The organism is Mesorhizobium sp. L2C066B000, from assembly GCF_000502335.1.
GTDB lineage: Bacteria > Pseudomonadota > Alphaproteobacteria > Rhizobiales > Rhizobiaceae > Mesorhizobium.
The window spans coordinates 54,856-95,866 of record NZ_AYWZ01000019.1 but is presented as its reverse complement, the minus strand read 5'-3'; the positions used below and the strand labels follow the sequence as shown (position 1 = coordinate 95,866).

39 protein-coding genes and 1 pseudogene (1 of these 40 cut by a window edge) are annotated in these 41,011 nt (G+C 63.0%); 16 read left to right on the top strand and 24 right to left on the bottom strand.

All coding sequences use genetic code 11. The features are described 5' to 3' along the window. Together secG and tpiA are read right to left on the bottom strand one after the other, a co-directional pair. Positions 1 to 368, bottom strand: a 368-nt coding sequence (secG, locus tag X733_RS139415; RefSeq protein WP_023819953.1) for a preprotein translocase subunit SecG, incomplete at its 3' end; no start/stop codon positions are given. 195 nt (positions 369 to 563) lie between these two features. Then, positions 564 to 1,334, bottom strand: coding sequence for a triose-phosphate isomerase (gene tpiA / locus X733_RS139420; RefSeq protein ID WP_023819952.1), 771 nt, complete (start codon positions 1,332 to 1,334; stop codon positions 564 to 566). A 147-nt stretch (positions 1,335 to 1,481) separates the two neighbouring features. Here tpiA and X733_RS139425 point away from each other — a divergent pair, with 147 nt between their 5' ends. From X733_RS139425 to glp, 5 genes are all read left to right on the top strand, one after another. After that, a complete protein-coding gene (locus X733_RS139425) occupies positions 1,482 to 3,377 on the top strand; it encodes a peptidyl-prolyl cis-trans isomerase (RefSeq protein WP_023738725.1) in 1,896 nt (631 codons plus the stop codon). A gap of 31 nt (positions 3,378 to 3,408) precedes the next feature. Beyond that, positions 3,409 to 4,419, top strand: coding sequence for an anthranilate phosphoribosyltransferase (gene trpD / locus X733_RS139430; RefSeq protein WP_023819951.1), 1,011 nt, complete (start codon positions 3,409 to 3,411; stop codon positions 4,417 to 4,419). A 3-nt stretch (positions 4,420 to 4,422) separates the two neighbouring features. Next, positions 4,423 to 5,235 carry an indole-3-glycerol phosphate synthase TrpC gene (gene trpC / locus X733_RS139435; RefSeq protein WP_023688562.1) on the top strand — a complete coding sequence of 271 codons (813 nt, stop codon included), beginning with the start codon at positions 4,423 to 4,425 and terminating at the stop codon, positions 5,233 to 5,235. A 2-nt stretch (positions 5,236 to 5,237) separates the two neighbouring features. Further along, positions 5,238 to 5,720 (top strand): cyclic pyranopterin monophosphate synthase MoaC, encoded by a 483-nt coding sequence (moaC, locus tag X733_RS139440; RefSeq protein WP_023819950.1) that lies wholly within the window; start codon positions 5,238 to 5,240, stop codon positions 5,718 to 5,720. 85 nt (positions 5,721 to 5,805) lie between these two features. Beyond that, positions 5,806 to 6,999, top strand: coding sequence for a gephyrin-like molybdotransferase Glp (glp, locus tag X733_RS139445; RefSeq protein ID WP_023819949.1), 1,194 nt, complete (start codon positions 5,806 to 5,808; stop codon positions 6,997 to 6,999). A 45-nt stretch (positions 7,000 to 7,044) separates the two neighbouring features. On the opposite strand, the gene X733_RS139450 is transcribed toward glp, so the two are convergent. Further along, positions 7,045 to 7,875 (bottom strand): alpha/beta hydrolase, encoded by an 831-nt coding sequence (locus X733_RS139450; protein ID WP_023706240.1) that lies wholly within the window; start codon positions 7,873 to 7,875, stop codon positions 7,045 to 7,047. Positions 7,876 to 8,041: 166 nt separating this feature from the next. Here X733_RS139450 and X733_RS139455 point away from each other — a divergent pair, with 166 nt between their 5' ends. Both X733_RS139455 and kynA read left to right on the top strand, forming a co-directional pair. Beyond that, entirely contained in the window at positions 8,042 to 9,667 is a 1,626-nt protein-coding gene (locus X733_RS139455) for an AMP-binding protein (RefSeq protein WP_023819948.1), read from the top strand. Further along, positions 9,664 to 10,500 carry a tryptophan 2,3-dioxygenase gene (gene kynA, locus X733_RS139460; protein ID WP_031194025.1) on the top strand — a complete coding sequence of 279 codons (837 nt, stop codon included), beginning with the start codon at positions 9,664 to 9,666 and terminating at the stop codon, positions 10,498 to 10,500. Before X733_RS139455 ends, kynA begins: the two co-directional genes overlap by 4 nt. Before the next feature lie 106 nt (positions 10,501 to 10,606). Here the strand turns inward: kynA and kynU are convergent, their stop codons facing one another. Next, positions 10,607 to 11,848, bottom strand: a complete 1,242-nt coding sequence (gene kynU / locus X733_RS139465; protein ID WP_196813778.1) for a kynureninase — start codon at positions 11,846 to 11,848, stop codon at positions 10,607 to 10,609. A gap of 169 nt (positions 11,849 to 12,017) precedes the next feature. On the opposite strand from kynU, the gene X733_RS139470 reads away from it, so the two are divergent. Both X733_RS139470 and lexA read left to right on the top strand, forming a co-directional pair. Then, a complete protein-coding gene (locus X733_RS139470) occupies positions 12,018 to 12,782 on the top strand; it encodes a GntR family transcriptional regulator (RefSeq protein WP_023819946.1) in 765 nt (254 codons plus the stop codon). A 205-nt stretch (positions 12,783 to 12,987) separates the two neighbouring features. Further along, positions 12,988 to 13,770 (top strand): transcriptional repressor LexA, encoded by a 783-nt coding sequence (lexA, locus tag X733_RS139475; protein ID WP_023715817.1) that lies wholly within the window; start codon positions 12,988 to 12,990, stop codon positions 13,768 to 13,770. Here lexA and X733_RS139480 read toward each other — a convergent pair. Both X733_RS139480 and arr read right to left on the bottom strand, forming a co-directional pair. Beyond that, positions 13,764 to 16,220 carry a ComEC/Rec2 family competence protein gene (locus X733_RS139480; protein ID WP_023734359.1) on the bottom strand — a complete coding sequence of 819 codons (2,457 nt, stop codon included), beginning with the start codon at positions 16,218 to 16,220 and terminating at the stop codon, positions 13,764 to 13,766. The genes lexA and X733_RS139480 overlap by 7 nt on opposite strands. A gap of 112 nt (positions 16,221 to 16,332) precedes the next feature. Next, positions 16,333 to 16,749, bottom strand: coding sequence for an NAD(+)--rifampin ADP-ribosyltransferase (gene arr / locus X733_RS139485; protein ID WP_023696562.1), 417 nt, complete (start codon positions 16,747 to 16,749; stop codon positions 16,333 to 16,335). Positions 16,750 to 17,211: 462 nt separating this feature from the next. On the opposite strand from arr, the gene gltX reads away from it, so the two are divergent. Beyond that, positions 17,212 to 18,636: a glutamate--tRNA ligase gene (gltX, locus tag X733_RS139490; RefSeq protein WP_023734358.1), complete on the top strand. Its 1,425-nt coding sequence runs from the start codon at positions 17,212 to 17,214 to the stop codon at positions 18,634 to 18,636. A gap of 181 nt (positions 18,637 to 18,817) precedes the next feature. Next, complete coding sequence (gltA, locus tag X733_RS139495) at positions 18,818 to 20,149, top strand: citrate synthase (RefSeq protein WP_023671037.1); 1,332 nt, start codon at positions 18,818 to 18,820, stop codon at positions 20,147 to 20,149. A gap of 164 nt (positions 20,150 to 20,313) precedes the next feature. Here gltA and lpxB read toward each other — a convergent pair whose 3' ends face one another. The 13 genes and pseudogenes from lpxB to X733_RS139550 form a co-directional block, all read right to left on the bottom strand. Further along, entirely contained in the window at positions 20,314 to 21,492 is a 1,179-nt protein-coding gene (lpxB, locus tag X733_RS139500) for a lipid-A-disaccharide synthase (RefSeq protein WP_023700725.1), read from the bottom strand. Beyond that, the gene (gene lpxI, locus X733_RS139505) at positions 21,482 to 22,384 is read right to left on the bottom strand and encodes a UDP-2,3-diacylglucosamine diphosphatase LpxI (RefSeq protein WP_023700726.1); all 903 of its coding nucleotides are present in this window, start codon (positions 22,382 to 22,384) and stop codon (positions 21,482 to 21,484) included. The genes lpxB and lpxI overlap by 11 nt, the downstream gene beginning before the upstream one ends. Next, entirely contained in the window at positions 22,371 to 23,204 is an 834-nt protein-coding gene (gene lpxA, locus X733_RS139510; RefSeq protein WP_023819945.1) for an acyl-ACP--UDP-N-acetylglucosamine O-acyltransferase, read from the bottom strand. The genes lpxI and lpxA overlap by 14 nt, the downstream gene beginning before the upstream one ends. 15 nt (positions 23,205 to 23,219) lie before the next feature. Then, positions 23,220 to 23,672, bottom strand: coding sequence for a 3-hydroxyacyl-ACP dehydratase FabZ (gene fabZ / locus X733_RS139515; RefSeq protein WP_023671033.1), 453 nt, complete (start codon positions 23,670 to 23,672; stop codon positions 23,220 to 23,222). 1 nt (position 23,673) lies between these two features. Next, positions 23,674 to 24,732, bottom strand: coding sequence for a UDP-3-O-(3-hydroxymyristoyl)glucosamine N-acyltransferase (lpxD, locus tag X733_RS139520; protein ID WP_023671032.1), 1,059 nt, complete (start codon positions 24,730 to 24,732; stop codon positions 23,674 to 23,676). 77 nt (positions 24,733 to 24,809) lie between these two features. After that, complete coding sequence (bamA, locus tag X733_RS139525; RefSeq protein WP_023726649.1) at positions 24,810 to 27,176, bottom strand: outer membrane protein assembly factor BamA; 2,367 nt, start codon at positions 27,174 to 27,176, stop codon at positions 24,810 to 24,812. A 217-nt stretch (positions 27,177 to 27,393) separates the two neighbouring features. After that, positions 27,394 to 28,536, bottom strand: a complete 1,143-nt coding sequence (gene rseP, locus X733_RS139530; RefSeq protein WP_023688578.1) for an RIP metalloprotease RseP — start codon at positions 28,534 to 28,536, stop codon at positions 27,394 to 27,396. Between the two features lie 104 nt (positions 28,537 to 28,640). After that, the gene (locus X733_RS139535; RefSeq protein ID WP_023819943.1) at positions 28,641 to 29,456 is read right to left on the bottom strand and encodes a phosphatidate cytidylyltransferase; all 816 of its coding nucleotides are present in this window, start codon (positions 29,454 to 29,456) and stop codon (positions 28,641 to 28,643) included. 11 nt (positions 29,457 to 29,467) lie between these two features. Continuing rightward, positions 29,468 to 30,241 carry an isoprenyl transferase gene (locus X733_RS0135730; protein WP_280790565.1) on the bottom strand — a complete coding sequence of 258 codons (774 nt, stop codon included), beginning with the start codon at positions 30,239 to 30,241 and terminating at the stop codon, positions 29,468 to 29,470. Next, a complete protein-coding gene (gene frr / locus X733_RS139540) occupies positions 30,222 to 30,776 on the bottom strand; it encodes a ribosome recycling factor (RefSeq protein ID WP_023671027.1) in 555 nt (184 codons plus the stop codon). Before frr ends, X733_RS0135730 begins: the two co-directional genes overlap by 20 nt. A 99-nt stretch (positions 30,777 to 30,875) precedes the next feature. Then, positions 30,876 to 31,598, bottom strand: a complete 723-nt coding sequence (gene pyrH / locus X733_RS139545; RefSeq protein WP_023671026.1) for a UMP kinase — start codon at positions 31,596 to 31,598, stop codon at positions 30,876 to 30,878. Positions 31,599 to 31,748: 150 nt separating this feature from the next. Continuing rightward, a pseudogene (locus tag X733_RS01000000166655) lies at positions 31,749 to 32,857 on the bottom strand (aldo/keto reductase). Positions 32,858 to 32,891: 34 nt separating this feature from the next. Continuing rightward, positions 32,892 to 33,419, bottom strand: coding sequence for a nuclear transport factor 2 family protein (locus X733_RS139550; protein ID WP_023671025.1), 528 nt, complete (start codon positions 33,417 to 33,419; stop codon positions 32,892 to 32,894). Between the two features lie 99 nt (positions 33,420 to 33,518). Here X733_RS139550 and X733_RS139555 point away from each other — a divergent pair, with 99 nt between their 5' ends. Continuing rightward, a complete protein-coding gene (locus X733_RS139555; protein ID WP_023819942.1) occupies positions 33,519 to 34,445 on the top strand; it encodes a LysR family transcriptional regulator in 927 nt (308 codons plus the stop codon). A 33-nt stretch (positions 34,446 to 34,478) separates the two neighbouring features. On the opposite strand, the gene tsf is transcribed toward X733_RS139555, so the two are convergent. The 5 genes from tsf to X733_RS139580 all read right to left on the bottom strand — a co-directional run bounded on the left by tsf (position 34,479) and on the right by X733_RS139580 (position 38,235). Continuing rightward, entirely contained in the window at positions 34,479 to 35,399 is a 921-nt protein-coding gene (gene tsf / locus X733_RS139560; protein WP_023684688.1) for a translation elongation factor Ts, read from the bottom strand. A 108-nt stretch (positions 35,400 to 35,507) separates the two neighbouring features. Then, on the bottom strand, positions 35,508 to 36,296 hold the full coding sequence (gene rpsB / locus X733_RS139565) for a 30S ribosomal protein S2 (protein WP_023671022.1): 789 nt from the start codon (positions 36,294 to 36,296) through the stop codon (positions 35,508 to 35,510). A gap of 177 nt (positions 36,297 to 36,473) precedes the next feature. Continuing rightward, a complete protein-coding gene (locus X733_RS139570; protein ID WP_023688582.1) occupies positions 36,474 to 37,085 on the bottom strand; it encodes a LysE family translocator in 612 nt (203 codons plus the stop codon). Beyond that, the gene (locus X733_RS139575; RefSeq protein WP_023671020.1) at positions 37,082 to 37,360 is read right to left on the bottom strand and encodes a DUF4031 domain-containing protein; all 279 of its coding nucleotides are present in this window, start codon (positions 37,358 to 37,360) and stop codon (positions 37,082 to 37,084) included. The genes X733_RS139570 and X733_RS139575 overlap by 4 nt, the downstream gene beginning before the upstream one ends. Positions 37,361 to 37,404: 44 nt before the next feature. After that, positions 37,405 to 38,235, bottom strand: coding sequence for a cell envelope integrity EipB family protein (locus tag X733_RS139580; protein WP_023684687.1), 831 nt, complete (start codon positions 38,233 to 38,235; stop codon positions 37,405 to 37,407). Between the two features lie 138 nt (positions 38,236 to 38,373). On the opposite strand from X733_RS139580, the gene X733_RS139585 reads away from it, so the two are divergent. From X733_RS139585 to X733_RS139600, 4 genes are all read left to right on the top strand, one after another. Next, positions 38,374 to 38,838 (top strand): RidA family protein, encoded by a 465-nt coding sequence (locus X733_RS139585; protein ID WP_023684686.1) that lies wholly within the window; start codon positions 38,374 to 38,376, stop codon positions 38,836 to 38,838. Between the two features lie 14 nt (positions 38,839 to 38,852). Beyond that, positions 38,853 to 39,581, top strand: a complete 729-nt coding sequence (locus tag X733_RS139590) for a glycerophosphodiester phosphodiesterase (protein WP_023819941.1) — start codon at positions 38,853 to 38,855, stop codon at positions 39,579 to 39,581. A gap of 55 nt (positions 39,582 to 39,636) precedes the next feature. Then, a complete protein-coding gene (locus X733_RS139595; protein ID WP_023693439.1) occupies positions 39,637 to 40,851 on the top strand; it encodes a GNAT family N-acetyltransferase in 1,215 nt (404 codons plus the stop codon). A gap of 122 nt (positions 40,852 to 40,973) precedes the next feature. Beyond that, positions 40,974 to 41,011, top strand: partial view of an HIT family protein gene (locus X733_RS139600; RefSeq protein WP_023684683.1) — the start only. Its footprint extends 391 nt past the window's final position; 38 of the gene's 429 nt are visible here — the first part of the coding sequence; it begins with the start codon at positions 40,974 to 40,976; its stop codon lies beyond the right edge, outside the window.

Sequence of the window (41,011 nt, the reverse complement as noted above, 5' to 3'; positions counted from 1 at the left end):
GGCGGCGTGGTGGCGGCGCCGTTGGCCGCGGGCGCGGCCGGTGCGGTGTTGCCCGAAGGCGGCGTCGGCGCCGTCGTGCCGGGCAACTGATTGAGCACGCCGTTGCCGCTGTCGGCCGGCACGCGATCGAGAATGTCGATCGGTTTTTCGCCATAGCGGGCAACGATAGAGAGTGTCAGCGACGTCACGAAGAAGGCCGCGGCCAGGATCGCCGTCGCCCGCGTCAGCGCATTGGCGGCGCCACGCGCGGTCATGAAACCGGAACCGCCGCCAATGCCGAGACCACCGCCTTCGGAGCGTTGCAGCAGCACCACGCCGACAAGGGCGAGCACGACCATGAGGTGGATGACGATCAGTACGGTTTCCATATTTTATCCTGGCAAGCCCTGCCGCTCCCTGGCGATCAGGGCCGGTGATTTGGAGGCGGCTCCATACAATGCTTTAACGGCATTTCCAAGCCCGTGGCCGGAATATGGGAAGCAATGCGCCCTTTGCAACGATTTCCGCCGAACTGCCGCGTTCATAAGTCGATGACGGAACTGTCGGCAACGAAATTCCGGGGCCTACGCGATATTCTGGTATGCCTCGGCGATGGCGAGAAAGTCGGATGCCTTCAAGCTGGCGCCGCCAACCAGCGCGCCGTCGACGTTTTTGACGCCCAGCAGTTCGACTGCGTTGGACGCCTTGACCGAGCCGCCATAGAGAATGCGCATCTTGCCGGCCACGACTGCGCCGAGCGCTTCCGCCAGTTTTTGGCGGATATGTGCGTGCGCCTCCGCCACGTCTTCGGCGGTCGGCGTCAGGCCGGTGCCGATAGCCCATACCGGCTCGTAGGCGATAACGGTGTTGGCGGGCGTTGCGCTCGGTGGCACCGAGCCGGCGACCTGGCGCGATAACACGTCGAGTGCTGTGCCCGCTTCGCGCTCGGCCTTGGTCTCGCCGATGCAGATGATGGCGACGAGCCCTGCCCGCCACGCCGCCGAGGCCTTGGCGAGGACGATGGCATCGTCCTCGCTGCGCTGTTCGCGGCACTCGGAATGGCCGACAATGACGTGGCTGGCGCCCGCATCCTTCAGCATCTCGGCTGAGACACAGCCGGTGAAGGCGCCGCTTTCCTTGATGTGGCAGTCCTCGCCACCGGCCCGCACCGGCGTGCGCGACAGGATTTCGACGGCGCGCGACAGCAAGGTCGCCGGCACGCAGACCAATGCTTCGGTCTCTGCGTCGAGCCCGCTCATGAAGCCGTTGCCGATCATCCTGAGCTCGTTCAGCGAAGCGCTGGTGCCGTTCATTTTCCAGTTGCCGGCAACGAGCGGTCGAATTCCTGGCGTCATGGGGATCTGGTTCTCCGGGCGACATTGGGGTCTCGCCCTCCCTATCAAAATCAGGCCACAAAGCAATCGACAGTGAGCCGGAAGGGCGCTATTGCGCTTGTTTCAGACTCGGGCGCACGCAAAACTGCGCAAAAATCGGAAGTAACAATGCTTGGTATATTGAGAAGCGCGGCAGGGACCTGGGTCGCGAAAGCCCTGCTGTCGCTGCTGGTGTTGAGTTTCCTTGCCTGGGGCGTCACCACGCGGATGACGGGCGGCTTCCTGGCTGGCCATCATGCGGTGATCACCGCCGGCAGCACCACCGTGTCGATCACCGAATACCGCCTCGCCTACGATCGCCAGATCGCCATGCTGCAACAGCAGATCGGCCAGCGCATCAGCCGCGACCAGGCCAAGGCCTATGGCATCGACAACCAGGTGCTGGCTCAGTTGGTGTCCGGCGCCGTCCTCGACGAACAGGCGCGCAAGCTCGGGCTTGGCTTCTCCAAGGACAGGCTGGCCGAACTGACGCGGCAGGAACCCGCCTTCCAGGGCCCGAATGGCCAGTTCGACCGCCGGCTGTTCGAATCCCGCCTGCGCGAACTGGGAATGCGGCCGGAGGATTATCTGAAGAACCGGGCTCAGGTGGCGGTGCGCCAGCAGATCGTCGAAGCGGTTTCGGACGGGCTCAAGGCTCCGGATACCTTCTTCAAGGCAGTTGCGCTCTATCGCGGCGAAGACCGCACCATCGACTATCTGATCTTGCCAAAGGCGTTGGTGGAGCCGATCGAGGCGCCATCCGACAGCGTGCTTCAGGCTTATTTCGAGGCCAACAAGAAAACCTACGCGGCGCCAGAATACCGCAAATTCTCCTATGTCCGGCTCGAGCCCGAAGACATCATGGATGTCAGCGCCGTAACGGACCAGCAGGTCAGCGACGACTACAACAAGAACAAGGGCCGCTACACCACGCCGGAAATGCGCACCATCGAACAGCTGGTGTTTCCTTCCGCGGACGCCGCCAAGGCGGCATCCGATTCGCTGAAGACGGGCGCCACTTTCGACAAGATCGTCACCGCGCAGGGCAAGACCCCGGCCGACACGCTGCTCGGCACGCTCTCCAAGGATAAGATCACCGACAAGGCGGTCGCCGATGCCGCATTCGCGCTTGCCGTCAACGAAGTCAGCCCGGTCGTCCAGGGCGCGTTCGGTCCGGTGCTTTTGCGCGTTACCGAGATCAAACCGGAAACGGTGAAGCCGCTGGCCGAAGTGTCAGACCAGATCCGCAAGGATCTGGCGCTTGGCGAAGCAAGCCGCATCCTGCTCGACGTGCACGACAATTACGAAGACACCCGCGCCGCCGGCAGCACGCTGGCCGAAGCCGCCGCCAAACTCAAGCTCAAGGACGTTACCGTCGAGGCCATAGACCGCACCGGCCTCAAGCCGGACGGCACCATCATCAAGGACCTGCCGGCATCGCCGGACCTCATCAAGGCGGTGTTCGAGGCCGAGCCCAACACCGAGAATCAAGCCCTGACCACCCCTAACAACGGCTTCGTGTTCTATGAACTGACATCGATCACGCCGGCTCGCGACCGCACGCTGGACGAAGTCCGCCAGCGCGTGGTGGCGGACTGGACGACAGAGGAAACGACCAAGCGGCTGACCGCGAAAGCAGACGAACTCGACAAGCGCCTCAAGGCTGGCACCACACTCGACGTCATCGCCGGCGAACTGAAGCTTGAAAAGCAGACCAAGCGCGGCGTGAAGCGCGAGGCCGACGATGTCGATTTCGGCAAGGAGGGTGCTGCTGCGATGTTCGGCGTCGGCGAAGGCGGCACCGGGCTGATCCCCTCGCCCACCGGCGACGGCCAGATCCTGTTCAAGGTCGCCGAAGTGTTCGAGCCGGCCGGAGCCGACGCCAGCTCGGTACCCGACGATGCGCAAAAATCCTTCACGCAAGGCATGTCCGACGATCTGCTCGACCAGTTGGTGGCGCAGTTGCAGACGCAGTACGCCGTCAGCGTCGACCAGGCCGCCGTTGCCCAAGCCCTCGCCCAATGAATGGCCCTAGCCCAATGAACGTCTTGGCCGAATGAGCGCCCTGAAGACCCATATCGCCAAGGTCGCCACGGGAACCGGGCTTACCTTCGAGGAAGCGCGCGAAGCTTTCGACATCATCATGTCTGGCGACGCGACGCCGGGCCAGATCGGCGGCTTCCTGATGGCCTTGCGTGTGCGCGGCGAGACGGTGAGCGAGATTTCCGGGGCCGTCGCCACCATGCGTGCCAAGATGCTGCGCGTCGAAGCTCCTGAGGGCGCAATCGACATCGTCGGCACCGGCGGCGACAATTCGCATTCAGTCAACATCTCGACCGCTTCGGCCTTCGTCATTGCTGGCTGCGGCGTGCCGGTCGCCAAGCACGGCAATCGGGGCCTGTCGTCGCTGACGGGCGCTGCCGATGTGCTGGTCGCGCTCGGCGTCAAGATCGATATCCCACCAGAGGTAATCGGCCGCTGCATCCAGGATGCCGGCGTCGGCTTCATGTTCGCACCTGCGCACCACCCGGCGATGAAGCATGTCGGCCCGACCCGCGTCGAGCTCGGCACGCGCACCATCTTCAACCTGCTCGGACCGCTGTCCAATCCGGCCGGCGTCAGCAGGCAGATGGTCGGCGTGTTCCTGCCGGAATGGATCGTGCCGGTGGCCGAGACATTGAAGGCGCTGGGCACCGAGCATGCCTGGGTCGTCCATGGCGACGGCTATGACGAGATCACTACCACCGGCGAGACTGTGGTTGCGGAACTGGCCGGTGGCGAGATCCGTCATTTCACGCTCACCCCGGAAGCGGTCGGCCTGCAGCGCCACAGCAAGGACGAGCTGCGCGGCGGCGATGCCGCCTACAATGCCAAGGCGTTGCGCGACATGCTGGGCGGTGCTGCCGGCGCCTATCGCGATACGGTGCTGATGAATGCCGGCGCCGGCATGGTGGTAGCCGGCAAGGCGACGACGCTTGCCGACGGCATGGCCGCGGCCACACAGGCCATCGACAGCGGCCGGGCGCTGGGCGTGCTCGACAGGCTGGTCGAGATTTCGAACGGATGAGCCGTGGCTGACATTCTGCGCAAGATCGAGGCCTACAAACGCGACGAGATCGCGGCGGCGAAGGCGCGGATACCGTTGGCCGAGATCAAGGCGCGAGCCAAGGATGCCGACGCACCGCGTGGCTTTCTGAGGGCGCTTGAGGCGAAGCGCAGATCGGGCAGCTTCGGCCTGATCGCCGAGATCAAAAAGGCAAGCCCTTCCAAAGGCTTGATCCGTGCCGATTTCGACCCGCCCGCACTGGCGCAGGCCTATGAGAAAGGCGGTGCCGCCTGTCTTTCGGTGCTGACCGATGCGCCATCCTTCCAGGGCGCGCCGGAATTTCTCACCAATGCACGCAAGGCAGTGTCCCTGCCCGCGCTGCGCAAGGATTTCCTGTTCGACCCTTACCAGGTCTACGAGGCTCGCGCATGGGGCGCCGATGCCATCCTGATCATCATGGCCAGCGTCGATGATGCCTTGGCGAGCGAATTGGAAGCGACCGCGTTCGAACTCGGCATGGACGCGCTGATCGAGGTGCATGACGAGGCCGAGACGCAGCGCGCGGTAAAACTCTCGTCGCAGCTGATCGGCATCAACAACCGCAATCTGAGAACATTCGAGACCAGCCTCGAGACCTCGGAACGGCTGGCGTCGATGGTGCCGGGCGGCCGATTGCTGGTCAGCGAGAGCGGCATTTTCACCCACGACGATTGCTTCAGGATGCAAAAGACCGGCATCAGCACCTTCCTCGTCGGCGAGAGCCTGATGCGGCAAGAGGATGTCGCTGCGGCAACGCGGCTGCTTTTGACAGGCAAGGCGAAGGCAGAGGCCATCTGAGGATGGCAGCCGCCCTCACCCATCTCGGCGCCAAGGGCGAGGCCAACATGGTCGATGTCGGCGACAAGGCGGAGACGACGCGCACGGCGGTCGCCGAGGGCTTTGTCTCGATGCGGGCCGAAACCCTGAAGATGATCCTCGACGGCGACGCCAAGAAGGGCGATGTGCTGGGTACCGCGCGCATTGCCGGCATCATGGCGGCCAAGAAGACGCATGAGCTGATTCCGCTCTGCCATCCGCTGCTTTTGACCAAGGTGTCGGTCGACATCGAACCGGACACCACGCTGCCCGGCCTCAGGGTCACCGCGCTTGCCCGCGTCACCGGCAAGACCGGGGTCGAGATGGAGGCGCTGACCGCGGCATCTGTCGCGTGCCTGACCATTTACGACATGGCCAAGGCGGTCGACCGCGCCATGGTGATTTCCGGTATAAAGCTGGTGGAAAAGACCGGCGGCAAGTCCGGCGACTACAAGGCGGGTTCGTAAATGGTGCTGGTTCCGGTCGCCGAGGCGCTTCAACGCCTCCTCGACGGCGCTGTGGCGTTGCCCGGTGAAAGCGTCGCGCTGGCGGATGCGGCCNGAGGCGCTTCAACGCCTCCTCGACGGCGCTGTGGCGTTGCCCGGTGAAAGCGTCGCGCTGGCGGATGCGGCCGGCCGGGTGCTGGTGGAGCCGGTCGTGGCGCTGCGTACCCAGCCGCCTTTCAATGCATCTGCCATGGACGGCTATGCCGCACGGGCGCAGGATGTGGCGTCCGCTCCGGCGCGGCTTTCGGTGATCGGCATGGCGCCCGCAGGGCGCCGCTTTGACGGCACAGTTGGTAAATCCGAGGCCGTGCGCGTCTTCACCGGCGCGCCGCTGCCTGAAGGCGCAGACACCATCGTCATCCAGGAAAATGTCCGCGATCTCGGCGGTAGCCGGATCGAGGTCACCGAACCGACGGCGAAGAACCGCAATATCCGCCGCCTTGGACTGGATTTTGCGCAAGGCGACGTGCTGCTGGAAAAAGGCCGCGTGCTCGATCCGGCTGCATTGTCGCTGGCGGCGTCGGCCAATCATTCCCGGCTGAACGTGGTGCAACGGCCGCTGGTCGCCATAATCGCCACCGGCGACGAATTGCTGCCACCGGGCAGCGAACCTGGCCCCGACCAGATCATCTCATCCAACGCCTATGGCGTCGCTGCTGTGGCGCAGTCGGTCGGCGCTCGCGCGCTCGATCTCGGTATAGCGGCCGATCGCAAGGAAGCGATCGCGGCGCTGGTGAAAAAGGCGGTCGATGCGAAAGCCGACGTCATCGTCACGCTCGGCGGCGCCTCGGTCGGCGACCATGATCTCGTCCATGACGTGCTGACCGGCGAAGGCATGAACCTCGACTTCTGGAAGCTCGCCATGCGCCCGGGCAAGCCGCTGATGTTCGGGCGGCTGGGCGATATCAGGTGCATCGGCCTGCCCGGCAATCCGGTGGCGAGCCTGGTCTGCTCGCAATTGTTCCTGAAGCCGCTGTTGGCGCAGCTCGGCGGCCGTCCCCACCGGCAGGACATCCGCCAGGCTGAGCTTGGCGCCGCGATGCCGGCCAATGATCTAAGGCAAGACTATGTGCGCGCCGTGGTCCGGGAAGAAGCCGGCGCATTGGTGGCGACGCCGTTCGGCATCCAGGATTCCTCGATGCTGAGAATGCTGGCCGACGCCAACGGCCTGATCGTGCGCGAGCCCTTCGCTCCGGCGGCAGAAGCAGGCGCCGCTTGCAGCGTTCTGATGTTGCGCTGAAGGTCGCGGATCCAAGCCGTTAATTCCAAGAGATAAGACTGGTTGTTACTCCGCCAGCAATGTCCGCGTCAGCGGATGTGTCGGATCGGCAAGCCCGTCGACGATGCTGAAATGATGCCGGTCCGGCTCGACCACTGTGCTGGTCGTGGCGCCGAGGCCGATCCAGATGTTGGCAAGCAGCGCATTCTGGCGCAGGAACTCCGCCCGCTCGCCGCCGCCGGCCCAGCAGGTGATGCGCGCGCCCTGCATGGGGCGCAGCAGAACCGGGCTTTCCGCCAGTGCTTCCGCTTCATCGATGGCCAGTGTCGCGTTCATCCCCGTCCGCATGATCGGCCGCAGATCATGAACCCCGGAGATCGAGACGACATTGCGTATGCGGCCGGCCACATCGGCGGCCAGAGGCGTCGTTGTCGTCACCATCCTGGAGGCGAGATGGCCGCCGGCGGAATGCCCGGTCAGGATCACCGGCCCGCCGACCATCGTCGCCGCCTTGCCGATCGCCGCCGCGATTTCCCTGACGATGCCGGAAATGCGTATGTCGGGACAAAGCGTGTAAGTCGGCATTGCCACGGCAAAGCCATTGGCAACCGCGCCGTTGGCCAGATGCGACCATGGCTTGTTGTCGAACGCCTTCCAGTAACCGCCATGGATGAAGACGACGAGCCCTTTGGGCATGACATCGGGAAGGAACAGATCGAGCCTGTTGCGCGGGCTGTCGCCATAGGCGATGTCGAGCTTGGCCCGACCGGACGCCGACATTGTGTCGCGAAAAGCCTGTGCCGGTGTGTCCCACGCGGCCGGCCAGCGATTGCTGCCGGCAATGTTGTCGCCGTTGGCGTAGGCATTGTCCCAATCGGCAACACGATGTTGGAGCATCTGCATCCCTCCCGGATGGCTTCAGTTCAGTCGACAGGAATGGCCGCCGAACAGGGCGGCGTCAATCCTGCGACCTAAAAACATTTTAGGCTTGAAACAAATTTCGACTGGTGCGATCCTGCGCCTTGTTCAGCCGTGGGCGCGAGGCAGACAGGGGCAGTCGAAAATGCTTGGGCCATCAGCGCATATCGACACATTCACGCGCGACAACCTGCCGCCGCCGGAGCAATGGCCGGAGTTTTTGCTCGACGGCTTCGACTATCCCGACCACATAAATGCCGGCGTCGAATTGACCGACAGGCTGGTCGAAAAAGGGTTCGGCGACCACACCGCGCTGATCGGCAATGGCCGCCGCCGCACCTACAAGGAACTGTCCGACTGGACCAACAGGCTCGCCCATGCCCTGGTCGAGAATTATGGCGTCAAGCCGGGCAACCGGGTGCTGATCCGCTCGGCCAACAACCCGGCCATGGTCGCCTGCTGGCTGGCCGCCACCAAGGTTGGCGCGGTGGTCGTCAACACCATGCCGATGCTGCGCGCCGGCGAACTCGCCAAGATCGTCGACAAGGCGGAAATCACGGTTGCGCTTTGCGATACAAGGCTGATGGACGAGATGACCGCCTGCGCCAAGGGCAATGCGTATCTCAAGCAGGTCATTGGCTTCGACGGCACGGCCAACCATGACGCGGAACTCGACCGAGCCGCCCTCGACAAGCCGGTCACCTTCACTGCCGTCAACACCGGCCGCGACGATGTCGCGCTGCTCGGCTTCACCTCCGGCACCACCGGCGTGCCGAAGGCGACGATGCATTTCCACCGCGACCTGCTGATCGTCGCCGACGCCTATGCCCGCGAAATCCTGGAGGTGACGCCCGACGACATCTTCGTCGGCTCCCCGCCCCTTGCCTTTACCTTCGGTCTTGGCGGGCTCGCCATCTTCCCGCTGCGCTTCGGCGCCGCGGCGACGCTGCTGGAACAGGCGACGCCGCCCAACATGATCCACATCATCGAGACTTACAAAGCGACCATTTCCTTCACCGCGCCGACAGCCTATCGCGCCATGCTCAAGGCCATGGATGAAGGCGCTGACCTTTCCTCGCTGCGCGTCGCGGTTTCGGCGGGCGAGACGCTGCCGGCGCCTGTCTTCGAGGAATGGACTGAGAAGACCGGCAAGCCGATCCTCGATGGGATCGGCGCCACCGAGATGCTGCATATCTTCATCTCCAACCGCTTCGACGACATGAAGCCGGCCTCCACCGGCAAACCCGTCGGCGGCTATCAGGCACGCATCGTCGATGACGAGATGCGGGAGTTGCCGCGCGGCTCTACTGGCCGGCTGGCGGTGCGCGGCCCGACCGGCTGCCGCTACATGGCCGATGCCAGGCAAAAGGACTATGTCCGCGATGGCTGGAACCTCACCGGCGATACGTTCACGCAGGACGAGGATGGCTTCTTCCACTTCGCCGCGCGTTCCGACGACATGATCGTCAGCGCCGGCTACAACATCGCCGGCCCCGAGGTCGAAGCGGCGCTGCTCTCGCATCCCGACGTCGCCGAATGCGCGGTGACCGGCGCCGAGGACCGCGAGCGCGGCCAGATCGTCGAGGCGCATATCGTGCTTGTGCAAGGTGTTTCGCCGGACGCATTGACCGTCAAACGCCTGCAGGACCACGTCAAGGCAACGATCGCGCCCTACAAATATCCGCGTTCGGTGAAGTTCATCGACGCCTTGCCCAAAACCCAGACCGGCAAGATCCAGCGCTTCCGGTTGCGCGCGGAGAAGAGCAATTGAGCCAGCCGCACGATCCGGCGTCCGATGGCGCGCAGATGTCTTTCAAGGAGCGGATGTCCTACAGCGACTATCTGCAGCTGGACAAGGTGCTCGATGCGCAGGCGCCGCTGTCTTCTGCCCATGACGAGATGCTGTTCATCATCCAGCATCAGACATCGGAATTGTGGATGAAGCTCGCTTTACACGAGATCGGCGCCGCGATCCGCTCTATCCGCGCCGACCGCCTCGAACCGAGCTTCAAGATGCTGTCTCGCGTCGCGCGAATCTTCGAGCAGCTCAACAATGCCTGGGACGTGCTGCGCACGATGACGCCCAGCGAATACACCGAGTTTCGCGACGCGCTCGGCCAATCCTCGGGCTTCCAGTCCTGGCAGTACCGCGCCATCGAGTTCATGGCCGGCAACCGCAACCTAGCCATGCTCGGGCCGCACAAGCACCGGCGCGATCTTACGGACAGGCTGGAAGCGATCCTGGCCACGCCGTCGCTGTACGACGAGGCGCTTCTGCTTTTGGCGCGCAATGGCTTCGACATCGGCGCCGATGCCGGGCGCACGGACTGGCGCGAGACGCGCGGTGAGAACGAAGACGTGCTGGCTGCTTGGCAAACCGTCTACCGCGACCCGCAGCGCTACTGGATGCTCTACGAACTGGCCGAGAAGCTGGTCGACTTCGAGGATTACTTCCGCCGCTGGCGCTTCAACCACGTCACAACGGTCGAACGCATCATCGGCTTGAAGCGCGGCACCGGCGGCACCTCAGGCGCCTCCTATCTGAAGAAGATGCTGGAGGTCGTGCTGTTTCCGGAGCTCTGGACGGTCCGCACCCGGCTCTAGAGCATTTCACCGTTTAACGTAAACGGCGAAATGCTCTAGCTCTTTGATTTGACGCAATTGCGGACGGAAAACCGCTTCACACTTTTCCTGAAATTGCTCTGGTTTCTCACGTAACCGCGGTCTTCACCGCGAAGCGGGCGTCCTGCCAGGCGCCGGTGCGCAGAATATCCTCCAGGACTTCGACCGCCTGCCAGACATCGCCATATCCGACATAGAGCGGCGTGAAGCCGAAACGGATGGTCGACGGCGCCCGGAAATCGCCGATCACGCCGCGCTCGATCAGCGCGCGCATCACCTGATAGCCATGCGGATGGAGGAACGACACCTGGCTGCCGCGCTGGCTGCCGTCGCGAGGACTTTCCAGTTCAAGCCCGTAGGCGCCGCATCTGGCTTCGACGAGCTGGATAAACAGGTCGGTCAGCGCGATACTTTTTCTGCGCACCGCCGCCATGTCGACGTCGTTCCAGATATCGAGCGCGCCTTTGAGCGCCCGCATCGACAGCACCGGCTGCGTTCCGCACAGGAAGCGGCGGATCCCGCTGCCAACGGCAAAGCCCTGCTCGAAGGCAAACGGCCGCGCATGGCCCCACCAGCCGCTGAGCGGCTGGCTGATATCTCCATGGTGGCGCTCGGCCGCGTAGATGAAGGCCGGCGAGCCCGGGCCGCCATTGAGGTATTTGTAGGTGCAGCCGACAGCGAAATCGGCATTGGCACGGTCGAGTTCGACCGGCAAGGCACCGGCGGTGTGGCAGAGATCCCAGATGATCAGCGCGCCGGCGTCATGTGCCTTGCGCGTCAGCGCCGCCATGTCGCGCAACTGGCCGGATTTGTAGTTGACATGGTTGACTAGGATGACGGCAACGCTGTCGTCGATCAGGTCCTCGATTGCGGCCGCGTCGACGCCCTCCAGCCGCAGCCGCGTTCCCGGCCGGGTCGAGGCGACGCCTTCGGCCATGTAGAGGTCGGTCGGGAAACTGTCGCCCTCGGCAACGATGACCGACCGATCCGGCCGCATGCCGAGCGCTGCGTGCAGCAGCTTGTAGATGTTGATAGAGGTTGTGTCGCAGACCACCGTCTGCCCATCAGCCGCGCCGATCAGTCGCCCGAGCTGATCTCCGAGTTCCACCGGCATGTTGAACCAGCCGGCGGTGTTCCAGGCGCGAATGAGGTCGTGCGCCCATTCCTGCGTGGCGGCCTGCTGCAGTTCGCTGAAGACGACCGCTGACGCGGCGCCCAGGGAATTGCCGTCGAGATAAATCACGCCTTGCGGCAAGACAAAGCGTTCGCGCATGGAGCGCAGCGGATCGGCGGCATCCATTGCTTCGATTGCAGCGAGATCGGGTGTCATCATGATCCGGCGCCCCTCCATGGACAAACGCGCGCGGCGGAGCCTGCCCGCCCAAACATGCCGTCGACTTTGAGTGGTCGCCCTTGAACTGTCAACATTATATATAATTCACCCATTGAAAGGCTTTGATATATAATGCTCAGCCGAGCGTTTTGTCTGATGGATCACGATGCTGGATGACGAGCAGACCTCGAAGACGGAAGTGGCCTATCGCCTGCTCAGGCGCGATATTCTTGCGACCCGGCTGGCGCCTGCCGCGCCGTTGAAGCTGAGCACGCTGCGCAACACCTACGGCATCGGCTGGACGCCGTTGCGCGAGGCGCTGTCGCGGCTGGAGGCGGAACGGCTTGTGACCGCCATCAGCAACCGCGGGTTTGCGGTCGCTCCCGTCTCTCGGGCGGAGCTCGAGGATTTGGCGCGTGCGCGGCTCGTGGTCGAACTGCCCCTGCTGGTGGAATCGGTCGAGAAGGGCGACCGCGAGTGGGAAGACGCGGTCGTTGCCGCCCACTATCGTCTCTCACGGTGCGGGTCTGTTCTCGACGATCCATCGGATGATGCGGTCGACGCGTGGTACGAAAAACACGATGCCTTCCATGCGGCGCTGCTCAGTGCCGCGACATCCAGCTGGCTGCTGCGCTTCAATGCAACGATTTCCGACCAATTGCATCGCCATCACCGCTTTCTGGGTCTGGCCCCCACGCTGCGCGCCGCCGCCGGCCGCACGGATGGGCACCGGAAGGCCGTGGCGGCCCTGCGCGACGCCGTGGCGATCGAACACCATACCGCCCTGATGGAAGCGGCCCTCGATCGCGACGTCGAACGTGCGAAAACTCTGATGACCGCTCACATCGGCTCCACGCTGCAGGTCTATGCCCAGAGCGAACCCGGCGCGGATGCTGCGCAGCCCCGTCCGAAAGGGAAGCGGCGATCGTAACCGACGACGCAGGGCACTTTGTCTTCGTTTCACCCCGTTGCTGGCAACTGGGCGCAGGCGGCGCTCGCAGCGCCGAACGTTACGCTGAACATAACGTCAACACATTCATTAAACTTTAAAAGGTTGCGGAACACAACTGGAACAGATAGTGTTTGTTCTGGGTTTGTTTTTTCCGATTCTGGTTTCAGAACCCTTGGGGGCCGCGATGCTGACGCGCAAACAACATGAGCTTCTGATGTTCATCCATGAACGCCTGAAGGAGAGCGGAATCCCGCCGTCCTTCGACGAGATGAAGGAAGCGCTCGACCTCGCCTCCAAGTCCGGCATCCACCGACTGATCACAGCGCTTGAGGAGCGCGGTTTCATTCGCCGGCTGCCGAACCGGGCGCGCGCGCTGGAAGTGCTGCGGCTACCCGACTCGATCGCACCAGGCCTCAACGCGGCGAGGAAGTTTTCGCCGAGCGTCATTCAGGGCAGTCTTGGTCAAGCCGGCCAAGGGCAAGGCGGCCAGGGACAAGGCGGGATGGGCCAAGGCGGTCTCGGCCGCCAGATCAAGCCGGGCTCGCCGTCGCGTTCGATGTCTGCCGGCAATGACGATGCCGTTTCCTCGATTTCAATCCCGGTGATGGGACGCATCGCCGCCGGCGTGCCGATCGACGCCATCCAGCATCAGACCCATTCGATCTCGGTGCCGCCCGACATGATCATGGGCGGCGAACACTACGCGCTCGAGGTCAAGGGCGATTCGATGATCGAGGCCGGCATTTTCGATGGCGACACGGTCATCATCCGCAATGCCGACACAGCCAGCCCCGGCGAGATCGTGGTGGCGCTGGTCGACGATGAGGAAGCGACCCTGAAACGCTTCCGCCGCAAGGGCGCCTCGATCGCCCTGGAAGCCGCCAACCCGGCCTACGAGACCCGCATTTTTGGACCGGACAGGGTGAAGGTGCAGGGCAAGCTTGTCGGATTGATCCGGCGCTACTGAGCCGGCTTGGGTTTGTACTTTTCACGCTGGTTGTAAGGCGGCAGGCCGCGCGCTTCGCGGGAGAAGCGGCGCTGCTCGTGCCAGGGGCGATACGGCTTGTCGACGGCGAAGCGGATGGTTGGCGCTGCAGCTGCCGATTGCGGATCGAAGAAGACGGCGGCGCTGCCGTCGCGGGCCAGCTGTTTCTTCGTCACGACCAGCACCAGCGGGTCGCGGCACGGATTGTAGGCCGTGGCGTCATCGATGACGATCAGGCTAGCGAAGGCACAGGCCGGCCGCGCCGTCTTGCGGTCTTTGGCAAGGGCTACAATGGCTCCGGAAGGGTGTCGGGCGATACAGAGATCGCCCATGCAATAGAAGGGCGACCCGGGCGGCAGATCGAGCGGATCGAGATCGAACCGCGTATCTGTTGCCTCGAAAATCTCGGGCGGGATAATGGTTTCGGCCCGCAGCGCCCGTTTCCAATTGTCCGTGGTGAATTCGTTGGAGCCTTCGCGGTTGAGGGCGAGTTCGCCGCCACCGATCGGCATGGCCACCAGATGCGCATCCTCGGATATGAGCACGTCGGGCGTAAGCACCTGCGGCACCGTCAACAGGCCGGCCAGCGCGAAAGGCACGGCCGCCAGCCTGAGCCAGGTGGTGGCCATGGTGGCGATGACGAGGGCGACCGCCACCAACAGCACCGAGCGGATGGAGATCAGCCCGACGGCGTCGACCGGCGAGCGCTCGGAAATCCAGGCCGATATAGCGATCATCGCCATCAGACCCTTGCCCATCACATAGAGGAACGGCCCGTCGGCGCCGAACGGCATCGCCAGTGCGCTGAGCACGGCAAAGGGCATGACGATCAACGAAACAATCGGCATCACGGCCAGATTGGCGATCAGGCTGAGCGGCGACACACGCTGAAAATGCCAAATGGCGAACAGCAAGGTTGCACTGCCGGCGATGATCGAGGTCATGGCGAGGCCGCCCATGGCCAGCGCGAATTTTCGCGACAGGAAGCCGACGAAGGAGCGCTTTGCCGGCGGCGTTCTCACCTTGTCGGCGCGGTAATCGGCCCAGCCGGCATAGGCGCCGACAAGGGCGGCGGTGGCGGCAAACGACATCTGGAAGCTGGGACCGACCACCTCGTGCGGCGACACCAGGATGACGGCAATGGCGGAGATCGCCAGATTGCGCATGGTGAGTGCGGCGCGATCAAACAGCACGGCGACAAGCATGACCGCCAGCATGATGAAGCTGCGCTCGGCGGCAACCACGACGCCTGAAATAACGAGATAGGCGGCGATCGAGACAAGCGCTGCCGCGGCCGCATATTTCTTCACCGGCCGGCGCGATGAGAAATCGGGAAACAGCGCAAAGGCGCCACGCAGCAACGCCATGATGGTGCCGGCAACCAGCGCCATGTGCAGGCCGGAGATGGAGATGATGTGGTAGATGCCGGTGCGCCGCATCGCTTCGTTGACCTCGTCCGGGATGCCGGCGCGCACCCCGACAATCAACGCCGCGGCAATCTCGCCTTCGGCGCCGCCGATCTTGCCCCTGATATGGTCGGCAATGTTTTCGCGCGCGTTCTCGATTGCCGAGGAGAGCCGCGCGGCCAGCGGCGGCGGTCCCTGCGTAGCAATGGTTTTCGGATTGCCGAGAAAGAAGCCGCTGCCGCCGATACCGGTGAAATAGCTGTCGAAGGAGAAATCGTAGCTCTCCGGCCGCACCGGACCGGTCGGCGGCAACAGCCTGGCATAGCCGGTGATCAGGGAGCCGGCGGTCATATCGGCGGGAACGGTCCGCGCCGAGAGCCTGACCCGCTTCGGGGCGTAGCGCAACTCGGGGTAAGCGGTCGAAACCACGTCAAGCGTCAGCCTGATGCGCCCGCTCTCCATCTGTTCGAGACTGACGACGCGGCCGGTCAGCCGTGTCTGGATCTCGGAGCCGAGCATCTGCGTTCCGGCGCGCCAGGTCTCGACCTTGGCGGCGACGACGCCGAGCGCGCACAGCATCGCGGCCATGCAGAACAGATGCGTCCTCGGCCGAGGTCGCGTGGCGACAGCGCAACATGTCGCCAGCACCACAATGGCGATTGGCTGCGCAAAGCCGGGCTCGCCGGCCAGCGAGAAATAAATGATGACGCCGGCCGCCAGGAAAACCGGCACCAGCAGGAAGGCGACGCCCCGGTCGAGCTCCGTGTTGGCGGCCGCGGCAAGGCTGCGGCGGAGCGCGGGCCATGACGGACGGCGAAGCCGTCTGCGCAGGCGGGCGATAGATCCGGGCGCTGTGACTTGCGCCGGCAAGGCGTGACCGGGCAGCGCAGGCGCGACGCCGGGATGCGGCTCAGGCAGCGCGAGGGGCAGCGGCTCGGCATAGGGACTATCGGCAAACAGCGAGCGTTCGCTGACGCTTGCCTCGGCGCCTTCGCCTTCCTTCGTGCCCCGGCCACGTCCAGCCATCGGGTCTGCCCCTTGCGCCCCAGACCTCCTATGCTACATGAACGCGCAAAGCGCGAAAGTCCGTGCGGTCGCGTCCACCGCGCCGGAATTGACCATCACTCGCCAAGGACGCTCAATCCTCAATCATATCCCGGCCCTCCGCCCTCAGGCGAGCAAGCCCATCGTGCATTGCCTTCAATTGTTCGGGTGTATGACCCTGCCATTCAGCGAGCTCCCCCAGGATGAGTAACGGATCACGGGAGCGGTAGGATTTCGTCGGATTACCGGGAAATTTTTTATCGGTCAGGTTAGGGTCATCCATGAAAAACCCCGTCGGCTTTACGATGTAAATCCTTTGACGACCGTCACCCGTTGCAAGCTCTGCTCCCCAGATGGCGGCTTCCAGTGTCTGGGTGAAATAGATCCATGACAGTGGTTTACCTCTGAAATTGGAAGGGTGGCCGACGCTCAGCAGATCCCCGGGTTTCAAATCCGCCCGGGTGCCATGGTAGAACGGATCACCCTCCGTATGGTCAGCGTTTCTGGTCATCGGTAGTCCTTCTTTCAATCATGCTTCCTTAGTGGCGAGACCGGACTGCACACAGTTGCGGTGTTCACGATAATGATTGCAGAAAGGTCAATATGCGTGACCAAGCCAACGCTGTCACGGCGGCTTTGTAGTCGGGCAGTGCCGCCTCCGTGAAGAAATGTCCGCTCGTCAGAGGAGACTACCACCGTCGCAGCGATGTTCCAGGCACTGTGACGGACGCTGCAGCCGAATGAAACCCAGACATTGACGCTGCTGCCAAATGAGGTTGCGCGGAGGTGCGAACAGATTTTGTGCTACAAGGCTCCGGCGCCCGTTGACGCAACCGATAATTGGCGACGTGCCCCGGCCTCATCCAGCCATCGGGTCTGCCCCTTGCGCCCCAGACCTCCTATGCTACATGAACGCGCAAAGCGCGAAAGCCCGCGCGATCACGCCCCGCTTTCCAAGGTTCCCGAGAGTTCCATGTCCTACACGGTCGTCACCCGTTTTGCCCCCTCGCCCACCGGCTATCTGCATATAGGCGGCGCGCGCACCGCACTGTTCAACTGGCTGTACGCCAAGCACACCGGCGGCACGATGGTGCTGCGCATCGAGGACACCGACCGCGAACGCTTCAACGAGGCGGCGACACAGGCCATTCTGGATGGGCTGACCTGGCTCGGCCTTTCCTGGGACGGTGAGGCCATATCGCAGTTCGAGCGCGCGCCACGCCACCGTGAGGTGGCCGAGGAGCTGGTGCGCCTGGGCAAGGCCTATTACAGCTACGAGACCCCTGCCGAGCTCGAGGCGATGCGCGAGGCCGCACGCGCCAAGGGCTTGCCGCCGCGCTACAATGGCGCGTGGCGCGATCGTGCCCCCTCGGAGGCGCCTCCCGGCGTCAAGGGCGCCATCCGCATCAAGGCGCCGACCGAGGGCGAAACCGTGGTGCACGACCGTGTGCAGGGCGAGGTGCGCTTCCCCAACAAGGACCTCGACGATTTCATCATCCTGCGCTCGGACGGCAATCCGACCTACATGCATGCCGTCGTCGTCGACGACCATGACATGGGCGTCACCCACATCATCCGTGGCGACGACCATCTGACCAACGCCGCGCGCCAGACGGTGATCTACAACGCGATGGGCTGGGACGTCCCGTCGATGTCGCATATCCCGCTGATCCACGGCGCCGACGGCGCCAAGCTGTCGAAGCGGCACGGCGCACTCGGTGTCGAGGCTTATCGCGCCATGGGCTATCTGCCCGAGGCACTGCTCAACTATCTGGCGCGGCTCGGCTGGAGCCATGGCGACGACGAGATCATGTCGATCAAGGACATGATTTCGTGGTTCGACATCGGCGATGTCAACAAGGGTGCGGCGCGTTTCGACTTCGCCAAGCTCGAGTCAATCAACGGCGCGCATATGCGCAAGATGGCCGATACCGAGCTGTTCGACATTTTCGTCGCCACTCTGCCATACCTCGAAGGCGGATCTGCTATCGCCGCCCGTCTCGACGACGCCAGGAAGGCGCAGCTGCTGGCCGCCTTGCCGGGCCTGAAAGAGCGCGCCAAGACGCTGGTGGAACTGGCCGATGGCGCGGCCTTCCTGTTCGTCGAGCGGCCGCTGCCGATCGACGAGAAGGCGGCAGCACTGCTCAGTGCCGACGCGCGCGCGATCCTGCGCGGCGCACATGCCGCTTTGCAGACTGTTTCGGGCGATTGGTCGGCTGCCGCGGCTGAAGCCGCAGTGCGCGAGTTCGCAGCGGCCGGCGGCCACAAGCTCGGCGCCGTGGCCCAACCGCTCCGGGCGGCCCTTACCGGCCGTAGCACCTCGCCCGGCGTGTTCGACGTGCTTGCCGTGCTTGGCCGCGAGGAAAGCCTGGCGCGGATTGCGGATCAAATCGATTAGGAGCGAGCTGGCCCAAAAAGATTGGCATTGAAAGGCGGGTTTCGCAGTGCAACATTAGGCCTTGGCCCAATCAGGCACGCACCTCCCAAAATGCGGTGGCGAGTTCGCGCATTCCGGTGATTTCGACGTGTCGTTTGCAGGAATTGCCTTGCCGGCATGAGGAACATGAAGGAGTTTGAGAATGAGCGAAGCTGCGACGAGACTGGAAACCGGCAGCAAGACGACGCACCCGTCGACTGCCACGCTCGAACTGGCCGGCAAGACGCATGAATTCAAGGTGCGAAGCGGGTCGGTCGGGCCCGACGTCATCGACATCGGTGCGCTCTACAACACCACCGGCGCCTTCACCTACGATCCCGGCTTCACTTCGACGGCGAGCTGCGAGTCGGCGATAACCTTCATCGACGGCGATGCCGGCATCCTGCTTCACCGCGGCTATCCCATCGACCAGCTGGCCGAGCATGGCGACTTCCTCGAAGTCTGCTACCTCCTGCTCTACGGCGAACTGCCGACCAAGGCACAGAAGGACGATTTCGACTACCGGGTGACGCGCCACACCATGGTGCACGAGCAGATGTCGCGCTTCTTCACCGGCTTCCGCCGCGACGCGCATCCGATGGCTGTGATGTGCGGCGTGGTCGGCGCGCTGTCGGCCTTCTATCACGACTCCACCGACATTTCGGACCCGTATCAGCGCATGGTCGCCTCGATGCGGCTGATCGCCAAGATGCCGACGATTGCGGCCATGGCCTACAAATACCATATCGGCCAGCCCTTCATTTACCCGAAGAACGAGCTGAACTTCGCCGCCAACTTCCTGCATATGTGCTTTGCGGTTCCGTGCGAGGAATACAAGATCAATCCGGTGCTGGCGCGCGCCATGGAGCGGATCTTCATCCTGCATGCCGACCACGAGCAGAACGCCTCGACCTCGACCGTGCGGCTTGCAGGCTCGTCGGGCGCCAATCCGTTCGCCTGCATCGCCGCCGGCATCGCCTGCCTGTGGGGCCCGGCGCATGGCGGCGCCAATGAGGCGGCGCTCAACATGTTGGGAGAAATCGGCCATGTCGACCACATCCCGGAATTCATCGCCCGCGCCAAGGACAAGAACGATCCGTTCCGGCTGATGGGCTTCGGCCATCGCGTCTACAAGAACTACGATCCTCGTGCGAAAATCATGCAGAAGACGGCGCATGAGGTACTCGGCGAACTCGGCATCAAGGACGATCCGCTACTCGACATCGCCATGGAGCTGGAAAAGATCGCGCTGACCGATTCCTACTTCATCGAAAAGAAGCTCTATCCGAACGTCGATTTCTATTCCGGCATCACGCTGAAGGCGCTGGGCTTCCCCACCACCATGTTCACCGTGCTGTTCGCGGTCGCCCGCACCGTCGGCTGGATCGCGCAGTGGAAGGAAATGATCGAGGACCCGCACCAGAAGATCGGCCGCCCGCGCCAGCTCTATACCGGCGCCCCGGAACGCGACTACGTGCCGATTGCGAAAAGGTGAAAGAGAGTGAATGGTGAATGGTAAGTAGTGAATAGCATGTAGTAAGTAGCAGGTAGTAAGTAGCAGCTTGATTATAGCGAGAGCGCATTAATCACTATTCACTATTCACTATTCACTATTCGCTATTCACTATTCGCTATTCACTATTCATCGTTCACTCCTTACTAAGCCCTATTCGCTCTCCCGATGTGGCGAAGAACGACATCGGCGGCGATGTCGCCGGAGGGCCTGTCGGTGGCCATGCGTCTGGCAACCTCGCCAAAGCCGTCCTTTTGCCAAGCGCGGTAGGCGGTGTCTGAGAACAGTGCCTCCAGCTGCCGCGCCAGATAGTGCGGCCGCACATACTGGTTGTAGCTTTCCGGCACGACCGGCCGGTCGGCAATAAGGTTGGGCAAAGCAGCGCTCCACACCGTGATCAGGCTCTGCGCCATCAGCATGATCGGATCGAACTTGTAGCAAGAGACCATCGGTACACCCGACATCGCCAGTTCCAGTGACACCGTTCCAGACGCGATCAGCGCCGCATCGGCCTTGCCGAAGGCCTGCCATTTGCGCTCGGGATCGAGGATAATTTCCGGCTCCTGATCCCAGCGCGCCACCGATGTTTTGACCAGTTCGGCGACATGCGGCACCGTCGGCAGCAACAGCCGCAGCCGGTGGCCACGCGCGCGCAGCGCCGACACCGTCTCGCCGAACGGACCGATAAGCCGGCTCACCTCGCCGCGCCGCGACCCTGGCAGGACGAGCAGCGTCTTGACGTGATCGGCAGAGAGATCGCGTGGCTGGGCTTGCGCCCTGGCCGCGCCCTGCACGCCTGGATCATGCGTGAGGCGATGTCCGACGTAAGTGCCGGGCGGGCCGCCGAGACGGCTGAGCTCCTTTACCTCGAAAGGCAGGATGCACAGTATGTGGTCGACATAGGGCTTCATCGCGGCCGCCCTACCCGGCCGCCACGCCCAGACGCTCGGGCAGACATAATGGACGATCGGGATCGACGGATCGGCGGCGCGGATCTTTTTGGCGACGCGCAGCGAGAAATCGGGGCTGTCGATGGTGATCAGACAGTCGGGTTTTTCGGCGGCGACAGCACTTGCCGTCTGGCTGATCCGCCGCATCAGGCGCGGCAAGTCACGCAGGATGGCGCTGAGCCCCATCAGCGCGATCTCGGCGCCGTCGAACAGCGGCGCCAGTCCGAGCGCCTGCAGATGCCGCCCGCCAGTGCCGACGAGTTGCACCTCGCGCCCGGTTATGCGCTTCAGCGCCTGCACGATGTCGGCGCCCAGCAGGTCGCCGGATTCTTCGCCGGCGACGATGGCAATCTTCAGCGGCTTCTCAGCTGCCATGGACAGACTCCGCAGCCGGCAGGCCGAACACGAACAGGCCGAGCGCATTGGCGCGCGCGACAACGGCGGGGCCTTCGAGGATGAGCGAACGGCCGGCTTCGACGGCAATGCCGGCGAGCCCCGCGGCATGCGCCGCCTCGACGGTCCGGGGGCCGATAGATGGCAGATCGGCACGCAATTCCTGGCCAGGCTTGGCGCATTTGACCAGGACACCGCGCGTCTTGCCGGCCAGCCTGCCATGGCCGCGCAACTGCTGCGTCCGCTCGAGCAGTCCGTGGGTGCCCTCGACGCCTTCCAGGGCAACAGTGCGGCCACCGATGGCAATTGCCGCCTGACCAATGTCGAGCGCGCCGATGGCCTTTGCCGCCGCATGTGCCGCCTCGATATCGCGCCAGTCGGACTTTCGCGGCACTGCTTTGGTCAGCGGCCCTTCGGCCGCGACGAGCCGGGGCACGACTTCATGCGCACCGACAACCTTGACGCCCCGTGCCTCCAGGCCGCGGGTCAATATCTTCAACAGCCCGTCATCGCCGCGGGCAAGCGCCATGGCGAGCGAGGGTATAAGTGCCAGTAGCCCAAGGTTCGGACGCATGTCGACCAACCGCGGCCTGCGCCTGATCTCGCCGGCAAGCACAAGATGGGTGATCCGCCGGCGCCTCAGCAACGCAACCAGCGAGCCGATGTCTTCCAGCGCAAGGCTTTCATGCTCATAGATTGTGAGGTCGGACTGACGGTCGGCCTGACCTTCGACCAGGATGATGACGGGCGGATGTCCGGCCTCCGCCAGGCCGGCGGCAACTTCGACCGGCAAGCTACCGCCGCCGGCAATGATGCCGACCCTGGCGTCCGGCGCAAGATCGAGGCCCGTTGAAGTGGCCTCAGCCTTCGTCATCGGCATCGTCGCCGTCGCCACCCTTAAGCGACGGGACGGCAAAATGCCGCTTGCCGCGACTGGTGATGAAATCGATGATTTTCATGGCCGTCGGCGACGACGCAAACTCGGCCTTGGCGAATTCGATGTTCTCGCCGACAGTGCGGGAGCGGTCGAAGATGGTCTTGTAAGCCTTGCGCAGCAGGTAGATTTCGGCGCGCGGCAACCCGGCGCGCTTCAGGCCGATGATGTTGAGTCCACGCAGGCTGGCGCGATTGCCCACCGCAATGGCGTAGGGAATGACATCGCCGACGAAAGCCGAGCAGCCGCCGAGAAAGGCGTTGTCACCAATACGCACGAACTGATGAACGGCGCTGAGGCCGCCAATATAAACGCTGTCACCGACCTCGCAATGGCCGCCCAGGGTCGCGCCATTGGCGAAGGTGGCGTTTTTACCGACGACGCAATCATGGGCAATGTGGGCATAGGCAAGGAAATTGCCGTTGTCGCCGACGGTCGTCTCGCCGCGGCTGGAATCGGTGCCGAGATGCATGGTCACGCCTTCGCGGATCGTGCAGTTCTGGCCGATGACCAAAGTGGTGCGGCCGCCCTTGTGCTTGGTGTTCTGCGGCGGTCCGCCCAGTGTCGCCATCGGATAGACCTTGGTCGCGGCGCCAATGGTTGTCGCGCCCAGCACCGAGACATGGCTGACCAGTTCGACGCGGTCACCGATCACGGCGTCAGCGCCGACGTAGCAGAAAGGTCCTATGGAGGCGCCTTCGCCGATCTGCGCGCCGGCCTCGATGACGGCCGAGGGGTGGATTGAAGTCTGTATTTTCATGAGCATTTCGAACCGTCAGCCGGTAACCATCATTGCCGAGATCTCGGCTTCGGCGGCCTTTGTGCCCTCCACCATGGCCTCGCAGGCGAATTTGAGCAGGTTGCCGCGCATCTTGATTTTCTTGACGTGGATCTTCAACTGGTCGCCCGGGACGACCGGTTTGCGGAATTTCGCGTTGTCGATGGTCAGGAAATAGACCAGCGACGGCTTTTCCGTGTTGAGGTTACGGATGCAGATCGCGCCGGCCGTCTGCGCCATAGCCTCGACGATGAGCACGCCCGGCATCACCGGCTGATCCGGGAAATGGCCCTGGAAATGCGGCTCATTGATGGTCACGTTCTTGATGCCGATGGCAGAATCATTGCCGTCGATATCGATGATGCGGTCGATCATCAGGAAGGGATAGCGATGCGGCAAAAGCTTCATCAACCCCAATATATCGACCGCTTCGAGCGTCGCCGGCACCATCTCAGCTACTTCCCCCTTCGCCCTGCTTGCGCGTCCTGGCAAGCTTCCTCAGCATGGCGATCTCACGCATGGCTTCCGCCATCGGCTGCGCCGGATAGCCTCCCCAGATCTCGCCCGCCGGCACGTTGCTCATGAACCCGCTTCTTGCAGCAAGCTTGGCCCCTGATCCGATGGTCAAATGATCGGCAAGGCCAACGCCGCCCCCCATGGTGACACCGTCGCCGACGGTGACGGAGCCGGAAATACCAGAGAGCCCGGCAATAATGCAATTGCGGCCGATGCGAACGTTATGGGCGATCTGCACCAGATTGTCGATCTTGGTCCCCTGACCGATGACCGTATCCGACATGGCGCCGCGATCGACGGTCGTGTTCGAGCCGATTTCGACATCGTCCTGAATGATAACGCGGCCGACCTGCGGCACACGCTCAGGGCCTTTGGCGCCGCCGACAAAGCCGAAGCCGTCCTGGCCGATCCTGGCGCCGCCATGAATGATGACGCGGTTGCCGATCAGCGCGTACTGGACGCTGACACCTGGTCCGATATAGCCGTCGCGGCCGATCTGGCATGACGGACCGATAACGGCGTGGGGGGCAATGACCGTTCCGCTGCCGATGGAAGCACGCGGGCCGACGACGGCTCCGGCCTCGATGATCGCGCCTGCCTCGATATGCGCCGTGGTATCGACATGAGCTTGCGGCGAGACCCCGGTTTCGCTGGTCATCGGTCCCGGCGTCGCCGCCGTCGGGAACAGCAGCCGGCCGATCATGGCGAAGGCCTGCTGCGGGCGCGGATGCACCAGAACCGCAATGCCGGCCGGCGCCTTGCCGGCGAACTCGGCGGGACAAAACACGGCCGCCGCCTTCAGCGACTGCATCAGCGCGAAATTGCGCTTGCCGTCGACGAAGACGAGCGCACCCTCGCCGCCTTCATTGGCTGGCGCCAAAGCGTCGATCGATATGTGGGCAAGATCGGAATCGACGAGCGATGCGCCGGTCAGATTCGCGACTTCGCCGGCCGTATACCGGCGTGATGGCGCGAAGAACACCGGATCGGTCATTCCAGAAGCAATATCCAGCTAGGTCGGATCAATTCTCTTCCGGACCCCAACGGCCCGGAAGCATCGTTACCGCAAGATCAGAAGCGGCTCGACATGCCGAAGTTGAATTCCTGCACGTCGTCGGTCTTTTCCTTCTTGACGGGCATCGCGTAGTCAATGCGGATCGGGCCAAAAGGCGATGACCACAACAAGCCGACACCAACCGAAGCGCGCAGTTCCAAGTCGACTGACCCCTGATTGACCAAAGGAGTGTTAATCTTGCTGCCATACAGCGTTGCGGCATCGGCAAACACGGCGCCGCGCACACCAAAGCTTTCCGGAATGACCGGTATCGGGAACTGGGCTTCCGCCGACGCATTGAAATAGGTGGTTCCGCCGAGGTGGTCACCTGTGTTGAGGTCCACAGGGCCAATGCCACCATACTCGAAGCCGCGGATCATGCGGTCGCTGCTCTGGAACTGATCGAAGATACGCAAGCCGTCACCGCCGAAGCCCTGGATGTGGCCGGCGCCGCCCGAGATCAGGCCGACCAGATCCAACTGTTCGGACAAGGTCTGATAGACAGTGCCACGACCGGTAACCTTGACGAATTTGGCATCACCACCAAGGCCGGCCACTTCCACAGTCGTGGTGGCGTAAATGCCTTCATGCGGGCTCTTCATGTCGTCGATGGTGTTGTAGACCAAGCCAAGACTGACGGACGACTTGATCCACGGGCTCTCCGCAATACCTTGCTTAATCGCTTCCGAGACGTCGCAATCGCCCAGCGTGCCGTCGTCGTTGTCATCGCAGTCGTCGTCGAACTTGTACTTCTCCTGGGCGATATTATACGCCAGCTGCGTCGAGATATTGTCGGTGATCGGCAGGCCGAAGCGCACCGTCGCACCCAGCGTCTCGCTGTCATAGTGGTCGTAGTTGCGCGTCTGCTGGAAGATGTCGAAGCCGGCAGCGATACGGCGCCCGAGGAAATAGGGTTCGGTGAAGGACAGGCTGTAGTCGCGCGAATTCTTGCCGCCACCGGCCGAAACCTTGATGTACTGGCCACGACCGAGGAAGTTGCGCTCCGCGACCGAACCTTCGACGGACGGACCGGCAGTGTCGCCACCGGTCGAATATCCTGCGCCAACCGAGAACTCGCCGGTCGATTTCTCGACTACGTCAACCACGAGCACGACCTGGTCTGGCTCAGAACCCGGGACAGTCGAAACGTCGACTTTCTCAAAGTAATCCAGCTTTTCCAGCCGCTTCTTCGCGCGCTGGATGAGAACCTGGTTGAAGGCGTCGCCTTCGCTCACATCGAACTCACGACGAATGACATAGTCGCGCGTGCGGTCGTTGCCGCGGATTTCGATGCGCTCGATATAGGCCTTGGTGCCCTGGTCGATCGTATAGACGACCGAAATGGTGTGGTTCTCGAAGTTGCGATCGCCGCGCGGCGTCACCTGGGCGAAGGCATAGCCCGAACCCGCGACCTTTTCGGTCAGCGCGATGATGGTGTCTTCGACATCCTTGGCGTTGTAGACGTCGCCCTTGTGGGTCTGAACCACCGATTCCAGCGCCTTCGAGTCGACTTCGGGAATGGTGCTCTCGACGCTGACGTCGCCGAACGTATAGCGGTCGCCTTCCTGCACGGTAATGGTAACGGTGTACTGGTTGGTCGTGTCGTCGAGCTCGCCGACAGCTGAGACCACCTGGAAGTCGGCATAGCCGTGATTGTAATAGAAGCGGCGCAGCGATTCTTGGTCTGCGCGGAGCTTGTCCTCGTCATAGACGTCGTCACGCAGCACGAAGGACAGGAAGCTCGAGCGCTTGGTGGCGATGACGTCAGACAGGCGGCGGCTCGAATAGGCGCTGTTGCCGACGAAATTGACAGCGGCGATCTTGGTGCGGCCGCCTTCGTTGATGTTGAAGACCACGTTCACCCGGTTGTCGCCGAGATCCATGATCTGCGTCGTGACAGTGGCGTCATCGCGGCCAATCCGCCTGTAGGCAGCCTTCACCGCCTCGACATCGGAGTCCAGCGTTGCCTGCGAGAACGTCCCGCGCGGCTTCAACTGCACGGCGACTGCCAGCGCATTGTCCTTGAGCTTCTTGTTGCCCTGGAACAGAACCTGGTTGACGACCTGATATTCGGCAACCTTGACCACCAGCGTCGAACCGACCTGATTGATCTGCACGTCCGAGAACAGCCCGGTGCCGAACAGCGCCTTGACCGCATCGTCGATATCGGCGCTGGAAAACGCCTTGCCCGGCTTGATCGTGATGTAGTTGCGGATGGTGTCGGCGTCGACACGCTGGTTGCCGCTGACCTCGACTCTCGAGACAACGGCTGCCTGCGCCGCAGATGTGGCAACGAACTGCACGGCGAGCGCACCTGGTACAACCAGAGCGGCGGACATAGCCACCGCGGACGCGGCGCTCAAAAATTTGGATGCTGCCTTCATCGGGCTTTTGTACCTTTTCTCGAAGTCCCCACGGCGAGAAAACCGGACGTGCGGTAATTTCTCCTACCGTATTAACCGGATTTTCCCTACACGCAAGGCTTCTGGTTAATTTGTAATTACTTAACCCTGATGCGTGGCTTTCGCGTCACGCATACCCCCCTGCATGGTAAACGGCGTCTCAACATTGCCGGTGCTGAAGCCAAATTTCTTGATGATTTCAGCACCCAAACAGATCGTTCCAGAAGACGAAGCCCATAAATCCCAGCACCAGAAAGAGGCCGGCCCGGTATCCCATTTCCATCATCCGCTCCGATACCGGACGCCGGAAAACGGCTTCGAGTGCGTAGAACAGGAGGTGGCCGCCGTCGAGGGGGGGAATCGGCAAAAGGTTCAGAATTCCGATCCCGACCGACAGCCCGGCGACGAGTTGCACCAGCCATAGGAAGCCCAGCTTTGCCGCCTGCCCCGACATCTTGGCGATCTTGATCGGGCCGCCCAGCTGGCATTTGTCTTCGCGGCCGACAACGAATCGCTGCAGGAACTGGCCGGTGCGCTGAATGACGTGCCCCGTCTCCTCGACCGCGGCGCCGACTGCTCCGACAGGGCTGTAGGTGATCAGCCTGGGCTGGCCGACATCCTTGTTGTTGACGACGCCGATGACGGCCACCTTGACCTTGTTGCCCAGCGCGTCCAGCTGCTCCATCGGCTCCGGCGTCGCGACGACGGTGACCTCCTTGCCGTCGCGCAACATGGTGAAGGTGATGGCGTCGCCGCCGCGGCCTGAGACCAGGCGTTGGACGTCGGCGAAGGTCTCAACCTTGCTGCCGTCGACGGCGACGAATCGGTCGCCTGGCAAAATGCCGGCCCTTTCGGCTGGACTGCCGGCGGTGACCGCCGCCACCATCGGCTCAAACACAGGGCGGCCATAGAGGGAAAACAGCACGGCAAAGACGGCAATGGTCAAAAGGAAGTTGAACAGCGGTCCGGCCACCACCGTGGCGGCGCGTTTCCAGATGGGTTGCGTGTGGAAGGCGACCTTGCGTTCAGCGTCAGTCAGCGTTTCCAGATCTTCCGAACTCGGCTGGCTCGACGTGGCGCTCATGTCGCCGACGAATTTGACATAACCACCGAGCGGTATGGCGCAGAGCTTCCAGCGCGTGCCGTGGCTGTCGTTGAAGCCGAGAAGTTCGGGGCCGAAGCCGATCGAAAAGGCCTTCACGCCAATGCCGCACCAGCGGCCGACGAGGTAATGTCCCATTTCGTGAATGAAGACGACCACGGTCAGCACGAACAGAAACGGCACCAGCGTGCCGAGGACAAAGCCTTCAGTGCTGAAAAACGCGTGAAGAATTTCGTTCAAGTCATGCCCTCAAATTCACCTGCGGCATAAAGGTGTCGCCGCGACTGTGACATCAATCCAGGCGAATCCGTGGCGTGCGCCATTTCTTCGCCGTGAAATATCACTCAAGCCGGAAACAGCCCCTGCGCCGGATGATCGGCGCCCGCCGAAATCCAGCCGATCACGTATAGGGCAAAAGCCGCCGCGACAAGCCCGTCCACCCTGTCCATGACACCGCCATGCCCGGGTATCAACGCGCTTGAATCCTTGCGGCCGTGGCGGCGCTTGACCCAGGATTCGAAGAGATCGCCAGCCTGGGCAACAATCGACAGCACCAGCGCAACCAAGGCGAGGACGCCAAGATTGCCGGCCCCGGCGGCGGCAGCCAGAAGCACGCCGGCGGCCACGCCGCCGACAGCGCCGCCAAGCGCGCCGCTCTGCGTCTTGCCGGGGGATATAGATGGCGCGAGCTTGGGCCCACCGACGGAGCGGCCGACGAAATAGGCGAAGATGTCGGTCGCCCAGACCACGGCGAACAGAAACAGGATTGCGACCAGGCCGGGATGGTCGCCGCCGCGCAGCAGCGCCAGCGATAAGCCGGACAAAGCCGCGTAGGCAAGACCGGCTGCATCCCATTGCGCCGCTCCACGCATAAGGGCGCCGACAGCAGCGACCACAACCATGGCCAGGACAAGAGACAGAAGCCACGATGCCGGCACGCCTGCAACCAGGGCGACGAAGAAAACCAGAAGCAGCGCTTCGGGAATGAAGCCGAGGGTCGCACCGGCCAAGGGGCGCGACATGCGCGCCCATTCATAGAAGATGACCGCCGATATCCCGGCGCAAAGCAGGCGGAACCACAGCCCTCCCAACCAGGTCAGGCCAAGCGCTATTGCGGCCAGCACCAGCGCCGAGACGATGCGAAGCTGAAGATTGTTCATCCCGCCGCCGATCACGAGGCAGCGACATCTTGAGCGGCAAGCCCGCCAAAACGGCGCTCGCGGCCAGCAAAATCGCGCAATGCGTCGGCCAGGTGTTCGCGGCTGAAGTCAGGCCAGTAGCAAGGCAGAAAAACCAGTTCGCTGTAGGCTGCCTGCCACAGAAGGAAGTTCGACAGCCGAAGCTCGCCACTGGTGCGGATGACCAGCTCCGGATCGGGAATGCCTGCGGTGTCGAGGGCGCCGGCAAAAGTGTCTGCCGTGATCGCCTCTGCGTCGATCTCGCCGCGCGCCACTGCGGCTGCGAGCTTGCGTGCCGTGCGCACGATCTCGTCGCGCCCGCCATAGTTGAAGGCGATGACCAAGGTCAGCGATTCATTGCGCGCAGTCAGCGATTCGGCCTCTTCGAGCAGGCCCCTGATGTCCGGCTGCAGCCCCGCCCTGTCACCGATGATCCTGACGCGCACGCCGTTCTGGTGCAGTTCGGCCAGATCGCGGCGGATGAACAGCTTCAAAAGCCCCATCAGGTCGCTGACTTCGGCCTTGGGCCGCGACCAGTTTTCCGACGAAAAGGCGTAGACGGTCAGGAAGGAAATGCCGAGACCGGGCGCGGCGCGCACCGTCTTGCGCAGCGCTTCGACGCCGGCGCGATGGCCGGCAAGCCGCGGCATGCCGCGCGCCTTGGCCCAGCGTCCGTTTCCATCCATGATGATCGCGACATGCGCGGGCGTTGCCATTGTCTCGCTTTCGGGCCGGTGTGGGCCGACCCTAGACCTGCATGATTTCAGCTTCCTTATCGGAAAGCAGGTGATCGATGGTGCTGATCGTTTCGTCGGTCAGCTTCTGGACCTGATCGGAGCGCTTGCGCTGATCGTCCTCGCTGATGTCGCCGTCCTTTTCCGCCTTCTTCAAGAAGTCCATGCCGTCGCGACGGACATGGCGCACCGCGACGCGGGCGTTCTCGGCGTAGCCATGCGAAATCTTGACCAGTTCCTTGCGGCGCTGCTCGTTGAGCTCGGGCAGCGGAATTCTGAGATTGGTGCCGTCGACGATCGGATTGAAGCCGAGATTGGATTCTCTGATGGCACGGTCGACCGCGCCGACCATCGACTTGTCCCATACCGAAACCGAGATCATGCGCGGCTCCGGCACCGACACGTTCGCCACCTGGTTGATGGGCATGGTGGTGCCGTAGGCCTGGACCTGGATGGCGTCGAGCAGATTGCTGGAGGCACGGCCGGTGCGCAGCGAAGCCAGATCGTGCTTGAAGGCGGCGATCGCGCCATCCATGCGCCGCTTGAGGTCGTCGAACTCACCACTCATCTTAGTCTCCTCGACCCGTTTGATCCGGGTTCACTGCTTAGGGCCTATATCCGGACCCTCTTTCGAAAACTGAGCCTTTTTAGGAGAGTATACTCCGGATTATTCGTCGGCGACGATCGTGCAACGGCCGCCGCCCCGCAGAATATCGCCGAAACCACCTTTTTCGTGGATCGAATAGACGATTATCGGGATGTTGTTTTCGCGCGCAAGTGCAATTGCGGCGGTATCCATGATCGAAAGGCCCTTGTTGATGACTTCGGCATGGCTGATGCGCTCGAAGCGGGTCGCATTCGGATCCTTCTTGGGATCGGCCGAATAGACGCCGTCGACCTGGGTGCCCTTGAACAGCGCGTCGGCGCCGATCTCGGCGGCGCGCAAGGCCGCGGCCGAATCGGTGGTGAAGAACGGATTGCCGGTGCCGCCGGCGAAAATGACGACCTTGCCCTGGTTCATATAGGCGGTGGCCTGGCGCTGGGAAAAACTCTCGCAAAGTTCGGGCATGGCTATGGCCGACAGCACGACGGCGTCGACGCCGATCTTGTTCAGCGAGGTGCGCAGCGCCAGCGAGTTGATGACGGTGGCCAGCATGCCCATGTGGTCGCCGGTGACACGGTCGCCGCCCTTGGATGCCACCGCCACGCCGCGAAAGATATTGCCGCCGCCAATGACGACGCCGACCTCGATACCAAGTGCGCGGGCTTCGGCGATGTCGGCGGCGATTCGGTCGACCACCGAGACATCGATGCCGAAATGCTGCTCGCCCATCAACGCTTCGCCCGACGCTTTCAGCAGGACACGTCGATAGAGGGGCTTTGCCGTCATCTGGACCTCGTCATTATTGCGTGTGGCAGCCTGGGCAGGCCGCCCTCGCGCGGGCGCCGCCGCTGGCGCGATGCCGAGTTCCGATACACGAAGGGCGCCGCGATGTCACGCGGCGCCCCTCGCCCAATTCCGCCTTCCCGTCGCGGCCCGTCAGTTGCTGGTGATGCTGACGGCGTCGCCCTCGACCAGCAGCGGCGGCGCATAACCCAACGGCTTGTCGCCGGTTACGGCGCCGCCGGTAACCCGGGCTTGTATGTCGGACCCGAAATAGGCGTACGGGAATGGCGGCGGTGTCTTGCTGACCGTATCCAGCCGCGCGCGAAGCTCGGCGGGTAACGTGAAATCCAACGCCGCCAGATTGTCCTGCAACTGCGCCAGCTTGGTGGCGCCAAGAATCACGGCGGCAATGCCCGGTTGCGTTGCCACCCAATTGAGCGCGACCTGCGCCATGGTGCGTCCGAGTTCGGCGGCAACTTTTCGAGTTCCGCCACAATCTCCCAGTTGCGCTCGGTGAACTTCTGGAACCCCGGATGAGTGGTGTTGCGAAAGCCGTCGAGCCGGCCGACATGGCCGTCCTGCGTCGGCCGGTACTTGCCGCTGAGCAGCCCGCTGGCCAGCGGGCTCCACACCATGATTCCTGCGCCATGGCGGATGCCGAAGGGCACGAACTCATTGTCGATCGAACGCTCCGCCAGCGAATATTCAAGCTGCAGGGCCGACACCGGCTCGTAGCCGCGCCACTCGGCGATCGTCTGCGCGCGGGCAGCATACCAGGCCGGCACATCGGACAGGCCGACATGGCGAATTTTGCCCGCACGCACGAGATCATCCATCGTGCGCATGACCTCCTCGGCCGGCGTCAGCCCGTCCCAGACATGGAGGAGGTAGAGGTCGATATAGTCAGTGCCCAACCGCTTCAGCGAGGCGTCCACGGCGCGCAAGATGTTCTTGCGGCCATTGCCACCGGCGTTCGGATTGCCGGGCTCCGCGTTGAAGGTGAATTTCGTGGCGATCACCGCTCTGTCGCGCAAGCCTCGCTCGGCGATGAATTCGCCGAGCCAGGTTTCGGCTGTGCCGCCGGTGTAGAGGTCGGCGGTGTCAAAGAAATTGCCGCCGGCCTCGACATAGGCGTCGGCCATGGCGCGCGCGGTTTCCCTGTCCGCGCCCCAGCCCCATTCGGTGCCAAAGGTCATGGTGCCCAGTGCCAACCGGCTGACGCGCAGGCCGCTGTTGCCCAGTGTGTAATAGCTCATGGTCATGGTGTTTTTCCTATCCTGATTTCTTGACGCCGGCTCACTGGCCAGGCGTCATCTTGACCCAGGGATTGCCGCGCTCATGCGTGGCGCGGAAAACGAAGCCGTCGACTTTCCAGCCGGTCCCGGAGCGAACCAGATGGTGCTCGTAGGTGCCCCAGACTTCCCACAGCGGGTCGCCATTGCCTTCCATCCGGTTCCAGGCATAGCCGTTCGAAGAGACGGTCGCCGCGTCCGCCTCAAAGATCACCTGGTGATTGGTGCGCAGATGCAGGCTGGTCTTGCTGCCCCTGAGGTTGCCGGCCCAGGTACCGATCAGATTGTCGGAGGGGATGGTGGCGGCAGGCTGTCCTGACAGGCTGCTGAAGTCGACGGTGACACGGTCGGCGAAATAGGAGCGGGCAAGCTTCCAGTCCTGCGCATCGACGGCACGGTCGATGGCATCGGCGATGCGGATGACGGCGCGTTCGTCGGCGAGCGCGCGCCAACCGGACGGCTCGGCGCCGCCGGCATCGACCGGCGCTAGGGCAAGGCCTGCGGCGAAGGTAGCGTGTTTCAAGGCATCCATCTCTCTTCTCCTTTGTGCATCGGTGATGGCAATATGGGTCAGCCTGTCGGCATCGAGAAGATTGAAGTGTTTGCAAGGACTATGCGATATCATGCATGAATGGACCGGGATCTGCTCAGTCATCTGCCTGTCATCGTCGCCGTTGCCCGACGCGGCGGCTTTGCGCTTGCCGCGGCCGAACTGGGCATGTCCCCATCCGCCGTCAGCCATGCGGTGCGCCTCGTGGAGGAGCGGATCGGCCAGCCGCTGTTTGCGCGCACCACGCGCAGCGTCTCGCTGACGGAAGCCGGCAAGGCGCTGGTGGACACGGCAGCCCCTGCTCTCCAGGATATCGCCGACCGGATGGACCGCATCCGAGCCATCAAGGGCCGGCCCTCCGGCTTGCTCAGGTTGAACGTTCCCAACATCGCCGTTCCACTTGCCGTCACTCCCGTGGTCGCCGCGATGGCTGAACGCTATCCTGATGTGACCATCGAATTGCTCACCGACCAGGGGCTGGTGGACATTGTCGGCGAGGGTTTTGATGCCGGCATCCGGCTGGGCGAGATGATCGCACAGGACATGGTCACGGTCCGGCTGACGCCGCCATTCAACGCCGTGATCGTCGCCTCCCCCGCCTATGTCGGCCGGCATGGCCGTCCGCGCGGTGTGACGGATCTTTCGGACCACAATTGCGTCGGCTACCGGCTTGTGCGCTCCGGCGCACTCTATCGCTGGGACCTGACCGAGGACGGCAAGGATGTCGTGGCCGAGACGAAGGGTACGGTCATCGTTACCGATTCGCTGGCCGCGATCGACCTTGCGCTTGCCGGCGTCGGGCTGATCTATGTGTTCGAGCCGCTGGTGCGCGCGGAATTGGCCGCCGGCCGCCTCGTTCAGATCCTGCCGCAAACGGCGATCGAGGAGCCCGGCCTCTTCCTCTACTTCCCGCGCAGGGCGTCGATGGCGCCAAAGCTCAGGGCCTTCATCGACACCGCACAAGAAATCGGCCGAGCATCCTTGCGGACACCCGGCCGAGTTGCCTGAGCTGAGAAGCCCTTTTCGGGGCTATTTTTAAAACTACTTCTTCACCGCCGCCGCGACTTCCGCCGCGAAATCGGTCTCTTCCTTTTCGATGCCTTCGCCCAGCGCAAAGCGCAGATAGGCGGAGATCTTGGCCGGAGCGCCGATGTCCTTCTCGGCATCCTTCAGCGCCTGCTCGACAGTGATGTCGGGATTGAGCACGAAGGCCTGCTTGAGGAGCACGACTTCCTCGTAGAACTTGCGCAGGCGGCCTTCGACCATCTTTTCGATGATCGCTTCCGGCTTGCCGGACTGGCGCGCTTGGTCGGCGAAGATCGCCTTCTCGCGCTCGACCGCTGCCGGATCGATCTGCTCGGCGGTCAACGCCAGCGGGTTGGTGGCGGCGACATGCATGGCGACCTGGCGGCCAAAGGCGTTGGCGGCATGCTCATTGCCCGTCGTCTCGATCGCGACCAGAACGCCGAGCTTGCCAAGACCATCGGCAACCGCATTGTGGACGTAGGTTGCGACAGCACCGTGCGGGACGGTGAGCTTGGCCGAACGGCGGAAGCTCATGTTCTCGCCAATGGTGCCAACGGCGTCCTTGATGGTGTCAGTGACCGACTTGTCCGAACCCGGATACTTTGCGGCAGAGACAGCCTCCGTCGTGCCATAAGCAAGCGCGACCTTGGCGACATTGCGAACGATCTCCTGGAACTGCTCGTTGCGGGCCACGAAATCGGTCTCGGAGTTAACCTCGACGATGGCGGCCTCGCGGACGCCGGAGTCGACGCCGATCAGGCCTTCGGCGGCAGTACGGCCAGCCTTTTTGTCGGCCTTGGAAATGCCCTTCTTGCGCAGCCAGTCGACGGCCTCTTCGATGTTGCCGTTGGTCTCGGTCAACGCCGCCTTGCAGTCCATCATGCCCGCGCCGGTCAAGTCGCGGAGTTCTTTGACCTGTGCAGCCGAAATGCTCATTGTCGCCTCTTTGTTTTAAATGCACCGACGCACCACCGGTACTCGGTGATGCGTCTGTCTAGCGTGCCAAATATGAGAATGATGAAGGCCGCAACCGGCCTTCGATTGTCAAGCTTCCGGAGCGTCCGCAGCCGGGGCCGGAGCCGGATCAAGCGCCGGTTCGACCGGAGCTTCGACCGAGGCGCCGATGTCGACGCCGAGCGCGCCCTGCTGGCGGGCGATGCCGTCGATGGCAGCCTTGGCGATCAGGTCGCAATAGAGCTGGATGGCGCGCGCCGCGTCGTCATTACCGGGGATCGGGAAGTCGATCTTGTCCGGATCGCAGTTCGAATCGATGATGGCAACGACCGGGATGCCGAGGCGCTTGGCCTCGAGGATGGCGATCGCTTCCTTGTTGGTGTCGATGACGAACATCAGGTCGGGCGTCGAGCCCATGTCCTTGATACCGCCGAGCGCCTTGTCGAGCTTCTCGCGCTCGCGGTCGAGGTTCAGGCGTTCCTTCTTGGTCAGGCCCTGGGCTTCGCCGGCCAGCATCTCGTCGAGCTTGCGCAGGCGCTGGATCGAATTCGAGATCGTCTTCCAGTTGGTCAGCATGCCGCCGAGCCAACGCGAGTTGACATAGTATTGGGCCGAACGCTGTGCGGCGTCGGCGACGATGTCGGACGCCTGGCGCTTGGTGCCGACGAACAGCACGCGGCCGCCCTTGGCAACGGTGTCGGAAACCTGCTTCAGAGCCTGGTGCAGCAAAGGCACCGTCTGCGACAGGTCGATGATGTGGATGTTGTTGCGGGCGCCGTAGATGTAAGGCGCCATCTTCGGGTTCCAGCGGTGGGTCTGGTGGCCGAAGTGAATGCCAGCTTCCAAAAGCTGGCGCATGCTGAAATCAGGCAGTGCCATTCTTAGTTCCTTTTCCGGTTAGCCTCCACGGACACAGGCATTTTTGGACTTTGTCCTCGAACGCCACCGGAGGTTTCAGCCGGATTTCTCCCGGGCAGACACCAAAGTCCGTGTGTGGAATGAGCGCGCATATAGAGGGGAAGCGCTGCAAACGCAAGCGGTGAGGTGCTTCATCGCTCAGCGTGCGGCAATCAGCGCTCCGGTGCCGATCATGGCGCTGCCGGCGAACCGGTTAATCAGCCGCATGCGTTCGGGCGTCCTGAACCAGCCGGATGCCCTGCCCGCCAGCGCGGCGTAGATGCCCATGGTGAGAATATTGGCGCCGACGACGACTGCCACCACCAGCAGGCCGTCGGCAAACGTCATGGTGTCGAGGTTGAGGATCAGCGGCATGATCGAGGCGTGGAACAGGATCGCCTTCGGGTTGCCGAGCGCCACGGAGGCGCCAAGCAAGAACGAACGCGACAATCCGGTTTGGGGGATTCCTTGCGCGGCCGATTGCGCGGCCGCGGCCCGCCACATCTTGATGCCGAGGAAAATCAGGTAGGCCGCACCGGCGTATTTCAACAGGAGAAACACCCATTCGAAGGTCTGGGCCAGCGCCACCAGCCCGAGCAGTGCCAGGGTGACCAGCACGGCATCGCCGGCGGCAATGCCCATTCCGGCGACGAACGCACGCAGGAAGCCGCGTGCCACGCCGTTGGTGATCACCGTGAACATCGCCGGTCCCGGCGTGGCGGCGGCAAGTGTGATGGCAAGGCAATAAGCCAGGAATGCCGTTAGCGTCACGATCGGCCCTTTCCGTTGGGTACCCGTACGCGCCTGAAGATCGCAACGATCTCCTCGCGGCTGCATTCGATGGCGCCGAGCCGCACCGCCCGGTCGCGCTCGAAGCCGGTTATGTCATAGTGCGGCGCCGATGTCCTGGGCGGCCCTTGGTAGGACGAACGCTTGACGCCAAGCTCGGCGGCGAAACGATGCAGTTCGTCCGTATCGTCGGCCATCAGGTGGCACCAGCGATGGCCGGCCCATTTCCAGATTGCCGCATCGACATAGACCGCCATCGGGAACTGCCATCAAGCCTGCCGTGGCCAGCGCCGCATTGTTGCTATTTCGAGACCGGGCAAGGCTTGGTCTGATCGAACAGCGACAGGTTGACCAGCTTTCCGGTCATCGAGAACTCGCCATAGTCCATTGTGAGGTCGCGGGTGATGCCGTTCTCGTGCAGCTTGAAGCTGATGCGGTATTCCGGCACCTCTTCGCCCGATTTGTCGGTCTCGTCGAAATAGGCGATGTCGACCGGCCAGTATTTGTCGCCGGCAAGCTTGGCCAGCGCCGGCGCTTCGGGGTCGGCCTTGTCGCCCTCGGCCTTCTTGCCGACGATGACGGTGGTGGTCATCACCTTGTTGGCATCCTCCGAACCGTCGAACAGGCTGGTTTCGTAGAAATTCTCGCCCTTCTCGGCCTTGCCGATCAGTTCGACCAGATGCTGGGTCGGGAACTGGGTGGCGGCGAGTTCCAGGCTGCTCTTCTCGGGCTTGTCGATGTCGACCTTGAGGCCCTTGGTCTCTTTCGTGGCGGTGCCCTTGACCTCCTTGTCTAGGTTCTGGTCGACGAAGGATTTGGTCACGAACGAGAAGGTCTTGCCTTCGGCGTCCTCGAACGTGGTCGTCTGCTGGTCGGTCAGCCTGGTGTTGTCGCCGGTGGCGATCTGGGTGACGAAACGGAATTTTACCGTATAGCCCTCGCAGGGCGAGCCGTTGAACTCATAGACCATGCGGCCGGAAATGCCGGTGATGCCCGAGCGGTCCGACGCCTTGTCGAGGGTAAGATCGTAGACGGCGCGATGCGCCTGCAGCGCCGGCACGGCAAAGGCTGGAGCCATCGAGAACAGCACCGGAACGAGAACGGCGTGGAAGGCAAGGCGCGTTGCGCGCATAAGGGGCTCCGATCGTCGCAGCTGATGGCAGGCCGCAGGTAAAGATGGTCCAGCTTAAAAAAAGTCGTGGCGGAAGCGAGGCAAAAATAGCAATTTCGGCCCGGCCAGCGCGGCGTCTCCAAGCAATAGGGAAATACGATGAGTGAAACAATCGAAAAGCGGCTAAGCGATCTCGGCGTGACGATACCTGCCGCCGCAGCGCCCGCCGCGAACTATGTGCCCTATTGCAGGTCCGGCAATCTTTTGTTCACCGCCGGGCAGTTGCCGCTCAAGGACGGCAAGCTGCAGGCAAGCGGCCTGCTCGGCCGCGACGTCGATACCGCAACCGGCAAGGAAGGCGCAAAGTACTGCGCAATCAATGTCTTGGCCCAGGCAAAAGCAGCACTTGGCGATCTCGAAAAAATCCAGCGTTTGGTCAAGATCACCGTCTTTGTTGCATCAGTGCCGGATTTCGTCGAGCAGCATCTGGTCGCCAATGGCGCCTCCGATTTCCTGGTCGCCGCCCTTGGCGAGCGCGGCAAGCATGCCCGCTCCGCCGTCGGCACCGCCTGTCTGCCGCTTAATGCCGCAGTGGAAATCGAAGCCGTCTTCGAGGTCGCATGAGCAGGACCAAGACAATGACCGACCTTTCCTGGCTGACCGCCCGCCCGGTGGCGCATCGCGGCTTTCACGACATGAACAAGACGCGCTGGGAAAACACGCTGTCGGCCTTCGCGGCTGCCGCCGAGCGCGGCTATGCGATCGAATGCGACGTGCATCTGTCGTCCGACCGCGTCCCCGTCATAATTCATGACGGCGATCTCAGGCGGTTGACCGGCCAGGACGGCTTCGTCTGGCAGCGCACGGCGGCGGAAATGACGGCGCTCAGGATCGGCGGCACCAAGGACCATGTGCCGACACTTCAGGAGGTGCTCGACGTGGTCGATGGCCGTGTGCCGATGATTATCGAATTGAAGGGCGTGCCCGGCTACGACGAGGGCCTAGTGGCGAGCGTCGGCAAGATGCTGGAGCGCTACAAGGGCAAGGCGGCGATCATGTCGTTCGACCACTGGCTGGTCCGCGACTTCCCCAGGGATGCGCCTGGAATTCCGGGCGGGCTCACGGCCTATGGCCAGGACAACCAGTTGATCGAGGCGCATTTTGCCATGCTGGCACATGACCTCGCCTTCACCTCCTATGCCGCGGGCGATCTGCCGAACCCGTTCGTCAGCTTCGTGCGCGAAAGGCTTAAAATGCCTGTCATCACCTGGACGGTGCATGACCAGCCGGCGGTGGATCTCACCTTCAAATACGCCGACCAGATGACGTTCGAAGGGTTCGAACCCGATCTGGTCAATGTCGCCTGATGGAAGTGCCTGAAACGTGACTTGTAGCGGCCCCGACAGAGCTTAAATAAGCCCCATGGATCAGGGTGATGAAGGTGACGGGCAAACGGCGAATGCGGAGTTTTCCATCCGCGTTGCCGCCGGCATCAATGCCTTCACCTGCGACGAGTGGAACGGCTTTACCGGCACAACCCGCAGCGACACAGAAAATGGCTATAACCCTCTCGTTTCATATGCTTTTCTGAGCGCGCTTGAAGATTCCGGCTGCGCCGTGCGGCGTACCGGCTGGCAAGGTCATCATCTCAGACTGGAAAATGCCCAAGGCAGATTGCTGGGCGCCGTGCCCTGCTATCTCAAATCGCACAGCCAGGGCGAATATGTCTTCGACCACGGCTGGTCCGATGCGTTCGAACGCGCCGGCGGCAACTACTATCCGAAACTGCAATGCGCCGTGCCGTTCTCTCCGGTCACCGGCCCTCGCCTGCTGGTCAGCAAAGGCGAGGACAGCGCCATTGTGAAGGCCGGTCTCGCAGCGGGCCTGAAGGCGGTGACGGAAAAGCTCGGCGTGTCGTCCGCGCATGTCACCTTCGCCAGTGAAAGCGACGTTGCAACGCTGGAAGCAGCCGGCTTCCTGCACCGCACCGACCAGCAGTTCCACTTCTTCAACGAAGGCTTTTCAACCTATGACGATTTCCTCGCCACGCTGGCATCGCGCAAGCGCAAGGCGATGAAGAAGGAGCGGCGCGAGGCGCTCGCCAACGATATCTCGATCGACCGGCTGACCGGCAAGGACCTGACCGAAAGGGCCTGGGACGATTTCTTCGCCTTCTATATGGATACCGGCAGCCGCAAATGGGGCCGGCCCTATCTCAACCGCAAGTTCTTCTCGCTGATCGGCGAGCGCATGTCCCAGGATATCCTGTTGGTAATGGCCAAGCGCAATGGCCGCTATGTCGCCGGCGCCATCAACTTCATCGGCTCCGATGCGCTCTACGGCCGCAATTGGGGCTGCATCGAGGACCACCCGTTCCTGCATTTCGAAGTTTGCTACCATCAGGCCATCGACTTCGCCATCGAGCGTAAGCTGAAGGTGGTCGAGGCCGGCGCGCAGGGTGAGCACAAGCTGGCGCGCGGCTATCGTCCCGTGACCATGCATTCGGCGCACTACATCGCACATCCCGGCCTGCGCAATGCTGTGGCCGACTATCTCCGGCGGGAACGCCGCGAGGTCGAGCGGATGGGCGAAATCCTGGAAGAGCATACGCCGTTCCGCAAGGATCTTGAGGAATAGCGATCCGCCCCTGCCCTCGCCTGACCATCTTACCTGACCATCTTACCTGACCATCTTACCTGACCATCTTGCCGGTCCGGGACAGCTTCGCTACACCGGGAGCATACTCCCGGAGCGCCGCCATGACCGAGGCCTACGACCCCAGTAATATCTTCGCAAA

Coding starts and splice junctions, on each gene's coding strand:
- tpiA (WP_023819952.1), bottom strand. CDS start 1,334: ATGACGCCAGGAATTCGACCGCTCGTTGCCGGCAACTGGAAAATGAAC.
- X733_RS139425 (WP_023738725.1), top strand. CDS start 1,482: ATGCTTGGTATATTGAGAAGCGCGGCAGGGACCTGGGTCGCGAAAGCC.
- trpD (WP_023819951.1), top strand. CDS start 3,409: ATGAGCGCCCTGAAGACCCATATCGCCAAGGTCGCCACGGGAACCGGG.
- moaC (WP_023819950.1), top strand. CDS start 5,238: ATGGCAGCCGCCCTCACCCATCTCGGCGCCAAGGGCGAGGCCAACATG.
- X733_RS139450 (WP_023706240.1), bottom strand. CDS start 7,875: ATGCTCCAACATCGTGTTGCCGATTGGGACAATGCCTACGCCAACGGC.
- X733_RS139455 (WP_023819948.1), top strand. CDS start 8,042: ATGCTTGGGCCATCAGCGCATATCGACACATTCACGCGCGACAACCTG.
- kynU (WP_196813778.1), bottom strand. CDS start 11,848: ATGACACCCGATCTCGCTGCAATCGAAGCAATGGATGCCGCCGATCCG.
- X733_RS139470 (WP_023819946.1), top strand. CDS start 12,018: ATGCTGGATGACGAGCAGACCTCGAAGACGGAAGTGGCCTATCGCCTG.
- lexA (WP_023715817.1), top strand. CDS start 12,988: ATGCTGACGCGCAAACAACATGAGCTTCTGATGTTCATCCATGAACGC.
- X733_RS139480 (WP_023734359.1), bottom strand. CDS start 16,220: ATGGCTGGACGTGGCCGGGGCACGAAGGAAGGCGAAGGCGCCGAGGCA.
- arr (WP_023696562.1), bottom strand. CDS start 16,749: ATGACCAGAAACGCTGACCATACGGAGGGTGATCCGTTCTACCATGGC.
- gltX (WP_023734358.1), top strand. CDS start 17,212: ATGTCCTACACGGTCGTCACCCGTTTTGCCCCCTCGCCCACCGGCTAT.
- gltA (WP_023671037.1), top strand. CDS start 18,818: ATGAGCGAAGCTGCGACGAGACTGGAAACCGGCAGCAAGACGACGCAC.
- lpxB (WP_023700725.1), bottom strand. CDS start 21,492: ATGGCAGCTGAGAAGCCGCTGAAGATTGCCATCGTCGCCGGCGAAGAA.
- lpxI (WP_023700726.1), bottom strand. CDS start 22,384: ATGACGAAGGCTGAGGCCACTTCAACGGGCCTCGATCTTGCGCCGGAC.
- lpxA (WP_023819945.1), bottom strand. CDS start 23,204: ATGAAAATACAGACTTCAATCCACCCCTCGGCCGTCATCGAGGCCGGC.
- fabZ (WP_023671033.1), bottom strand. CDS start 23,672: ATGGTGCCGGCGACGCTCGAAGCGGTCGATATATTGGGGTTGATGAAG.
- lpxD (WP_023671032.1), bottom strand. CDS start 24,732: ATGACCGATCCGGTGTTCTTCGCGCCATCACGCCGGTATACGGCCGGC.
- bamA (WP_023726649.1), bottom strand. CDS start 27,176: ATGAAGGCAGCATCCAAATTTTTGAGCGCCGCGTCCGCGGTGGCTATG.
- X733_RS139535 (WP_023819943.1), bottom strand. CDS start 29,456: ATGAACAATCTTCAGCTTCGCATCGTCTCGGCGCTGGTGCTGGCCGCA.
- frr (WP_023671027.1), bottom strand. CDS start 30,776: ATGAGTGGTGAGTTCGACGACCTCAAGCGGCGCATGGATGGCGCGATC.
- pyrH (WP_023671026.1), bottom strand. CDS start 31,598: ATGACGGCAAAGCCCCTCTATCGACGTGTCCTGCTGAAAGCGTCGGGC.
- X733_RS139550 (WP_023671025.1), bottom strand. CDS start 33,419: ATGGATGCCTTGAAACACGCTACCTTCGCCGCAGGCCTTGCCCTAGCG.
- X733_RS139555 (WP_023819942.1), top strand. CDS start 33,519: ATGGACCGGGATCTGCTCAGTCATCTGCCTGTCATCGTCGCCGTTGCC.
- tsf (WP_023684688.1), bottom strand. CDS start 35,399: ATGAGCATTTCGGCTGCACAGGTCAAAGAACTCCGCGACTTGACCGGC.
- rpsB (WP_023671022.1), bottom strand. CDS start 36,296: ATGGCACTGCCTGATTTCAGCATGCGCCAGCTTTTGGAAGCTGGCATT.
- X733_RS139575 (WP_023671020.1), bottom strand. CDS start 37,360: ATGGCGGTCTATGTCGATGCGGCAATCTGGAAATGGGCCGGCCATCGC.
- X733_RS139580 (WP_023684687.1), bottom strand. CDS start 38,235: ATGCGCGCAACGCGCCTTGCCTTCCACGCCGTTCTCGTTCCGGTGCTG.
- X733_RS139585 (WP_023684686.1), top strand. CDS start 38,374: ATGAGTGAAACAATCGAAAAGCGGCTAAGCGATCTCGGCGTGACGATA.
- X733_RS139590 (WP_023819941.1), top strand. CDS start 38,853: ATGACCGACCTTTCCTGGCTGACCGCCCGCCCGGTGGCGCATCGCGGC.
- X733_RS139595 (WP_023693439.1), top strand. CDS start 39,637: ATGGATCAGGGTGATGAAGGTGACGGGCAAACGGCGAATGCGGAGTTT.